General features: G+C 50.8%; 56 protein-coding genes, 1 tRNA gene and 1 pseudogene (2 of these 58 cut by a window edge). 26 read left to right on the top strand and 32 right to left on the bottom strand.

The genetic code is table 11. The features are described from left to right. Both FDW88_RS10545 and FDW88_RS10540 read right to left on the bottom strand, forming a co-directional pair. Positions 1 to 133 carry the start of a carboxylate/amino acid/amine transporter gene (locus tag FDW88_RS10545; protein WP_115257137.1) on the bottom strand. It extends 770 nt beyond the left edge of the window, so 133 of the gene's 903 nt are visible here — the first part of the coding sequence; it begins with the start codon at positions 131 to 133; its stop codon lies beyond the left edge, outside the window. Positions 134 to 159: 26 nt separating this feature from the next. Further along, positions 160 to 1,104 carry a LysR substrate-binding domain-containing protein gene (locus tag FDW88_RS10540; RefSeq protein ID WP_137362523.1) on the bottom strand — a complete coding sequence of 315 codons (945 nt, stop codon included), beginning with the start codon at positions 1,102 to 1,104 and terminating at the stop codon, positions 160 to 162. 147 nt (positions 1,105 to 1,251) lie between these two features. On the opposite strand from FDW88_RS10540, the gene FDW88_RS10535 reads away from it, so the two are divergent. Next, complete coding sequence (locus tag FDW88_RS10535; RefSeq protein WP_115257139.1) at positions 1,252 to 2,028, top strand: SDR family NAD(P)-dependent oxidoreductase; 777 nt, start codon at positions 1,252 to 1,254, stop codon at positions 2,026 to 2,028. A 39-nt stretch (positions 2,029 to 2,067) separates the two neighbouring features. On the opposite strand, the gene FDW88_RS10530 is transcribed toward FDW88_RS10535, so the two are convergent. Beyond that, a complete protein-coding gene (locus tag FDW88_RS10530) occupies positions 2,068 to 2,373 on the bottom strand; it encodes a putative quinol monooxygenase (RefSeq protein ID WP_115257140.1) in 306 nt (101 codons plus the stop codon). 1 nt (position 2,374) lies between these two features. Continuing rightward, positions 2,375 to 3,382, bottom strand: coding sequence for a zinc-binding alcohol dehydrogenase family protein (locus FDW88_RS10525; protein WP_115257141.1), 1,008 nt, complete (start codon positions 3,380 to 3,382; stop codon positions 2,375 to 2,377). Positions 3,383 to 3,494: 112 nt separating this feature from the next. Here FDW88_RS10525 and FDW88_RS10520 point away from each other — a divergent pair, with 112 nt between their 5' ends. After that, positions 3,495 to 4,397 carry a LysR family transcriptional regulator gene (locus tag FDW88_RS10520; protein ID WP_137362522.1) on the top strand — a complete coding sequence of 301 codons (903 nt, stop codon included), beginning with the start codon at positions 3,495 to 3,497 and terminating at the stop codon, positions 4,395 to 4,397. A gap of 45 nt (positions 4,398 to 4,442) precedes the next feature. On the opposite strand, the gene FDW88_RS10515 is transcribed toward FDW88_RS10520, so the two are convergent. From FDW88_RS10515 to FDW88_RS10495, 5 genes and pseudogenes are all read right to left on the bottom strand, one after another. Next, the gene (locus tag FDW88_RS10515) at positions 4,443 to 5,939 is read right to left on the bottom strand and encodes a C69 family dipeptidase (protein WP_137362521.1); all 1,497 of its coding nucleotides are present in this window, start codon (positions 5,937 to 5,939) and stop codon (positions 4,443 to 4,445) included. 327 nt (positions 5,940 to 6,266) lie between these two features. Further along, positions 6,267 to 6,545 (bottom strand): annotated as a pseudogene (locus tag FDW88_RS10510) (hypothetical protein); the annotation flags it as partial. A 289-nt stretch (positions 6,546 to 6,834) separates the two neighbouring features. Further along, on the bottom strand, positions 6,835 to 7,137 hold the full coding sequence (locus FDW88_RS10505) for a type II toxin-antitoxin system RelE/ParE family toxin (protein ID WP_137362519.1): 303 nt from the start codon (positions 7,135 to 7,137) through the stop codon (positions 6,835 to 6,837). 3 nt (positions 7,138 to 7,140) lie between these two features. Next, on the bottom strand, positions 7,141 to 7,401 hold the full coding sequence (locus tag FDW88_RS10500; protein ID WP_117342569.1) for a type II toxin-antitoxin system Phd/YefM family antitoxin: 261 nt from the start codon (positions 7,399 to 7,401) through the stop codon (positions 7,141 to 7,143). 168 nt (positions 7,402 to 7,569) lie between these two features. Beyond that, positions 7,570 to 7,860, bottom strand: coding sequence for a SymE family type I addiction module toxin (locus FDW88_RS10495; RefSeq protein ID WP_137362518.1), 291 nt, complete (start codon positions 7,858 to 7,860; stop codon positions 7,570 to 7,572). A 135-nt stretch (positions 7,861 to 7,995) separates the two neighbouring features. On the opposite strand from FDW88_RS10495, the gene FDW88_RS10490 reads away from it, so the two are divergent. Beyond that, entirely contained in the window at positions 7,996 to 8,187 is a 192-nt protein-coding gene (locus FDW88_RS10490) for a toxin-antitoxin system HicB family antitoxin (protein WP_137362517.1), read from the top strand. 38 nt (positions 8,188 to 8,225) lie between these two features. Here the strand turns inward: FDW88_RS10490 and FDW88_RS10485 are convergent, their stop codons facing one another. Continuing rightward, complete coding sequence (locus FDW88_RS10485; RefSeq protein WP_137362516.1) at positions 8,226 to 8,993, bottom strand: hypothetical protein; 768 nt, start codon at positions 8,991 to 8,993, stop codon at positions 8,226 to 8,228. Between the two features lie 139 nt (positions 8,994 to 9,132). Continuing rightward, positions 9,133 to 9,227, bottom strand: a tRNA-Sec gene (locus tag FDW88_RS10480). A gap of 350 nt (positions 9,228 to 9,577) precedes the next feature. Between FDW88_RS10480 and yicI the strand changes: the two genes are divergently transcribed. Next, entirely contained in the window at positions 9,578 to 11,896 is a 2,319-nt protein-coding gene (yicI, locus tag FDW88_RS10475; RefSeq protein WP_137362515.1) for an alpha-xylosidase, read from the top strand. 90 nt (positions 11,897 to 11,986) lie between these two features. Here yicI and FDW88_RS10470 read toward each other — a convergent pair whose 3' ends face one another. After that, positions 11,987 to 13,696: an AsmA family protein gene (locus FDW88_RS10470; RefSeq protein WP_137362514.1), complete on the bottom strand. Its 1,710-nt coding sequence runs from the start codon at positions 13,694 to 13,696 to the stop codon at positions 11,987 to 11,989. Positions 13,697 to 13,817: 121 nt separating this feature from the next. Then, complete coding sequence (gene xanP, locus FDW88_RS10465; RefSeq protein ID WP_096759062.1) at positions 13,818 to 15,209, bottom strand: xanthine/proton symporter XanP; 1,392 nt, start codon at positions 15,207 to 15,209, stop codon at positions 13,818 to 13,820. A 225-nt stretch (positions 15,210 to 15,434) separates the two neighbouring features. On the opposite strand from xanP, the gene gltS reads away from it, so the two are divergent. Beyond that, positions 15,435 to 16,640 carry a sodium/glutamate symporter gene (gene gltS, locus FDW88_RS10460; RefSeq protein ID WP_096759063.1) on the top strand — a complete coding sequence of 402 codons (1,206 nt, stop codon included), beginning with the start codon at positions 15,435 to 15,437 and terminating at the stop codon, positions 16,638 to 16,640. Between the two features lie 42 nt (positions 16,641 to 16,682). On the opposite strand, the gene recG is transcribed toward gltS, so the two are convergent. The 5 genes from recG to gmk form a co-directional block, all read right to left on the bottom strand. Then, positions 16,683 to 18,764 carry an ATP-dependent DNA helicase RecG gene (gene recG / locus FDW88_RS10455; protein ID WP_115257159.1) on the bottom strand — a complete coding sequence of 694 codons (2,082 nt, stop codon included), beginning with the start codon at positions 18,762 to 18,764 and terminating at the stop codon, positions 16,683 to 16,685. Between the two features lie 5 nt (positions 18,765 to 18,769). Then, positions 18,770 to 19,459 (bottom strand): tRNA (guanosine(18)-2'-O)-methyltransferase TrmH, encoded by a 690-nt coding sequence (gene trmH / locus FDW88_RS10450; RefSeq protein WP_135911212.1) that lies wholly within the window; start codon positions 19,457 to 19,459, stop codon positions 18,770 to 18,772. A gap of 127 nt (positions 19,460 to 19,586) precedes the next feature. Next, on the bottom strand, positions 19,587 to 21,701 hold the full coding sequence (gene spoT, locus FDW88_RS10445; RefSeq protein ID WP_096759066.1) for a bifunctional GTP diphosphokinase/guanosine-3',5'-bis pyrophosphate 3'-pyrophosphohydrolase: 2,115 nt from the start codon (positions 21,699 to 21,701) through the stop codon (positions 19,587 to 19,589). 18 nt (positions 21,702 to 21,719) lie between these two features. Then, positions 21,720 to 21,995, bottom strand: a complete 276-nt coding sequence (gene rpoZ, locus FDW88_RS10440; protein ID WP_002442542.1) for a DNA-directed RNA polymerase subunit omega — start codon at positions 21,993 to 21,995, stop codon at positions 21,720 to 21,722. Positions 21,996 to 22,049: 54 nt separating this feature from the next. Further along, positions 22,050 to 22,673 (bottom strand): guanylate kinase, encoded by a 624-nt coding sequence (gene gmk, locus FDW88_RS10435; RefSeq protein ID WP_005122601.1) that lies wholly within the window; start codon positions 22,671 to 22,673, stop codon positions 22,050 to 22,052. 261 nt (positions 22,674 to 22,934) lie between these two features. Here gmk and ligB point away from each other — a divergent pair, with 261 nt between their 5' ends. Then, positions 22,935 to 24,614 carry an NAD-dependent DNA ligase LigB gene (gene ligB / locus FDW88_RS10430; RefSeq protein ID WP_137362513.1) on the top strand — a complete coding sequence of 560 codons (1,680 nt, stop codon included), beginning with the start codon at positions 22,935 to 22,937 and terminating at the stop codon, positions 24,612 to 24,614. Here ligB and FDW88_RS10425 read toward each other — a convergent pair. Next, a complete protein-coding gene (locus tag FDW88_RS10425) occupies positions 24,611 to 25,228 on the bottom strand; it encodes a trimeric intracellular cation channel family protein (protein ID WP_096759068.1) in 618 nt (205 codons plus the stop codon). The genes ligB and FDW88_RS10425 overlap by 4 nt on opposite strands. Positions 25,229 to 25,487: 259 nt before the next feature. Continuing rightward, on the bottom strand, positions 25,488 to 26,351 hold the full coding sequence (locus tag FDW88_RS10420) for a YicC/YloC family endoribonuclease (RefSeq protein ID WP_096759071.1): 864 nt from the start codon (positions 26,349 to 26,351) through the stop codon (positions 25,488 to 25,490). Positions 26,352 to 26,476: 125 nt separating this feature from the next. Here FDW88_RS10420 and rph point away from each other — a divergent pair, with 125 nt between their 5' ends. Both rph and pyrE read left to right on the top strand, forming a co-directional pair. Then, positions 26,477 to 27,193 carry a ribonuclease PH gene (rph, locus tag FDW88_RS10415; RefSeq protein WP_115257161.1) on the top strand — a complete coding sequence of 239 codons (717 nt, stop codon included), beginning with the start codon at positions 26,477 to 26,479 and terminating at the stop codon, positions 27,191 to 27,193. Between the two features lie 65 nt (positions 27,194 to 27,258). After that, the gene (pyrE, locus tag FDW88_RS10410) at positions 27,259 to 27,900 is read left to right on the top strand and encodes an orotate phosphoribosyltransferase (RefSeq protein ID WP_137362512.1); all 642 of its coding nucleotides are present in this window, start codon (positions 27,259 to 27,261) and stop codon (positions 27,898 to 27,900) included. An 89-nt stretch (positions 27,901 to 27,989) separates the two neighbouring features. Here the strand turns inward: pyrE and slmA are convergent, their stop codons facing one another. The 3 genes from slmA to coaBC all read right to left on the bottom strand — a co-directional run bounded on the left by slmA (position 27,990) and on the right by coaBC (position 30,359). After that, the gene (slmA, locus tag FDW88_RS10405; RefSeq protein WP_096759074.1) at positions 27,990 to 28,586 is read right to left on the bottom strand and encodes a nucleoid occlusion factor SlmA; all 597 of its coding nucleotides are present in this window, start codon (positions 28,584 to 28,586) and stop codon (positions 27,990 to 27,992) included. A gap of 116 nt (positions 28,587 to 28,702) precedes the next feature. Then, complete coding sequence (dut, locus tag FDW88_RS10400) at positions 28,703 to 29,161, bottom strand: dUTP diphosphatase (RefSeq protein ID WP_003827259.1); 459 nt, start codon at positions 29,159 to 29,161, stop codon at positions 28,703 to 28,705. Continuing rightward, positions 29,139 to 30,359, bottom strand: coding sequence for a bifunctional phosphopantothenoylcysteine decarboxylase/phosphopantothenate--cysteine ligase CoaBC (gene coaBC, locus FDW88_RS10395; RefSeq protein ID WP_137362537.1), 1,221 nt, complete (start codon positions 30,357 to 30,359; stop codon positions 29,139 to 29,141). Before coaBC ends, dut begins: the two co-directional genes overlap by 23 nt. A 169-nt stretch (positions 30,360 to 30,528) precedes the next feature. Here coaBC and radC point away from each other — a divergent pair, with 169 nt between their 5' ends. From radC to mutM, 4 genes are all read left to right on the top strand, one after another. Further along, positions 30,529 to 31,194: a DNA repair protein RadC gene (radC, locus tag FDW88_RS10390; protein ID WP_137362511.1), complete on the top strand. Its 666-nt coding sequence runs from the start codon at positions 30,529 to 30,531 to the stop codon at positions 31,192 to 31,194. Between the two features lie 275 nt (positions 31,195 to 31,469). Further along, the gene (gene rpmB, locus FDW88_RS10385) at positions 31,470 to 31,706 is read left to right on the top strand and encodes a 50S ribosomal protein L28 (protein WP_003024071.1); all 237 of its coding nucleotides are present in this window, start codon (positions 31,470 to 31,472) and stop codon (positions 31,704 to 31,706) included. Between the two features lie 20 nt (positions 31,707 to 31,726). Continuing rightward, positions 31,727 to 31,894, top strand: a complete 168-nt coding sequence (gene rpmG, locus FDW88_RS10380; protein ID WP_003024094.1) for a 50S ribosomal protein L33 — start codon at positions 31,727 to 31,729, stop codon at positions 31,892 to 31,894. Positions 31,895 to 31,992: 98 nt separating this feature from the next. Further along, complete coding sequence (gene mutM / locus FDW88_RS10375) at positions 31,993 to 32,802, top strand: bifunctional DNA-formamidopyrimidine glycosylase/DNA-(apurinic or apyrimidinic site) lyase (RefSeq protein WP_115257164.1); 810 nt, start codon at positions 31,993 to 31,995, stop codon at positions 32,800 to 32,802. Positions 32,803 to 32,816: 14 nt separating this feature from the next. On the opposite strand, the gene coaD is transcribed toward mutM, so the two are convergent. Beyond that, on the bottom strand, positions 32,817 to 33,296 hold the full coding sequence (gene coaD / locus FDW88_RS10370; protein ID WP_115257165.1) for a pantetheine-phosphate adenylyltransferase: 480 nt from the start codon (positions 33,294 to 33,296) through the stop codon (positions 32,817 to 32,819). Positions 33,297 to 33,304: 8 nt separating this feature from the next. Continuing rightward, positions 33,305 to 34,582: a lipid IV(A) 3-deoxy-D-manno-octulosonic acid transferase gene (gene waaA, locus FDW88_RS10365; protein ID WP_115257166.1), complete on the bottom strand. Its 1,278-nt coding sequence runs from the start codon at positions 34,580 to 34,582 to the stop codon at positions 33,305 to 33,307. A 388-nt stretch (positions 34,583 to 34,970) separates the two neighbouring features. Here waaA and rfaQ point away from each other — a divergent pair, with 388 nt between their 5' ends. From rfaQ to FDW88_RS10335, 6 genes are all read left to right on the top strand, one after another. Then, positions 34,971 to 36,041 carry a lipopolysaccharide core heptosyltransferase RfaQ gene (gene rfaQ, locus FDW88_RS10360; RefSeq protein ID WP_137362510.1) on the top strand — a complete coding sequence of 357 codons (1,071 nt, stop codon included), beginning with the start codon at positions 34,971 to 34,973 and terminating at the stop codon, positions 36,039 to 36,041. Further along, positions 36,038 to 37,162 (top strand): glycosyltransferase family 4 protein, encoded by a 1,125-nt coding sequence (locus FDW88_RS10355; protein WP_137362509.1) that lies wholly within the window; start codon positions 36,038 to 36,040, stop codon positions 37,160 to 37,162. The genes rfaQ and FDW88_RS10355 overlap by 4 nt, the downstream gene beginning before the upstream one ends. Further along, entirely contained in the window at positions 37,155 to 37,952 is a 798-nt protein-coding gene (gene rfaP / locus FDW88_RS10350; protein ID WP_043018738.1) for a lipopolysaccharide core heptose(I) kinase RfaP, read from the top strand. The genes FDW88_RS10355 and rfaP overlap by 8 nt, the downstream gene beginning before the upstream one ends. A gap of 74 nt (positions 37,953 to 38,026) precedes the next feature. Beyond that, complete coding sequence (gene waaO, locus FDW88_RS10345; RefSeq protein ID WP_137362536.1) at positions 38,027 to 39,037, top strand: lipopolysaccharide 3-alpha-galactosyltransferase; 1,011 nt, start codon at positions 38,027 to 38,029, stop codon at positions 39,035 to 39,037. Positions 39,038 to 39,127: 90 nt separating this feature from the next. Then, positions 39,128 to 40,141 carry a glycosyltransferase gene (locus FDW88_RS10340; protein ID WP_137362508.1) on the top strand — a complete coding sequence of 338 codons (1,014 nt, stop codon included), beginning with the start codon at positions 39,128 to 39,130 and terminating at the stop codon, positions 40,139 to 40,141. A gap of 11 nt (positions 40,142 to 40,152) precedes the next feature. Then, a complete protein-coding gene (locus FDW88_RS10335) occupies positions 40,153 to 41,295 on the top strand; it encodes a lipopolysaccharide N-acetylglucosaminyltransferase (RefSeq protein ID WP_137362507.1) in 1,143 nt (380 codons plus the stop codon). 35 nt (positions 41,296 to 41,330) lie between these two features. Here FDW88_RS10335 and rfaL read toward each other — a convergent pair whose 3' ends face one another. From rfaL to rfaD, 4 genes are read right to left on the bottom strand one after another with little or no spacing between them, the layout of a single operon-like run. Next, the gene (rfaL, locus tag FDW88_RS10330; RefSeq protein WP_137362535.1) at positions 41,331 to 42,539 is read right to left on the bottom strand and encodes an O-antigen ligase RfaL; all 1,209 of its coding nucleotides are present in this window, start codon (positions 42,537 to 42,539) and stop codon (positions 41,331 to 41,333) included. Then, on the bottom strand, positions 42,539 to 43,531 hold the full coding sequence (rfaC, locus tag FDW88_RS10325) for a lipopolysaccharide heptosyltransferase RfaC (protein ID WP_137362506.1): 993 nt from the start codon (positions 43,529 to 43,531) through the stop codon (positions 42,539 to 42,541). The genes rfaL and rfaC overlap by 1 nt, the downstream gene beginning before the upstream one ends. Positions 43,532 to 43,534: 3 nt before the next feature. Beyond that, positions 43,535 to 44,581, bottom strand: coding sequence for an ADP-heptose--LPS heptosyltransferase RfaF (rfaF, locus tag FDW88_RS10320; RefSeq protein WP_137362505.1), 1,047 nt, complete (start codon positions 44,579 to 44,581; stop codon positions 43,535 to 43,537). Positions 44,582 to 44,593: 12 nt separating this feature from the next. Then, complete coding sequence (gene rfaD, locus FDW88_RS10315; RefSeq protein WP_043018732.1) at positions 44,594 to 45,526, bottom strand: ADP-glyceromanno-heptose 6-epimerase; 933 nt, start codon at positions 45,524 to 45,526, stop codon at positions 44,594 to 44,596. Between the two features lie 278 nt (positions 45,527 to 45,804). On the opposite strand from rfaD, the gene yibB reads away from it, so the two are divergent. The 4 genes from yibB (at position 45,805) to FDW88_RS10295 (ending at position 50,403) form a co-directional block, all read left to right on the top strand. Continuing rightward, entirely contained in the window at positions 45,805 to 46,662 is an 858-nt protein-coding gene (gene yibB / locus FDW88_RS10310) for a protein YibB (RefSeq protein ID WP_137362534.1), read from the top strand. Between the two features lie 279 nt (positions 46,663 to 46,941). After that, the gene (gene kbl / locus FDW88_RS10305; protein ID WP_117342546.1) at positions 46,942 to 48,138 is read left to right on the top strand and encodes a glycine C-acetyltransferase; all 1,197 of its coding nucleotides are present in this window, start codon (positions 46,942 to 46,944) and stop codon (positions 48,136 to 48,138) included. Positions 48,139 to 48,147: 9 nt separating this feature from the next. Next, positions 48,148 to 49,173 carry an L-threonine 3-dehydrogenase gene (gene tdh / locus FDW88_RS10300; protein ID WP_137362504.1) on the top strand — a complete coding sequence of 342 codons (1,026 nt, stop codon included), beginning with the start codon at positions 48,148 to 48,150 and terminating at the stop codon, positions 49,171 to 49,173. Positions 49,174 to 49,365: 192 nt separating this feature from the next. Further along, positions 49,366 to 50,403 carry a glycosyltransferase gene (locus FDW88_RS10295; protein WP_137362503.1) on the top strand — a complete coding sequence of 346 codons (1,038 nt, stop codon included), beginning with the start codon at positions 49,366 to 49,368 and terminating at the stop codon, positions 50,401 to 50,403. Here FDW88_RS10295 and FDW88_RS10290 read toward each other — a convergent pair whose 3' ends face one another. From FDW88_RS10290 to gpmM, 3 genes are read right to left on the bottom strand one after another with little or no spacing between them, the layout of a single operon-like run. Next, positions 50,404 to 51,336: a divergent polysaccharide deacetylase family protein gene (locus FDW88_RS10290; RefSeq protein ID WP_137362502.1), complete on the bottom strand. Its 933-nt coding sequence runs from the start codon at positions 51,334 to 51,336 to the stop codon at positions 50,404 to 50,406. A 3-nt stretch (positions 51,337 to 51,339) separates the two neighbouring features. Further along, on the bottom strand, positions 51,340 to 52,599 hold the full coding sequence (envC, locus tag FDW88_RS10285) for a murein hydrolase activator EnvC (RefSeq protein ID WP_232058724.1): 1,260 nt from the start codon (positions 52,597 to 52,599) through the stop codon (positions 51,340 to 51,342). Between the two features lie 33 nt (positions 52,600 to 52,632). Then, positions 52,633 to 54,177 (bottom strand): 2,3-bisphosphoglycerate-independent phosphoglycerate mutase, encoded by a 1,545-nt coding sequence (gpmM, locus tag FDW88_RS10280; protein ID WP_096759095.1) that lies wholly within the window; start codon positions 54,175 to 54,177, stop codon positions 52,633 to 52,635. Positions 54,178 to 54,425: 248 nt separating this feature from the next. Between gpmM and FDW88_RS10275 the strand changes: the two genes are divergently transcribed. The 4 genes in view from FDW88_RS10275 to gpsA are tightly spaced (at most 47 nt apart) and all read left to right on the top strand, a layout consistent with a single transcriptional unit that may run on beyond the window. Beyond that, the gene (locus FDW88_RS10275; protein WP_096759096.1) at positions 54,426 to 54,857 is read left to right on the top strand and encodes a rhodanese-like domain-containing protein; all 432 of its coding nucleotides are present in this window, start codon (positions 54,426 to 54,428) and stop codon (positions 54,855 to 54,857) included. 28 nt (positions 54,858 to 54,885) lie between these two features. Then, the gene (grxC, locus tag FDW88_RS10270) at positions 54,886 to 55,137 is read left to right on the top strand and encodes a glutaredoxin 3 (RefSeq protein ID WP_003024152.1); all 252 of its coding nucleotides are present in this window, start codon (positions 54,886 to 54,888) and stop codon (positions 55,135 to 55,137) included. Between the two features lie 47 nt (positions 55,138 to 55,184). Continuing rightward, the gene (secB, locus tag FDW88_RS10265) at positions 55,185 to 55,652 is read left to right on the top strand and encodes a protein-export chaperone SecB (protein WP_096759097.1); all 468 of its coding nucleotides are present in this window, start codon (positions 55,185 to 55,187) and stop codon (positions 55,650 to 55,652) included. After that, positions 55,652 to 56,344: the 5' portion of an NAD(P)H-dependent glycerol-3-phosphate dehydrogenase gene (gene gpsA, locus FDW88_RS10260; protein ID WP_117342542.1), read on the top strand. 327 nt of this gene lie beyond the right edge of the window; 693 of the gene's 1,020 nt are visible here — the first part of the coding sequence; it begins with the start codon at positions 55,652 to 55,654; the stop codon falls past the right edge of the window. Before secB ends, gpsA begins: the two co-directional genes overlap by 1 nt.

Here is a 56,344-nt window from a genome sequence, read left to right as displayed (position 1 = left end):
TCAGGCGCGTCATGGTTAAAAACGGCGACGACATCTGGCTTTGCTCCATGATGTACTGCGCGCAAACGCCCGAACTTCCCCATAATACGGCGGCAATCAGGACGTTCATCATCCCTCTTCTGGTGGAACTCATTATTCCCTCGGCATGGTTGTATTGTCTTATTTGTGTGCAGGTATCATATCAGAGATGGTATGGATCTCTGCCTGCACATCCGCCTTCAGCCAGTCATTAAAGATTTTCACCTCAGGGCGCATAGCCGCGTGCTGTGGCGTGACGATGTAGTATAACCATGCCAGAGGCCAGCGGACGTTGGGATGAAGCTGGACCAGTTGTCCGTCAGTAAGAAGTTGTTGCACCAGCGCGAGGCGCACAATGGCCACACCCTGACCACTGAGTGCTGCCAGAATCACGGTGGCGGTGGAGTTGATGTGCAGCCCGCTTTCGCGTGCGGCGGGAGCATGGGTAGCATTCAGAACATCATCCCAGGACGGAAAATTGGCACCGTGGTGGGGGGTATCATCATGGATCAGCTTCTGTGTGGCCAACCATTCACCACAGGATATTTTTTCTGTTGGCACGAGGAGCGGGCTGCAGACCAGAACGGCCTCTTCATCCATCAACCTGGTTTTGTTGACTCCTGGCCAGTCACCTTTTCCGCAGCGCACACCCAAATCCGCTTCGCCGTGGGCGACATCCATTAATTTTTCCGTCACGTTCAGGCGTAGTTCGATGTTTTCATGCGCCTGCGAGAAACGGTTGAGACGACTCATCAGCCAGTTCATTACCAGTACCTGAGAGGCGGTGATGATTACCACCGAGCGTGCCCGACGACCGCGCAGTTTATTCAGCCCGGATTCGAGGTTATCCAGTCCTTGGGTAATGTCGCGTAATGCGTCCTGCGCTTCACTAACCAGCGTGAGGCGCTCTTTACCTGAACGGGATCGGTGTAACAGCGGATGGCCCACCCAATCTTCCAGTGCGCGTACCAACTGTCCGACTGCGGCGGGCGTTACGCCCAACTCCTGCGCAGCGCCGGTAAAGCTGCCATGGCGGGCGGTGGCCTCAAAGGCGTGCAGCCATTTTAGTCGATTAAGTAAACGCATCTGGTTCTGTTCCTTCTGATTGGCAGTTCTCAGTATACGCCTGCGAGATAGATTTTCTTTCTGGTGTCGCTATTTCTTCTCATTCGTCATCACCTCTGCCGGGTGGCATCTTTAGCGCATCAAGGAATTTTTGAAACGAGGTTAACGATGAAAGCATTATTTGCCGGACAAAAACTGTTAGTGGTGGGCGGGACCAGTGGGATGGGACTTGAAACTGCGAAACTGATCCTGAAAGAGGGTGGACGTGTGGTGCTGGTCGGTAATCGTGCCGATAAAGCTGAGCAGGCGCGTCAGGCGCTGGCGGCAATGGGTGATGTCGCGGTCATTGCCGCGGATCTGATGTCAGAAGCCGGAATGCACCAGGTGATGGATACGGTGAATACCGAACACCGCGACATCAGCCTGCTGGTCAATGCGGCCGGGGTTTTCTTGCCGAAACCATTTATTGAACATGAGGTTGCGGATTATGATCTGTACATGAGCCTCAACCGCGCAATGTTCTTCATTACCCGGGATGTGGTGCGCAATATGGTGGCGGCAAAGATAAATGGTGCCATTGTGAATATTGGTTCGATGTGGGCAAAACAAGCGATAGCGGCGACGCCCTCTTCGGCCTACTCGATGGCAAAAGCGGGCCTGCATGCCTTAACGAAAAATCTGGCCATTGAACTGGGGGGCTGCGGTATTCGCGTTAATGCCGTTTCTCCAGCGGTGGTACACACGCCTATCTATGAAGGGTTTATTCCGAAAGAGGATGTGCAGGGGGTGATGAGCAGCTTTGATAGCTTCCATCCGACAGGCCGGGTTGGGACGCCAGTTGACGTTGCAGAAACCGTCGCATTCCTGCTTTCTGATAGAGCGGGTTGGGTGACCGGGGCTGTCTGGGATGTGGATGGCGGTGTGATGGCGGGGCGTAATGCCTGACTGAATATCCCCCGTGTGGCGGGGGATTTCATCAAGAGATTAAGGCGCAATCGGCGTCAGATAATCCAGACGCAGCGGCTCGGCCAGCAGATCGTTCATTTGCAGGATAAACGTCTGGAAATGCGGCAGGGCAATATGGTCGTCCAGACCGGCCTGACCCCGCCAGGATTCGCGCACGTAAAACACATCCGGCGTATCGCGCAGTTGAAACAGCGCATACTCTATATTGCCCGGTTCCCGACGCGTGGGCATCAGTAAGGCCTGCAGTGCCTGTTTCAGGGCGTCGGTTTTCCCATGTTTGGCTTTCAGTACCGCAATAATAGAAATCACTTCAGTGTCAGACATATTAAAACCCCTCCAGAACAATTTTGCCTACCGCACGACCGGTTTCAATTTGCGCATGGGCTTTTTGTAAGTTCGCCGCAGAAATAGTGCCCAAATGCTCGCCCAGAGTAGTACGGATCGTCTGACAGTCGATCAGTTGCGCCACGCGGGTCAGTAGCTGGTGCTGGGCAATGATGTCATGGGTTTCGAACATTGAACGGGTAAACATAAATTCCCAATGCAGTGAAATGCTTTTTGCTTTTAGCGGACGAGCATCAAGGAATTCTGGGTCGTCAATCAGTGCCAGTTTGCCCTGTGGGGCCAGGGCGCTAATAATCTGCTGATAGTGCTGTTCGGTATTATTCAGGCTGGCAACGTGTGTGACCTCTTTAACTCCAATTCGTGCCAGCTCTTCGGTCAGTGGTTTACTGTGATCGATCACATGATGCGCACCTGCTTCACGCACCCATTTCTGGCTTTCCGGGCGCGATGCTGTGCCAATAACGGTCATTTTGGTCAGTTTACTCGCCAGTTGAGTCAGGATAGAACCGACGCCACCCGCCGCACCGACGATCAACAATACGTCGCCTTCGTTGCCATTTTCTGCAACACCCAGGCGGTCGAACAGCATTTCCCATGCGGTGATGGCCGTCAACGGCAGGGCGGCGGCAGAGGCGTTATCCAGCGATTGCGGCTTCAGCGCGACAATGCGTTCATCAACCAGCTGAAATTCGCTGTTACTGCCCGCCCGACCCAGCGCGCCGGCATACCAGACTTCGTCGCCCGGTGTGAATAACGTTACGGACTCGCCGACGGATTTCACCACGCCCACCGCATCCCAGCCCAGAACACGCGGGGTATCAGCGCTGAATCCCTCGCGAACTTTGGTATCAACAGGGTTAACGGAAATCGCTTTCACCTCAACCAGCAGGTCATGCCCTTTGGCAATGGGCGTTGGCAGGTCAATCTCTTGTAAATATGCGATGTTACTGCCGTCGGTTGCGGCGTGGGTAATGGCGATGGCTTTCATAATCTCTCCGGTTACAGGATTCTGTTTATCTGTTGAATAATTCGATGGTAAACCGGCATCAGAACGGGAAAAATAGCCTCACGGCGACAGGACTTATACTCGGGGAGTGAAAATGTTCCGGCTTGAAGATCTCACGTTGTTTGTCCGCGCCGCGGCGCTTAACAGTTTTAGTGATGCGGCGCGCGAAGTAGGCGTCCAGCCGGCCCAGGTCAGTTCCGCCATCAAGCGCCTGGAGTCCACGCTGACCATACGCTTGTTTGCGCGCTCCACGCGTAGTCTGCGGTTGACACCGGAAGGCGAGGTCTGGTTGCCCTATGCCCGCCAGATGCTGGACGTGATGCATGCCGGTCTGCAGAAAATTCAGACACCCGAGGATGAGATTTCCGGCACGCTGCAAATTGCGGTGCCGTCCGATCTCGGGCGTAACCTGCTGCTGCCTGTTTTTCAGTCATTTCGTCGTTGCCACCCCGCCCTGCGCCTGCGGGTCTTTTTCTCCGATCAGGTGACTGATGTGTTTAAAGATCCCGTCGATGTCGCGTTTCGTTATGGTAATACCGAGGATGCGTCTTACATCGCACTGCCCGTGGCTCCTGGTAATCGACGCGTGCTGGTGGCTTCTCCGGGGTGGGTTACGCAGCACGGTGAGCCGCAAAAACCAGATGATTTAGCGCCGTTAAATGCCATGACCTTCGTCTTACGCGGGCGACTCCATGACCGCTGGACGTTTACGCGCAACGGTGAGGTCAGCAGTGTGCAGGTCAACAGCACGTTTATGAGCGATGACGCCGAAGTGATCCGTCGTCTGGCGATTGCCGGTGAGGGGATTGCGTATAAGTCGTGGCTGGACGTGAGTGAAGATGTACGTGACGGTCGTTTGCAGTTGCTGATGCCTGATTATCAGGGGGAAAAAGTCCCGCTAAATATGATTTGCCCGCACCGAAAACAGCTTTCAACGGCGGTGCGCCTGCTGCACGACGCCGTGAAGGCGCGGTGTGAAACGCTGGCGCAGAGCTGAAAACGTCTCCGCACCAGCAAACCAGGCCATTTACCTGGCGGTGACTCAGTCTTTTTTGGCTGCGTTAGCAAAGAAAATATCAGACTGAATATCTTTAGTGCGGATAGTGAACAGCTGATTCGCCAGGTCTTCCGTCAGCTTCTCGGCGTCGGCCATGATGCGCAGGTTGAAGTCATTCAGCATTTTATCTGCGGCAGGCTTATCGGTTTTCGCCATCTTCAGATATTCGGCCTCGACCTCTTTTTGCTCCTGTGCAACCTTGTCTTCCCACGCTTTGTAGGCTTTTTTGACGATGGGCGCGAGCTTAGGATAGTCGGTCATGGCCAGCGTCTGTAATTTACGATACTTCCAGTAAATGGACTGGTCGTCCGCTTTATCCGTCCCCATCGTATAGTTGGCCGGATACGCCTTCAGGCCGCTGTAGTAAGGAACAAAGGCGGTAAGATCGGCCATACCGAGGCCAATGTAGGTCGTTTCGCCAATTTCTTTTGGCAGCCACGGGCGGACCTGCATCACGTGCGCCTCGTAGGTGCGGAACACACTGACGGGGCGCCACGGCTCTTTGCCGTTCAGACCGTTGGTGTACGGGTCATGGCTAGTACCTTCATAGTGGCTGCGTAACACCGACTTCACGTCGTCCAGTGTCATCTTCTTCTCTGGCTTCAGGAATACCGGGAACTCGCGGCCTGCGGCCATATCCTGATTGACGGAAGGATTAAACGTTTTCTGGATGGTCCACACGCGGGGGTCGTTATAGGTACGGTCACGTACATCATCGCGCGTATAGACTGTGGAGAAGTTAAATTTGCCGTCTTTGGCCTTATCGTACAGACCTTTTTCGCTGGCGAATTCAATCAGGTTTTTCGACGCCATCATGTTCGGGTCTTGTGGATCGTAATCCTGTAAACGTCCCTGGTTACCGGTGGCAAAATATTGATTATTTGGCAGCCGCTGTGCCATCCACTGGTGACCGCTACCGGTTTCCAGATACCAGATTTCTTTATCATCCACGACGGCAACGCCGAAACCTTCACCTGCGCCGACGGTTTCAACGATATGCCCCAGCAGGGCCACCGCGTCACGCGCGGTTTTGCTCTGTGACAGCAGGATGTCCGGGATATCGTCTTCGGTGATCCCTTTATCTTCAACGTACGGGTCAACGGCCAGCGCCTTCGGTGAAGCAAAAATAGATTCTGTCCCGCTGACGCCAACGCCCAGTTCGTTAAAACCGGTGGCTCCGTGCAGCTGGGTTTTCCAGTTAGGCACTGTAGTGTAACGCAGAGAGTTTTTCGGCAGCGGCCAGGTAAAATCATTCGCACCATTATGTGCTTTGGTGCTGTATACCCCGGTCTGGTTCTGTTTCGCCGGATGAATCAAAAAATGCTGTGCTTTCAGCGCGTCGCTGTCTGCGCTACGGGCCACCAACATTGAGCCGTCCGCCGAGGCTTCATTGCCGACCAGCAGGGTCGTACACGCAAAACCGGATGAAACAACCGCCAGGTTTACTGAAAGTGCAATCAGGCACTTTTTAAAACTAAACATTATGTATCCCTCATAAGTACGCCATAAGTACATCGGAAACACACCGTTTCCTTAATGCGATCACGCCTGTACTGTCAGGCATGGCTCGCCAGAGAGATAAACGCCCCTGCCCACGTTATCTCCGGATATCCATCCGTCGGTTAAAGTCTTCTGGACGCTCTAACCCGTCCATTTCGCTTGATTTTTACGCAGTGGATATCGAGGTATTCAGGATGCTTCCTGATTCGGGGAGAAGAATAGCAATGGCTTATTACTGGATTCAGTGAGCCATGTCGCGTAAGTCAATGATGATAAATGTGAATGTTGGATTTAAATGAAATTACGATATTATCTTTTGCGGCAATACAGTGAGGGAACATTCGACGTTGCAAAAATCCACGCGCCTTTATACTCCTCCATAACCAGGCTCAGGCCTCGCCCGCTCTGGCGATAAAACCCTGGCAATGTGCTGTTAATATCATCTTCATCCGCTGTATCGGCGAAAGTTTTGACCACCAGCGTCGTCTGCAGCACGCGGGCATCGCGCTGTTGGGTGTAGCTAAAATAAATGTTCCTGCTGACGTCCGTGGTGTGATGTCCATACAGCCTGCCGTTAATGGTCGCCAGCTCAATACTGACCAGAATAATCGTGCAGGTTTTTTTCATTGCGCACGCGTCCAGTAATAATGGCTGGTACAAAACGCAGAAGCATCCGTTCGTGCGTCTTTATCCAGATGGCTTTATCCGGTGATTCTTCTTCTTAATTCTCCCCGCATAGCTGTAATGAAAGAATAGTTTCTCTCATGCGCAGGGTGGAGGTCTGTGAAGAACGGGCCAATCGGCGGCTTTATTTTTATTGGCAGAGAAGCCGTAGGCCGGATAAGCGTTAGCGCCATCCGGCAAATAAGGTGGTGGGCTACAAATGTTGTCCCAGATGTTTTGTTGGTACTCGGCTTTGGTGTAAGACTGCCAATACAACAATATTTGTGTCTTGTGCACTATAGTAAATCGTATGGCTAACATAAGGAAAGCTGTAAACATCTTCACCAAAATCATCAATGCGATGTTGCCCCATGCCTGGCATTTCAGCTAATTGGGAGAGAACGACCTGTAATTTCCTAAGATAATCCCTGGACTGTTTAGCGCCCCAATTTCTTGATGTGTAATCACGGATCTCAATAATATCGCGCTGTGCTTCCCCAGTAAGTTTGTAACTCACTTTTTATCCTTTGTGTTGATCCATCAACTCATCAAAAAAAGCATCGCCGTCGACAGTATTGCCCGAATGAATATCGTTTTGAGCACGCTGAATTTTGGCCTTCAGTAACTGAAGCTTCATGGCTTCCATTTGTTCATAGTCTTCAATGGAAACGACGACTGCAACAGGCTTACCGTTACGGTTAATTTGCACAGGCTCTCGCTGCGCTTTAAGTAGCATATCGCCAAACTGGGTTTTGGCTTCATTTGCCGTAAGAGTATGCATATTGTCACCATTTCGTATGAATCGTTCGATTCGTTCATTATAGTCGATATCTTTCTGATGGTCACTATGAGGTGGGGCAAAGGGGATTATGAAAGTAGGCCGGATAAGCGCAAGCGCCATCCGGCACCAAGTGTACCTGTACGTACCGCTTGCAGGTTCAGCCGTGCTTCACTGGAGAGTCGCCAGCGTGCTCTCAATTCTTTCTAACTTCTGATTTGCTTCTTGCAGCTCATCCTGCAGCCGTTGTTCCTGTTCGCCATAGACCATCAGGACGATACAACCGTTCATCACTTTTACGGTAATCTGTTGTCCGGTATCAAACCCAGCCGCGCGTAACCATTTGCCGGAAAGAATGATTTTGGGTGTGGATTTGTCGAAAACATTCGGGCGATATCCCACAATTAACGAACGCTCGGTTCCGGATTGGTCAGTGTCTGGGGTAGAATGCGAATCAGCCATAATCAACTCCTTGATAGTTGGTGAGGTTAGCTCTCGTCAGGTACTGCGAATACCGGGCGAGGGCGTTTATAAGTCAGGTCGGCAGAGAAAAGGTACGTACCTGATTGGTGATATCTTGCACTTGTAGGTACGTACATGTCAATGGCTAAACGAGACCCAAATCAGTCCAAATCCGGAAAAGCCCCGACCTTCCAGATTCGTATTACGCCGGAGTTAAAGGCGCAGTTCGAGGCAGTTGCAAAGGCAGAGGGGATGAGCTTGGGGAATTGGCTCAAAACTTTGGGGAGAAAGGAATTAAAAAGGCTTGGAATTGATGTGAGTGAATGAATTAAGTTATAGGCCCCTACAATTAGGGCCTTAAGATTTTATTCGCCTTTAGTAATTTTTGGATTTATCCAATTCCATTTTATATTTCCAATTTCTTCTTTTTTCTCAATATGTGCATTTAAGAATTCAGACAAACTTTTACTGTTAAATTTTAATAAATCAATTTCTGTTTGGTTTAAAGTAAAGCTAAATATATTTCCCTCAAAGCTAAATCTATCGGGAGATTTAGCTTTGAGCTTAACAATATATTTCCCCTTCTTCCACCAAAAATAATTCTCTCGATAAGTAAGAACATTATGTAATTGAGATGATTTGAGAGCTTCGGCAGCGACATCAGTGGTATTTCTACTGGCTAAAAAGCTAACATGTGAGTTTAATTCATTAATTAATATTGAATCTTGCTCATGATATTTTGGTTCTTGGAATTTTATGAATTTTTCTGTGAGCAAATCTTGAAATAATTTCAATGCAATCGGGGGTTGTTCTTTTGATATGACTTGCTTGTTTCCATTCTGATCACTTATTTCGCTATGAATCTCAGTAATTCCCGCCCATTTCAAAAAGTGCAAATCACCATCGGAATGCCTGATTTCGAGAGATATGTCTTCTAACAAAAGAGATTTCTTTTCCGCCAATACGCCCATTCTAATATTGAGAATTGGCCCAAAAGAAGTGTAACTTATCTCAGCTGTATTATTGAAAAATACTCTAAGCTTTGGCTTTGTTAAGTACTTATAGAATAGATTAATGAGTTGAGGAAGCCATGCAGCCGCGCCAATGTATGCAGCAATCTCGCCAGGAGTCATATACCCTCATCTATGATTTAGAAACTAAAAAATACATATCAAAGTTACAATATTTTCAGTTTTTCCAGAGTGAATCGTTCAATAATGTTACTAAAACCGTGAAAAGTAAAAATAATTAGCGTGATTTTTTGATAAATTTTGGCGGAAGATCACAGGAGTCGAACCTGCCCGGGACCGCTGGCGGCCCCAACTGGATTTGAAGTCCAGCCACCTCACCGGAGATGACGATCTTCCGCGCCTCGATTGCTACATGGAGGCGGGGCGCATTATAGCTACTTCCTTGGGTTTCCACACCCCCTGACTCACTTTTTTAACTTCCGTTTCGCTATAACATGATCGATTTCATATAAATCCCCACAAAATCCATAAGTTACAGTGATGTTTATTTTTTGACGCTACCCCGATCACAGAAAACAAGAATCGTAATTTGATAACGAGATATCGGAATACCCATGTCCCGCGTGATGATTTACAAAAACTGTAACCGGTACCAGTATGCCTGTGTACACCTTATGCCCCGTATCTGACCGACGCAATCAACAGGACGTTAAGGCGAAAGCATTTCAGAACTAAAGGAACAGACGATGAAAATTAGTGACGGAAACTGGATGACCCAGCCAGGTCTGAATGTAATAAACCCCGTTCAGGTGTTCGATGTTGAACAGCAGGGTAATGAGATGGTGGTCTACGTTGCGCCGCGCGACGTGCGTGAGCGAACCTGGCAGTTGGACACCCCGATGTTTACGCTGCGCTTCTTCTCGCCGCAGGAAGGCGTGGTGGGCGTGCGTATGGAGCACTTTCAGGGAGCGCTGGATAACGGCCCGCATTATCCGCTGAACGTGCTGCAGGACGTGAAGGTTGAGATGTGCGATAACGCCGACTTTGCCGAATTGAAGAGCGGTAATTTAAGTGTGCGCGTAACCAAAGGCGAATTCTGGGCCCTCGATTTTTTACGCAACGGGGAGCGCATTACCGGCAGCCAGTTGAAAAATAATGGCTACGTGCAGGATGCTAACAGCGATCGCAACTATATGTTCGAGCGCCTGGATCTGGGCGTCGGCGAAACGGTGTACGGGCTTGGCGAACGCTTTACGTCGCTGGTGCGTAATGGTCAGACGGTCGAGACCTGGAACTGCGATGGCGGCACCAGTACCGAGCAGTCTTACAAGAACATCCCGTTCTATGTCACCAATCGTGGTTACGGCGTGCTGGTGAACCATCCGCAGTGTGTGTCGTTTGAAATTGGCTCCGAGAAGGTGTCAAAGGTGCAGTTCAGCGTGGAAAGCGAGTATCTGGAATACTTCGTGATCGACGGCCCGACCCCGAAAGCGGTGCTGGATCGCTATACCCAGTTTACCGGTCGCCCTGCACTGCCGCCTGCGTGGTCGTTCGGTCTGTGGCTCACCACCTCGTTCACCACCAACTACGATGAAGCGACGGTGAACAGCTTTATCGACGGCATGGCCGAGCGCAATCTGCCGCTGCACGTTTTCCATTTCGACTGCTTCTGGATGAAGGCCTTCCAGTGGTGTGATTTTGAGTGGGACCCGGTGACGTTCCCGGACCCGGAAGGCATGCTCCGTCGCCTGAAGGAGAAAGGCCTGAAGGTCTGCGTGTGGATCAACCCGTACATCGGGCAGAAATCGCCGCTGTTCAACGAACTGAAAGAAAAAGGCTATCTGCTTAAGCGGCCGGACGGCTCAGTGTGGCAGTGGGATAAATGGCAGCCGGGGCTGGCGATTTATGACTTTACCAATCCAGAGGCCTGCGAGTGGTATGCCAACAAGCTGAAAGGCCTGGTAGATATCGGCGTGGACTGCTTCAAGACCGATTTTGGCGAGCGTATCCCGACGGATGTGCAGTGGTTTGACGGCGCTGACCCGCAGAAAATGCACAACCATTATGCGTTCATCTACAACGAACTGGTGTGGAACGTGCTGAAAGAGACCGTGGGGGAAGAAGAGGCGGTGCTGTTCGCCCGTTCTGCTTCCGTGGGCGCGCAGCAGTTTCCGGTGCACTGGGGCGGCGACTGCTACGCCAACTACGAATCAATGGCGGAAAGCTTGCGCGGTGGCTTATCCATCGGCTTGTCCGGCTTTGGCTTCTGGAGTCACGACATCGGCGGCTTCGAGAATACCGCCCCGGCGCACGTCTACAAACGCTGGTGTGCGTTTGGGCTGCTCTCCAGCCACAGTCGTCTGCACGGCAGCAAATCCTACCGCGTACCATGGGCGTACGACGACGAGTCCTGCGATGTGGTGCGTTACTTCACCGAGCAGAAATGCCGCATGATGCCGTATCTGTATCGCGAAGCTGTGCGCGCCAGCGAGTATGGCACGCCGATGATGCGTGCGATGATGCTCGAATTCCCGGACGATCCGGCGTGTGATTACCTTGACCGTCAGTACATGCTGGGCGACAGCGTGATGGTGGCCCCGGTGTTCTCTGAAGCGGGAGATGTGCAGTTCTACCTACCGGAAGGTCGCTGGACGCACCTGTGGCGTAACGACGAGATTGTGGGCAGTCGCTGGCATAAACAGCAGCATGACTTCCTGAGCCTGCCGGTCTACGTGCGTGACAACACCCTGCTGGCGCTGGGCAGCAATAACCAGAAGCCGGATTACGCCTGGCATGAAGGCACTGCGTTCCAGCTGTTCCATCTGGAGGAGGGGCGTGAAGCCGTCTGTGACGTGCCGGCCGCTGACGGCTCGGTAATCTTCACGCTGAGGGTGAAACGTGTGGATAACACCATCACCTTGGCGGGGGAAGGTGAGGCGCGCAACTGGACGCTGTGTCTGCGTAACATCCCGCAGATTGGCGGCGTGAAGGGCGGTTCATCTACAGGGAGCGAGTGGGGTGTGGTGATTACAGCAGAAGGCAATGCGTTGACCATTACCCTGTAAGTGCATGTGAACGTGGTGCCGGATGGCGATGCCGGCACCACGGTGTGCACAACTTTTTGGGCCGGTAGTATTTGCTCTACCGGCGATACCTTACTGCGCAGGCTCGGTCGACATCACTTCGCCGCCCGAAATCTCACCTGCACTCATCGTCTGTGTCACTTGCTGCTTGTCGGCATTCACCGCATGCAGTTGACCGTTCACCGTGGGCTTCAGCGGCGTATCTGCGTGCAGAGTGCCGCTGGCAGTCAGTTGGATGTTACCGTCGCCGGAAATCGGCAGCGCAGGCCATCCCCACTGTTGTAGGATAGTCATTGGCACACCGCGACCGTTCAGGCTGACCTGCGTCTGGCGCTGCGGAAGTTGTGAGATGCTGGCGGTAGCCTCCAGCAACCCTTTCTCGGTATACGCGCTCAGTTCGCTGATATTGATCGTGCTGCTGTTGGCCGTAAGCGTCAGTGAAGGGCGGCGTACGTCGGTACGGTTAAACGTGGCGGCCGCGGCGTTGAGCGTGGTGCTGCCGCTCCAGATCCCCCACTGGTGATTTTGCACCAGTCCGAGGTTGGCGCCGTAACCGTCCAGCGCGGTGAGCTGCCACGGGAAGGCTGGGTCGATATCAATCACCAGATTGCGGCTGGCGCTGAATTTCTTCAACGTCAGGCTGTCGAGCCAGGTGGGCAAGGGCTTCACCCACAGCGGTTTCCAGTTTTCCGGTAGTGTGTATTCCAGCCCGGCAACTGCGGCATCGTCGAGAACAAGCGCTTTGCTATTGCGCAACCAGTTGCCGGAGGTTCTGACCATACCGCCTTCCCAGCGGGTGGTGAACTGGCGCAGCGCAATGCCCTGCGGCGAGAACTCAGCGTTGAGAATAGGATCGAAGAAGTGCAGCGAGCCGTAGATAAACTCGCTGGCGTTCATCGACAACTTACCTTCCTGGGTTTGCCAGTCGTCCTTACTGAAGGTCATGTTGCGCAAGCTGAGATCGAGATCCGTTACCGCCCAGTCAGGGCCTTGTAGACGGGCATCTGTCACCTCAAGACGACCAATTTGCAGCGAGGGAATGGTGGTGAGCGGCGCAAAAAAGTCGGTCAGCGATTTATCGCTTTGCAACCGAATGTCGTTTAGCCGTAGATTTTCCACCACCCAACTGCCGTCGGGGTTTCGCTGCGCCACGCCGGTCAATGCGCCGCGCGCCACATCGGCGCCAATATTGCTTAACGTGACGCGATCGTTATCGATACTGCCTTCAATCAGCACGTTAGTCGTAGGAACATCGTTCAGCGTTAACGAGCTGGCGCTGAGCTGGATCTGCGCTTTACTGCCGAGTATTTTTCCGGCTTCAGGGCTCCAGGGGATCACGCCGCCGTTTACGCGCTGCGCACTGAGGTTCCACTCGCTTCCGGGGCTGTTGAGTGCCATATCCTGTAGCTGCAGGCGATCGGCCTGGAACGGCAGCGGTGCAGTTTGTGGAGAAAGATTCAGCGTACCGTTTTGCAACAGGATGGTGTCGACGTGCAGCGGGTCGGTGATTTGACGACTGCTCAGCCCAATATCAACGTTTTTTGCTACCAGGGTGGCGGGCTGGCCATCCCGACCAAAGGCGACGTTCTCCAGCAGAATGTGGGAGGGCGAAGAAAACCGATGATCGATGGCATCAAACGTCAGGTGGTAGCTGCTGTTCTCTGACACCCAGGCGCTGACATGCTCGGCGCCCCAGCGGGTTTGCAGTAGAAAATAGAGACCGAGGATCGCCACTGCAAGGGCGATCAGCACGTAAAGAAGCAGCTTTCCAATAAATTTCATGGTCTTCCATCCCGCAAAGTACACGTAGTCAAGTTATGCACGATTTACGCGCAATCCTCAAGGCGGGAATGGTGAAAGAGCGTAACAGCGGCGTTGATTCTGAATCAACGCCGCATGTCGCTTACTGTTTCTCTGGCGGGAAAACGAGGTTCAGAACGATAGCGGTAATACCGCCTGCGGCAATCCCTGAGGAGAGCAGGTTTTTCACCCAGTCCGGGGCAAACTGCAGGATCAGCGGCTGCTGGGAGACGCCCAGGCCAACGGCCAGCGACAGTGCAATAATCAGAATAGCGCGGCGATTCAGCGGCTCGCGAGAAACAATGCGCACCCCGGAGGCGGCGATGGTACCGAACATCACCAGCGTAGCGCCGCCGAGAACCGGCTCAGGGATGTGCTGTACAAACCCACTGACCGCCGGGAACAGACCCAGCGCGATCAGCATCAGCGCGACTACAAAGCCAACATAGCGGCTGGCTACGCCAGTCAACTGAATCACCCCGTTGTTCTGCCCGAAGCAGGAGTTCGGAAAGGTATTGAACACGGCGGAAACAAACGAGTTCAGGCCATTTGCCAGAACGCCGCCTTTCAGACGCTTCATGTACAGCGGGCCGGAGACCGGTTGTTCGGAGACATCGGAGGTGGCCGTAATATCGCCGATGGTTTCCAGAGAGGTGATCATAAAGACCAGCATCAGTGGCAGCAGTAAGCTCCAGTCGATGCCCAGGCCATAATATAGCGGCGTTGGTACCATGATGAAGTCCTGGCTCACCGGGGCGGTGTTTTGCGGCAACATGTCCATAAACCAGGCCAGCAGATAGCCTGCGGCCATGGCAATCACCAGTGATGCCACGCGCAGGTACGGGTTACGCTGGCGGTTAAGAAGAATAATGAGCGCCAGTACAACGCCGGCCAGCATCAGATTCTTCGGTGCGCCGAAGGTGTTGTCGCTCATTGCGGCATAGCCGCCACCGATTGACGTCAGGCCTACCTGAATCAGCGACAGGCCGATAATCATCACCACCACACCTGAGACCAGCGGGGTAATAATACGGCGCGCCAGATGCAGTACGCGCGAGATAACCATTTCCGTGCAGCTCGCCAGCATCAGCGTACCGAACAGTGCCGCCATCATGGTCGGGACATCTGCACCGCCGGTTTTCAGCGCCGTGCCTCCCATAATCAGCGGTGCTACAAAGTTAAAGCTGGTGCCCTGAATAGATAACAGCCCTGAGCCAACCGGCCCCCAGGCTTTAATCTGAATGATGGAGGCTACGCCGGATGCGAACAGCGACATACTGATAATGTGTTGAGTATCCTGAGCCGGTAAACCGAGCGCCTGACAGATAAGCAGGGCTGGCGTGATCACCGCGACGAACATCGCCAGCAGGTGCTGGCAGGCGGCAAACAGGGTCTGGGCTAACGGGGGGCGATCTTCAAGACGGTAAATCAGTTCACTGTTGTGAGCCTGCGCAACCGGTTGCGCATTTGTTGGCTCTACGGCGTTAACGGACATCAGAGGCAATCCCATGGTGGAAAAGCGGTGATTTTATCTGACCAGAACAGAAAAGCAAACGTTTGCTAGCAGGTATTCTTAATATTTAAAACCGATGAACTCACCTTTTTATATAACTTTTTGTCATTTTCTGCTTAAAATCCACCCCGAAAACCTAAAAAGACCTAAAAATCGATCTGGAATACATCGTGCGTGATTGTGCTAAACGCACTAATGGAGCTGTCTATGTTTTACCTCGATACGTTATCTACATTGGTTGCGGCAACGCTGGTGTTGCTGCTGGGACGTAAGCTCGTCCAGTCTGTTCCCTTCCTGAAGAAATACACGATACCTGAGCCCGTTGCGGGTGGTTTACTGGTGGCGATCGCACTGCTGGTACTGAAAAAGAGCATGGGCTGGGAAGTTAATTTCGATATGACGCTGCGTGACCCGTTGATGCTGGCGTTCTTTGCCACTATCGGCCTGAACGCCAACATCGCCAGCCTGCGCGCCGGTGGCCGCGTGGTGGGCATTTTTCTGATTGTGGTGGTGGGGTTGCTGTTGATGCAGAACGCCATTGGGATCGGGATGGCGAGCCTGCTGGGTCTTGACCCGTTGATGGGGCTGATTGCCGGTTCGATTACGCTTTCCGGTGGACACGGTACGGGCGCGGCGTGGAGTAAGCTGTTTATTGAGCGCTACGGTTTTACCAATGCCACCGAAGTGGCGATGGCGTGCGCAACATTTGGCCTGGTGCTGGGTGGACTGATTGGCGGCCCGGTCGCGCGCTATCTGGTGAAGCACTCCACTACGCCTGACGGTATGCCGGACGATCAGGCCGTGCCGACTGCGTTTGAAAAACCGGATGTCGGGCGCATCATCACCTCTCTGGTGCTGATTGAAACCATCGCGCTGATCGCTATCTGTCTGACGGTGGGCAAAATCGTTGCGCAATTGCTGGTGGGTACCGTGCTGGAATTGCCGACCTTCGTCTGCGTGCTGTTTGTTGGGGTGATCCTCAGCAATGGCCTGGCGTTAATGGGCTTTTATCGGGTGTTTGAACGCGCGGTTTCCGTGCTGGGCAACGTGAGTCTGTCGCTGTTCCTGGCGATGGCGTTGATGAGCCTGAAGCTGTGGGAACTGGCTTCGCTGGCGCTGCCGATGCTGGCGATTCTGGTGGTGCAGACGATCTTCATGGCGCTGTACGCCATATTTGTCACCTGGCGCATGATGGGCAAGAACTACGATGCCGCTGTGCTGGCAGCCGGGCACTGTGGTTTTGGTCTCGGCGCAACGCCGACGGCGATTGCCAACATGCAGGCGATTACCGAGCGTTTTGGTCCATCGCATACTGCATTTTTAGTCGTGCCGATGGTAGGGGCGTTCTTTATCGACATCGTTAACGCGCTGGTGATTAAGCTGTATTTGTTGTTGCCAATTTTTGCGCAATAAAGGCCGTGCGGCGGTGTGACAACCGCCGCCGCTATTTATCGATTACGCGTTGGAATAGCGTTCGGTTTCCGGCATCCAGCGTTCAATCAGCGCCACCGCCTGTTGTGGGTAACGTTCGTGAATATGACGGGCAATGCGCTGAACTTCCGGAATAATTGCCTGATCGCGTAGTAAATCCGCTACTTTGAATTCCGCCGTCCCCGTCTGTCGTGTCCCCAGTAATTCTCCGGGGCCGCGAATCTCCAAATCCTTTTGCGCAATCACAAATCCGTCGTTACTGTCTCGCAGGACCTGCAGGCGTTTCTGCGCGGTTTTTGACAGCGGTGATTTGTAGAGCAGCACGCAGTGGGAGGCCACCGCGCCACGACCGACGCGGCCGCGTAGCTGATGCAGTTGGGCCAGACCTAAACGTTCCGGGTTTTCGATAATCATCAGGCTGGCGTTGGGGACGTCCACGCCGACTTCTATCACCGTGGTGGCGATCAACAGATGCAGTTCTCCCTGCTTGAAGGCAGCCATCACCGACTGCTTCTCGGCGGGCTTCATGCGTCCGTGCACCAGACCAATATTGAGTTCCGGTAGGGCAATTTTCAGCTCTTCCCACGTGGCTTCTGCCGCCTGGGCTTCTAACAATTCAGACTCTTCAATCAGCGTGCAGACCCAGTAAGCCTGACGTCCTTCATGGGTACAGGCGTTGCGCACGCGATCAATAATATCGCTGCGACGGGTATCCGGGATAGCGACCGTGGTGACCGGCGTACGACCCGGCGGGAGTTCGTCTATCACCGAGGTGTCGAGATCGGCGTAGGCGGTCATTGCCAGAGTACGCGGGATCGGCGTGGCAGTCATGATCAGCTGATGCGGGTGGAAACCCTGCTGCTGACCTTTTTCCCATAGAGCCAGACGTTGATGAACGCCAAAGCGGTGCTGTTCGTCGATAATCACCAGCGCCAGACCATTGAACTGAACCTGCTCCTGAAAAATGGCGTGTGTACCGACAATCATCTGTACCTGCCCGCTGGCAATGGCTTCCTGTTGGGCAAGACGCGCTTTACCTTTCTGCTTACCGGCCAACCAGCCGACTTCAATGCCAAGTGGGGCAAACCAGCTACGGAAGTTATTCGCATGCTGTTCGGCCAGTAGTTCGGTTGGTGCCATCAGCGCTACCTGCTGACCGTGGGCAATAGCCCGTAGGGCAGCGAGCGCGGCGACCAGGGTTTTACCAGATCCGACATCACCCTGTACCAGGCGCATCATCGGGACATCCAGCGCCATGTCGCGTTCGATCTCAGCGGTCACCCGCGCCTGTGCGGCTGTGGGCTTAAAGGGTAACGCGGCCAGCAGCTGGTTTTTCAACGTATCGTTGGCACTCAGTGACTGGGCATGAAAACGCTGCGCCCCGGCGCGCAATGCCAGCATACTGAGGTTATGGGCTAAGAGCTCTTCGAGGATCAGGCGCCGCTGCGCCGGATGTTGTCCGGTTTCTAGATCGCTGAGCTGTAACGATGGCGGTGGACGATGCAGCGTGCGCAGCGCTTCCGGTAGGCTCATCATGCCCTGTAACAGTTCGGGCGGCAGCAGTTCGGCAATGGCGCAGGTATCGAGCAAATCCAGCGCCTGATCGGTAAGTTTGCGCAGCGTAGCCTGCTTAACCCCTTCCGTGGTTGGGTAAACTGGCGTGAGCGTTTCCTGCAGTTCCGGGGTGCTGAGATCGCCCTGTACGCGGTATTCCGGGTGGATCATCTCTGCCCCGTATTTCCCGCGCTTGGCTTCACCGTAGGCCAGCACTCGCCGACCTGTCGCCAGGCTATTTTTCATTGCCGCGCTGAAGTTGAAAAAACGCATCGTCAGGATGCCGGAACCGTCGCTTATCTGGCAGGTCATCATTCGCCGACCACCGAAGGTGACAGTGCAGTTCAGCACTTCTCCTTCTACGGTGGCGTAGACGCCCGGCAAAAGCTCGCCAATTGGGTACAGATGCGTGCGGTCTTCATAACGCAGAGGAAGGTGTAACAGGAGATCCTGTACGGTGTGCAGGCCGATTTTAGCCAGTTTACTGCTTTGCGCTGCGCCAACGCCCGTCAGGGAATTAAGTGGAATGGCATCCAGTAAACGGCCTTTCATCGGATTTATCTCGCTGACTGCATAGTGGCCCACCACGCGGCATCGGCTTCAATTTCGCCCTGCGTATTGACGTGGGGGTAAGGGAGACCTTTGCGCTTTGCGACGTTGGCCAGCACCGGATAACCCCCTTCGAAAAGCAGGCGCTGCTGCTCGTCTTCCGGCAGCATGCTGTTATCTCGCTGGTACATGCCGGCGTTTTGCCGCTGGCGCTGTGCTTCATACAGAATGAGTGCGGAGGCAACCGAGACATTCAATGACTGCACCATGCCGGTCATAGGAATGATGATATCCCGATCCGCAAGGTCTAACGCTTCCTGGGTGATGCCGGTTTTTTCCTGACCCATCAGGATGCAGGTGGGGCGCGTGTAATCAATTTCGCGGAAATCGACAGCCTTATCAGAGAGATGCGTCGCCAGAATCTGCATGCCCTGATTTTTTAAATGGGTGACCGCATCGCCAATAGTCGGGTGGGTCTTGACTTGCACCCAGCTGTTACTGCCTGCGGCAGAAGAGAGCATGGTGCGCATGCGGCTACCCGGCCAGACGGCGTGGACTTCGTGCACACCGACCGCATCTGCGGTACGAACGATCGCAGAAACATTATGAGGTTTATGGACCTGCTCCATGCAGACGGTCAGATCGGACTGACGCCTGGCGAGCATTTCACAAATACGCGCATAACGGTTTGAGTTCATTACACTTCATCCTTCGAACTGCCTCGGCGTTGGCTGCACTCACTTACCCCAGTCACGTACTTCTGTACGCTACTGGGGATTCATTCGCTTGCCGCCTTGATGCAATTCGAATGATTTTGTGTAAGCGCTAATTTCTATTACGTGTGACTTTAATAACGTCCGGCATTACGCGGATTTTGCGCATGATATTCGCCAGATGCACGCGATCGCGAGCGGTCAGGCGGATAAAGGCGCTGTAGACGCGACCGTCTTTTTCTTCCGTATTCAGGCTTTGAATATTGGAAGTCGTGGTGTTGATTGCCGCCGTCAGGTTAGCCAGAGCACCCTGGTGGTTAAACATCTCCACCTTGATTTCGGTGATGAATTCCTGCTCCGTTTCTTTGTCCCATTCTACCGCCATAAACTTCTCTGGCTCTTTCTGGTAACCACGGATGTTACGACAGGATTCATGGTGAATGACCAGACCTTTCCCCGGGCTGACGTGGGCGATAATCGGGTCACCTGGGATGGGACGACAGCATTTCGCGAAGGTGATCAGCACACCATCAGCGCCTTTGATCGGCAGATGGCCGTGGCCGGATTGCGCAGGAACATTCGCAGATGCGTCACCCTGCTGGAGGTTCTTCGCTACCACCACGCTCATGGCATTCCCCAGGCCGATTTCCGCGAGCAGATCGTCAAGCGTGGCGAGCTTCATGCGCTCAAGCTCACGCTGGATGCTCTCCTGCGGGATCTCAGCCAGTTTACGGCTGCCGCCTAAGGCATGGTTAAGCAGACGGCGACCCAGGCTAACGGAATCATCGCGCTTGAGGTTTTTCAACAGCTGGCGAATTTTGGCGCGGGCTTTCGAGCTAACGACAAAGTTGAGCCACGCCGCATTCGGACGCGCGCCCGGAGCGGTAATGATCTCAACAGTTTGGCCGCTGGAAAGCGACTGCGAAAGCGGGTAAGGCTGTCTGTCGACGCGTGCACCGACGCAGGCATGACCGATGTCGGTATGCACGGCATAAGCGAAATCGACAGGTGTTGCACCGGCAGGCAGTTCAACAATGCGCCCTTCCGGTGTGAAAACATAAATCTCATCCGGGAAGAGATCAGATTTGACGCTTTCAATAAATTCAAATGAGCTACCGGCACTCTGCTGCAGTTCCAGCAGGCTTTGCATCCAGCGCTGTGCGCGGATTTGCGCTGTGGTGCTGCTTTCACCGCCGTGCTCTTTATATGCCCAGTGCGCAGCAACCCCCATCTCCGCCATTTGGTCCATGTCTTCAGTACGAATTTGTACTTCAACCGGAACCCCGTGCGGACCGATCATCGAGGTGTGCAAAGACTGATATCCGTTCGCTTTCGGAATGGCGATATAGTCTTTCACGCGACCAGGACGGGGTTTGTACAGGCTGTGCATTTGACCAAGTACGCGATAACAGGTGTCGGCGTCGTGGACGATAACGCGAAACGCGTAGATGTCCATGATCGAGTGAAAACGCTGCTCTTTGAGCACCATTTTGCAGTAGATCGAGTACAGGTGTTTCTCGCGACCGCTTACGCGACACGGAATGCCTGCCTCCTGCAAACGCCCTTCGATTTCCGAGAGGATTTTTTGAATCATCTCTTTGCGGTTGCCGCGTGCGGCTTTAACCACTTCTTTAATCACGCGATAGCGGTTCGGGTACAGCGCTTCAAAACCCAACTCTTCCAGCTCGGTTTTAATGTGATGTATACCTAAACGGTGCGCCAGCGGACTGTAGATTTCGAGGGTTTCGCGGGCAATACGGCGACGTTTGTCCGGGCGTAATGAGCCCAGCGTGCGCATATTGTGGGTACGGTCGGCAAGTTTGATGAGAATGACGCGGATATCCTGCACCATCGCCATAATCATCTTGCGAAAGTTTTCGGCCTGCGCCTCTTTCTTATCGCGAAACTTAAGCTTATCAAGCTTCGATACCCCTTCAACCAGTTCTGCAACGCTTTTACCAAAAAGCTGTTCCATGTCCTGGTAGGTAGCGGGGGTATCTTCAATCACGTCATGCAGCAGCGCAGCCATTAGCGTTTCATAGTCGAGTTTCATCTCGGCCAGAATGCAGGCTACTGCTACCGGGTGCGTGATATAGGGTTCACCGCTTGAACGTGTCTGGCCCTCGTGAGCGTCACGTGCAACGAGATACGCCTGCCGAAGACGCTTAATCTGGTCTTCCGGCAGGTAGTTTTGAATCAGTTGATTCAGGCTTTCAAACAGATACAAGGGCGACCCGCTTTGTGATTAACGACGACCTTCAGCAATAGCGGTAACGGCTTGTAATTCAGCGGCTTCCTGCTCTTGCTGTTCCTGGCGCTCACGCACGTCGAGGATCTGGTTGTTGATCAGACCTTCTTCGATTTCGCGCAGCGCGATTACGGTAGTTTTATCGTTTTCTTCTGGTACAAGCGGATCCTTTCCGCCTGTCTGCATCTGACGAGCGCGACGCGCGGCGACCAGTACCAAGTCAAAACGGTTACCAATTTTCTCTACAGCGTCCTGAACAGTTACGCGTGCCATACTTAAAATGCTCCACAGGTGAAGAAATGACTGGGCATGATACTGAATGTGGGTTCAGTCTGCCAACAGTTTGCTGATTAAAGCGTCATGGCGCTGCTTTTGGCGGCTCATGCGCAGACGTTCGGCGCGAATGATCGTTTTCAAATCGCCCAAGGCAGTATCAAAATCATCATTCACAATCAGATAATCATATTCGGCGTAATGGCTCATTTCTGCAACAGCTTGTGCCATACGTTTTGCGATCACTTCTTCGCTATCCTGACCACGCCCACGCAGGCGACGGTCCAGTTCAATCTTAGAAGGCGGCAAAATAAAAATACTGCGTGCATGCGGCATTTTTTCACGAATTTGCTGCGCACCTTGCCAGTCGATATCTAAAAAGACATCTACGCCCGATGCCAGTACTTGCTCAATTGCCTCACGCGAGGTGCCGTAGTAATTGCCGAATACCTCTGCGTGTTCCAGAAACGCATCTCTGCCAATCATGGTCCTGAATTCATCATGGTTCACAAAGAAATAGTGTTCACCATGCACTTCCCCCGGGCGCGGTGCGCGCGTGGTGTGCGAAACAGAAACCTGGGTGTCATACAACGGTTGGGTCTTTAATAAAGCCTGAATCAGGCTGGATTTACCCGCGCCACTGGGGGCAGAAACAATATAAAGCGTGCCTTGAGCCATGAGTATCTTATGTATGTGATTGTCGAAAGAGAGCCTACATACGGGCTTATTATACACGTAGCCGCTATACGACGTAGTCTTTGTCACACTTTTTGCGCAGGATTATTGCGTTTTGCGTATCTTTTTCCTGTTTTATCGCAGAGTTGCTGCAACAAGTAAAAATGACCGGAAAGCACCTTGCAGGATGGCTTTTTACCACTCGGATTCTCTGCCGCTTCGCGCTATACCTGCCGCGTAATACAACCTACAGCGGAGGTAGTGATGGCAATAAGGAAATACATGGTGCTGATTTTGCTGCTAGGGCACTTACCCGTATGGGCTGTGTGCCCGGTCTGGTCGCCAGCCAGGGCTCATGAGGAAATTTCACAGCTACAACAGCAGATAACCCAGTGGGATGCCAGCTACTGGCAGCAGGGCGTCAGTGCTGTAGACGATGGCGTTTATGACCAACTCAATGCGCAATTACGGCAGTGGCAGCGCTGTTTTGATGAGGAGCCTCAAGCCGAGGTGCCTGCCCCACCGATTAGCGGGACGATATCGCATCCCATTCCCCATACCGGTGTCCGTAAACTTGCAGATAAACCCGCGATACAGCAATGGTTACGTAACCGCAGCGATGTATGGGTACAACCGAAGGTCGATGGGGTTGCGGTGACGCTGGTTTATAAGGATGGCAGTCTTGTCAGGGCGATTAGTCGCGGAAATGGACTTAAAGGGGAAGACTGGACCCAGAAGGTTCGTCGGATCCCATCCATACCGCAGACAACTAAAGGTCTGCTGGCGAACAGCACCTTACAGGGTGAAATATTTCTACAGCAGGAGGGGCATATCCAGCAAAAGAGAGGCGGAATGAACGCCCGCTCGAAGGTGGCAGGAATGCTGATGCGTCAGGATAATCCAGAGTCACTACACTCCCTGGCTGTTTTCATCTGGGCCTGGCCTGATGGCCCAGAGGCGATGCAGGAAAGACTCACGCTGCTCGCTGATGCGGGGTTCGGTTTTACGCAACACTATACTCAGCCCGTGAATAATGCAGATGAGGTCGAGCGTGCCCGTACACATTGGTGGACTTCCACATTGCCTTTCGTGACGGATGGTGTAGTGGTGCGCATGGCAAAAGAGCCGCCAGCACGAAACTGGTTACCCGGACAGGGCGATTGGGTGGTGGCCTGGAAATATTCTCCGGTCGCTCGCGTGTCCGAGGTCATGGATATTCAGTTTTCTGTTGGTAAAAGTGGGAAAATTGCCGTGGTCGCACTACTGGCTCCTGTCATGCTGGATGATAAACGGGTACAGCGTGTCAACGTCGGCTCTGTAAGGCGCTGGAATGAATGGGATATTGCCCCAGGAGATCACCTCCTGATAAGCCTGGCCGGACAGGGCATTCCTCGCATCGATGAAGTTGTCTGGCGCGGCACTCAACGTACTAAACCTACGCCCCCAGAGGGGCACTTCAATTCATTGACCTGTTTTTATGCCACGCCTGAGTGTCAGCAACAGTTTGTTGCTCGACTGGTCTGGCTGAGTGCAAAAGAGGTGCTGGATCTTGAGGGTATCGGCGAGGCGGGGTGGCGGGAACTCCATCAGGCGTATCGCTTTGAACATATCTTTTCGTGGCTGGCATTAACCCCAGAGCAATTACAGTCCGCGCTTGGGGTAAGCAAGGGAGAGAAGCTGTGGCATCAGTTCAATCTGTCACGGCAGCGTCCTTTTACTCGCTGGCTAATCGCCATGGGCATACCGTTAACACAGGTAACACTTAACGCCAGTCACGAGAGTACCTGGCGGCAATTACAGGCGTGCGATGAGAGCCATTGGCGCCAGCTTCCCTCCACGGGAGAGCGTCGTGCCAGGCAGGTGATTCAATGGCGGGATAATCGGCAAGTCAACGCACTAAGTAACTGGTTAGCCGCTCAGCGCGTTACCGGATTTATGCCTTAATGACCTTCATGGTGATAATAGAACACCGGCAGCCCTAGCTTCAGGCGCAGCGCCAATAATCGCGCAGTAAAGCCGAATAGCAGGGTGGAGATAACGACCACATCGTGGTTGGAAACATAATGTTGTAGCACGATGTACAGCACGGCAGCGGCAAATGACACCCCGGCATACAGTTCTTTCTGGAACACCAGCGGAATGCGTTTGCAGAACATATCGCGCAATACGCCACCAAAGACACCGGTGGTGACTGCTGCTACAACGGCAATGATTGGTCCATGTCCCATATCAAGTGCAACCTGTGCGCCGATAATCGAGAACACCACCAGGCCTAGTGCATCCAGTACGAGGAAAATCTTGCGCAGGTAGGGCATGACGGGAGCAATAATTGTGGTTAGCACCGCGGCGGTCGCCACAATAATGACGTACTCAGGATGTTTCACCCAGCCGAGAGGATAATGGCCGAGAAGAATATCACGGACGGACCCGCCGCCAATGGCGGTCGCGGTGGCAATAATAATAACGCCAAATGTATCCATGCGACGACGGCCTGCCGCCAGTGCACCCGTCATGGCTTCAGCAGTGATGCCAATTAAGTATAAAACGTGTAACAGCATGTATTCCCCCTGATTTCCTGGGGGCTAAGGTTAGCGATTTGTGCTCGTTGTCACGATTGAGATTTTCTAAGGCGAAGTGGTTTTAATAACTACAGGTAATTCGAATTTACTAAGCGTGCCAGATGATATGCACTTTAAGCTATAAAAACTGAGTATAGATGATGAGAAAATATAATCCGAAGCGGCGATAAAATAAGCGGATAGTTGAAAAGCAGGCGTAGCGCCGCCATTTTATCGACGGGCTACGTGAGGAGATGACCTATTCGATGTTCTGAATCTGCTCGCGCATTTGCTCGATCAATACCTTCAGCTCAATGGCTGAGTTAGTCACTTCGGCATTGATGGATTTAGAAGCGAGGGTGTTCGATTCACGGTTGAATTCCTGCATCATAAAGTCCAGACGACGGCCGACCGCCTCTTTTTTCTTCAGGATGTTGTAGGTTTCTTTAACGTGGGCTTCCAGACGATCTAATTCTTCCGCCACATCGATACGCTGCGCCATCAGCACCAGCTCTTGTTCAAGACGGTTATTTTCCAGCTGAACCTGTGCGTCTTCGAGTTTGGCAACCAGACGTTCACGCTGCCACTGCAGGATTTCCGGCATATGCGCGCGGACTTTCGCCACTTCGGTGCTGACGCCTTCCAGACGTTGTTCGATTAACGCTTTTAGCGCCTGGCCTTCGGTTTCACGTGCGACAATAAAGTCGTCCAGCGTGCCATCGAGCGCGGCAAGGATCTCTGCGGCAATAGCGTCCAGGTCTTGTTCCTGGGCCGCCATGACACCCGGCCAGCGCAGGATATCAACCGGATTAATTTCGCCTTCATCGCTCTGCATCTTGACCCAGTTTGCGGCGGTGACGAGCTGTTTAGCGAGTTTTTCATTCAGGAGCAACTCACCTTGCGCGCTGGCATCAGGCTCAAAGCGCAACGTACATTCGATTTTACCGCGCGTCAGACGCGTGCGGATGCGTTCGCGTACAACAGGCTCAAGACTACGGAACTGTTCCGGCAGGCGAAAATAGGTTTCCAGATAACGCTGGTTTACCGAGCGCATTTCCCAGGTAGCGCTACCCCATTCACCCTTGATTTCACGCCGGGCGTAGGCGGTCATGCTGCGGATCATAGACGTTCCTGTTTTTGAAGATGAGATGGGAGGATTATAGCCATCCATGTCTTGTCAGGATAGGAATAACCGTCGGAACTCCGTATAATGCGCAGCCACATTCGTTTCAAGCCGGAGATTTTATCATGCGTCCAGCAGGTCGTAGTGCCAACCAGGTGCGTCCCGTCACCCTGACCCGTAATTATACAAAACACGCTGAAGGCTCCGTGCTGGTCGAATTTGGTGATACCAAAGTACTGTGCACCGCTTCGATTGATGAAGGCGTGCCGCGCTTTCTGAAGGGCCAGGGGCAGGGCTGGATCACCGCAGAATATGGCATGTTACCGCGTGCGACTCATACCCGTAACGCACGTGAAGCGGCGAAAGGTAAGCAGGGCGGCCGTACCATGGAAATTCAGCGTCTGATCGCGCGTGCGCTGCGCGCCGCCGTTGACCTGAAAACGCTTGGCGAATTCACCATCACCCTGGACTGCGACGTGATTCAGGCAGACGGCGGTACCCGTACTGCATCCATTACCGGTGCTTGTGTTGCGCTGGCTGATGCGCTGAACAAACTAGTTGCCAGCGGTAAGCTGAAAACCAACCCAATGAAAGGGATGGTTGCTGCGGTGTCCGTGGGTATTGTGAATGGCGAAGCGCTCTGCGATTTAGAGTACGTTGAAGACTCTGCGGCAGAAACCGACATGAACGTGGTGATGACCGAAGATGGTCGCATTATTGAAGTGCAGGGCACGGCGGAAGGCGAACCGTTCAGCCATGAAGAACTTCTCACCCTACTGGCACTGGCCCGAGGGGGAATTGAATCCATCATAACGACGCAGAAGGCGGCGTTAGAAAATTAATTTTAAAGGCGACTGATGAGTCGCCTTTTTTTTGTCTGTTATAAAGTGAGATGAGGAGCGAATCCATGAAACCGTATCAGCGCCAGTTTATTGAGTTTGCGCTTAGCAAGCAGGTACTAAAGTTCGGCGAGTTTACGCTGAAATCCGGGCGTAAGAGCCCCTATTTCTTCAACGCTGGACTGTTTAATACCGGGCGTGACCTGGCACTGTTAGGCCGTTTTTATGCCGAAGCGCTGGTGGATTCCGGTATTGATTTCGATTTGCTGTTTGGCCCGGCGTACAAAGGTATTCCTATTGCCACAACGACCGCCGTTGCGCTGGCAGAACACCACGATAAAGATTTGCCGTACTGCTTTAACCGTAAAGAGGCGAAAACCCACGGCGAAGGCGGTAACCTGGTCGGCAGCGCATTGCAGGGCCGTGTGATGCTGGTGGATGATGTGATCACCGCCGGTACGGCGATTCGTGAGTCGATGGAGATAATCCAGGCGAATGGTGCGATGTTAGCTGGGGTTCTGATTTCTCTCGATCGTCAGGAACGGGGTCGTGGTGAGATTTCCGCTATCCAGGAGGTGGAGCGTGATTATGGGTGCAAGGTCATTTCAATCATTACCCTGAAAGACCTGATTGCGTATCTGGAAGAGAAGACGGAGATGGCGGAACATCTGGCCGCAGTGCGGGCGTATCGTGAAACGTACGGCGTATAATCAGAACTGCCGGATGGCGCTACGCTTATCCGGCCTACGCACTTTCTGTAGACCCGGTAAGCGTAGTAGCGCCACCGGGCAATCAGCGATTACTGCAATTGTGCGACTATCAGCGGCCAGCGGATGTCAAAATCGTCCGTTGGACGGTATTTAAATTCGCTGCGCACAAAACGAGACAGCATACCTTCACAGAAAGCCAGTAACTGGCTGGCCAGCAGCGTTTCATCCATGGCGTAACCTTCACCTTCACGCATCCGTTTTTCTCGCAGAACCTGGCGCAGCTGGGCCTCGATGCGTTCAAACAACTGATTAATGCGGCCCTGCAGACGATCTTGCTCAAACATCAGTGCGTGACCGGTCAGAATACGCGTCAGGCCGGGATTACGTTCACCGAACCCTAAAATCAGCAACACGATCAGACGCAGGCGTGCGCCGGTGTCTTTTTCATCTTTCAAAATCAGGTTGATACGGGTAATCAGACTATCTTCGATAAACTCAATCAGGCTATCGAACATGCGGGTCTTGCTGGGAAAATGGCGATACAATGCCGCTTCGGAAACGCCAACAGAGGCTGCCAGTTTTGCTGTCGTAATGCGTTGGCTTCCATCGCTGGATTCCAGCATCAGCGCCAGAGACTGAAGTATTTCTTCGCGACGATTCCTTTTCGCAGTTTGCTTTTCTACCATGTTACAAAATACCCCTGAAAATAAGCACTTGCCAGGCAGGCATCCACACAGCGACCGCAAACAACTGTTTGCGGTATGTTATTGCGTTATTACGCTGTGGGATACTTCTCTACGGGTTACTTGCGCCCGGAATGGCCGAAGCCGCCTTCGCCACGATCGGTGGCTTCAAATTCTTCCACCAGATTAAATTCAGCCTGCACGACCGGCACAAAGACCATCTGTGCAATACGCTCACCCGGCTCGATAGTGAAGCTGTCCTGGCCACGGTTCCAGACAGATACCATCAGTTGGCCCTGATAATCGGAGTCAATCAAGCCGACCAGGTTGCCGAGGACGATACCGTGCTTATGGCCCAACCCGGAGCGTGGAAGCATCACCGCCGCCAGCGAAGGGTCGGCGATATGAATGGCTAACCCGGTTGGCACCAGCGTCGTCGCGCCCGGAGCCAGTTCTACGGCGTCATCAAGACAGGCGCGCAGGTCAAGTCCGGCAGAGCCAGAGGTGGCGTACGTCGGGAGCGGAAATTGTTGCCCTACGCGTGGGTCCAGAATCTTAACGTCGATTTTTTTCATCATAACGGGTCACGATCTCGTCGAGTAATAATTGGCCCAGGAGTTCTTTACGCTCAAGCGGTAAGACTTTATCTCCATCCTGCCAGAAAAGGTGTAATGCGTTGCTGTCGCTGTTAAATCCTTGAGTAGATAGTGAAACATCGTTTGCACAAATCACATCAAGGTTTTTGCGGATACGTTTTTGCCGGGCATATTCTTCCACATTATTTGTTTCGGCGGCAAACCCAACGACAAAAGGACGATTAGCATTGAGTGCGGCAACCCCGGCGATAATATCCGGGTTTTTGACCATTTTTACTGTGAATTCATCACCCTGCGTCGCCTGCTTTTTGATTTTTTCATGGGCTACGGTTTCTGCGCGATAATCAGCGACGGCGGCACAGCCGATAAAAATATGCTGTTGCTGTACGACTGATTGCACGGCAGCTTCCATTTCGAGCGCCGTAACGACATCAATACGCTGCACCAAAGGCGGCGTGGCTAATGACACGGGACCTGACACCAGCGTGACATTAGCGCCGCGCTTTGCTGCCGCAGCGGCGATGGCGAAACCCATCTTTCCGGAACTGTGGTTAGAAATGTAGCGCACCGGATCAAGCGGCTCGCGTGTTGGGCCAGCCGTAATCATGATGTTGAGATGTTGCAGGGAATTGACAGGTGAAAAATGTTCCGCCGCCACATCCACAATGGTTAACGGATCCAGCATACGGCCAGGGCCAACATCGCCACAGGCCTGGCTGCCGCTGTCGGGTCCCCAAATGAGCAAGCCACGTGACGCGAGAACGCCGAGATTGTGCTGTGTTGCGGCGGCTCGGTACATCTGCTGGTTCATGGCCGGTAAGACGGCAACAGGCGCAGGCGTTGCCAGGCAGATCGTTGACACCAGATCGTTGGCCATGCCAGCGGCAACGCGCGCAATCAAATCAGCCGTGGCGGGGGCCAGGATAACTAAATCGGCCCATTTCCCGAGTTCAATATGACCCATCGCAGCTTCTGCTGCGGGGTCAAGCAAGCTGTCGGAAACGGGGTAGCCCGAAACCGCCTGTAAGCTCAGGGGCGTAATAAACGCTTTTGCCGCCTCGGTCATTGCCACGCGGACGTCTGCGCCACGTTCCCGTAAACGGCGTACCAGCTCGGGGGTTTTGTATGCAGCAATACCGCCACTGACACCAATTACGATTTTTTTACCGGCCAGGCTCATCATGATCTTTCCTGTTGGATTTCACCAGAAGGCGGATATTTTATCACAATCCTCAATGCGAGGTGCTTTTGCCGGGAAGCACTTTGCGAGGCGTCACGAAGAAGTGAAAACAGGACGTCGCTTCATGGCGGGTGTTATGTAACCATTCGCGGGCTAAGGGAGGAGATGCATGGAAGAGATGGAATGTTCGATGCCCCGGGAAAAAATGATGGCGCAGGGGGTAGATTCGCTGACGGATGTTGAGCTATTGGCACTTTTTTTACGTACCGGTTCGCGAGGGAAAGATGTCCTGACGCTGGCAAAAGAAATACTGCAAAATTTTGGTTCTCTGTATGGTCTGTTATCGGCCGATTACATGGATTTCAGCCAGGTTCAGGGTATTGGCGTGGCGAAGTATGCTCAGCTAAAAGGTATTGCCGAATTGGCAAAGCGTTACTACAACGTGCGCGTGATGGAAGAGCGTTCGCTACTGAGTCCCGAAATGGCGCGTGAGTTCCTGCAAAGCCAGTTCTCGCAAGAGGAACGAGAGATCTTTCTGGTGATCTTTCTTGATGCTCAGCATCGTGTGATTAAACACAGCACTCTTTTTTCTGGCACGCTCAGCCATGTCGAGGTACATCCGCGAGAAATTGTCCGTGAGGCGATAAAAATGAATGCGTCGGCGCTGATCCTTGCGCATAATCACCCTTCGGGGTGTGCAGAGCCGAGTAAAGCAGATAAACTTATCACCGAGCGTGTTGTGAAATGCTGTCAGTTCATGGATGTCCGGGTGCTTGATCATCTAGTAATTGGGCGCGGAGAGTACGTTTCTTTTGCGGAACGCGGTTGGATTTAACGCACTTTACGCGATCCATCGGGATCTTTGTCTGTTCGGGACTTGAGCACATCGCTGACTCAGCGTATACTACGCCACCTTTGAGAATCTCGGGTTTGGCATTTGGGCCTGGCAATCGAGAGTTCGCAAATATACGAAATCATTCATTCGGTATCCAACGTTGATGCAGTATGAAAGATTGAGTGTATTGAACTGCGATAACCGGGCTGAGAAGCCTGACGAGGCGCCAATACCCCATACGAAGCTCGAGCTAATTTGATTTTTGGAGAATAGACATGTCCCGAGTCTGCCAAGTTACTGGCAAGCGTCCGGTGACCGGTAACAACCGTTCCCACGCACTGAACGCGACTAAACGCCGTTTCCTGCCTAACCTGCACTCTCACCGTTTTTGGGTTGAGAGCGAGAAGCGTTTTGTCACCCTGCGTGTATCTGCTAAAGGTATGCGTGTTATTGATAAGAAAGGCATCGAAACAGTTCTGTCTGAACTGCGTGCCCGTGGCGAAAAGTACTAAGTACTAAGAGGAAATAAATCATGGCTAAAGGTATTCGTGAGAAAATCAAGCTGGTTTCTTCTGCTGGTACTGGTCACTTCTACACCACCACGAAGAACAAGCGTACTAAGCCGGAAAAACTGGAACTGAAAAAATTCGATCCAGTTGTCCGTCAGCACGTTTTATACAAAGAAGCGAAAATCAAATAATTTTCACTTTGATGTAAAGAAAAACCCTGCCTCGGCGGGGTTTTTTGTTTTCTGGCCGTCCCCATATTAATGAGACCTGATACACCGCCGGAGATGCTATGCCTGAATTACCTGAAGTCGAAACCAGTCGCCGTGGTATTGAGCCGCATCTCGTTGGGGCAACGATTCTGCACGCCATTGTGCGTAATGGGCGTCTGCGTTGGCCGGTATCAGAAGAAATCTATCGTCTTAGTGATAAGCCTGTGCTTAGCGTACAACGTCGTGCGAAGTATCTGCTTTTAGAGCTAGCGGATGGCTGGATTATCATTCATCTGGGCATGTCAGGCAGTTTACGTATTCTTCCTGAAGAACGCCCGGCAGAAAAACACGACCATGTGGATTTGGTGATGAGCAATGGCAAAGTCCTACGCTATACCGATCCCCGGCGGTTTGGGGCGTGGCTATGGACCAAAGAACTGGCGGGACACAATGTTCTCGCGCATCTTGGCCCGGAGCCGCTGAGCGATGATTTCAACGCCAGTTATCTCCAGCAGAAATGCGCGAAGAAGAAAACGGCGATTAAACCCTGGCTGATGGACAACAAGTTAGTGGTGGGGGTTGGCAACATCTATGCCAGCGAGTCGCTGTTTGCGGCTGGTATCCATCCTGACCGCCTGGCATCGTCGCTGTCGGTATCTGAGTGTGAGCTGTTGGTGCGCGTTATCAAGGCGGTTTTGCTTCGCTCTATCGAGCAAGGGGGAACGACGCTGAAGGATTTTCTGCAAAGTGACGGCAAGCCGGGCTATTTTGCCCAGGAGTTGCAAGTCTATGGGCGAGAAGGTGAGCCTTGCCGTGCATGCGGCGCGCCGATCGTTGCGACAAAACATGCACAGCGAACGACATTCTACTGCCGTCGCTGCCAGAAATAGCGTAGATAACGCCTTTACTTCAGCTTGACCATTAACGCCTGGTGCACGTTCGCCGGTAAAAAGTGGGTCACGTCCCCCTGATGGCGGGCGACTTCTTTAACCAGCGATGATGAGATAAATGACCATTCTTTGGAAGGCATCAAAAAGACGCTTTCCAGCTGCGGCATCAGGTGGCGATTCATGTGCGCCAACTGCATTTCATACTCAAAATCTGCCACGGCACGCAGCCCACGAATCAGAACATTTGCCTGTTTATCGCGGGCGAAGTTTGCCATTAAGTCGCTAAACCCCAGTACTTCGACATTGTCGAGATGCGCCGTTGCCTGCTGTGCCAGCTCAACACGCTCTTCCAGAGTAAACATCGGTTTTTTACTGGGACTTGCGGCAATCGCCAGAATCACGTGATCGAACATGCTTGTTGCACGCGTCACGATATCGATATGGCCGTTAGTAATGGGATCGAAGGTTCCTGGATAAATTGCCCGTTTTTGCATGACAACCCTCAGTGCGTTTTGGGTGGCAGGTAAGGTTCCAGCAGCTGCAGCAGACGCTGTAGCGCGCCCTGGTTTTGATACAGAACTTCAACTGCATGACGACCATAGAAATTACGATAATCTGCATCGGTCAGCAACGACGAGATCTCTTTCACCAACGTGGTGGTATCGGTGACGGTGATCAATCCACTTGCCTGCTCAAGTCGGGCGCAAATATCTTTAAAATTAAAAGTATGTGGTCCCATCAGTACGGGAATCGCATGCGCAGCAGCTTCTAATGGGTTATGACCCCCACGTTCAACCAGTGAGCCGCCGACGAACGCCAGGTCGGCAATGCCGTACAGCAGCATCAGTTCGCCCATCGTATCGCCAATAACCACCTGAGTACCTGAAGACGGGACTTCTCCCGAGGACCGTGTGGTATAGCTTAGCCCAGCCTGGCGTACGAGGTTAATGGCATCCGGAAAACGTTCCGGATGTCGTGGAACCAGAATCAGTAACAGATTCGGGAACTGATTTAATAATGCCTGATGCGCGGCGACGATAATGCTTTCTTCACCATCGTGTGTGCTGGTAGCAATCCATACCGGGCGATGTGGTGCCCACTGGCGACGTAACGTGATCGCTTTAGCGGCCAACTGCGGGGTGACGGAAATATCAAATTTCAGACTGCCGGTGACGGTCACCTGATTGCTCTTTGCGCCAAGCGTAATAAAGCGTGCACCATCTTCTTCATTTTGTGCGGCAATCAGCGTAATACGACGTAGTAATCTGCCAACAAATTTACCCAGTTTCGCGTAGCCTGCGGCCGAGCGGGCGGAAAGTCGGGCGTTAGCAATGACCAGAGGAATATGACGTTTGTGGAGTGCCGCGATCAGATTTGGCCACAACTCGGTTTCCATGATTAACACCAGTTTGGGGTCAACTTTGTTCAGGAAACGGTTGAGTGCATCGGGTAAATCGTAAGGTAAATAGACGTGTTGAACGTCAGTACCAAATGCAGACTGGACGCGCTCTGAGCCGGTTGGTGTCATGGTGGTAACCGTGATCGGCAGGTCCGGGTAACGATGTCGCAGGGCGCGGACTAATGGGATCGCCGCCAGTGTTTCGCCCACGGACACAGAATGCAGCATGATGCCGCCTGGCTTTAGTGGACGACGATAAAATCCGTAGCGTTCACCCCAGCGTTTACGGTAGGCCGGAGCCTTACGACCGCGCACCCAAAGCCGTATCCAGATCAAGGGCTGAATAAGGTAGAAAAGGGCGGTGTAAAGCAATTCGAGCATAATAGTGGCTAACCTAGGGATGTGCTGGGGATTCTATGTATTTAACTGTGGCTTTACCATTACTTTTCCAGATTTTAGCTTAAATAGCCTTAAGTGTGGCCCTTCCACTGGGGGAATCTTCATTTTTTTGCGAGCTGATGTTCTCCATTGGCAAAGTAGGTTCGTAAGGAAAAGGAATGCTTCAGTAGTTTATCTATGGTTATGATTTAAAAAGTTAAAATTATAAAATTGTCTAGTTTTTATTCATATCGGATTGAGGTGAAAGAAGTGGTACACTAACGCGCAAAAGTCAGTGCGGTATCAGTAATCAGGTAGCTGTTGAGCCTGGGGCGGTAGCGTGCTTTTTTCTGCTTAACTTAACCAGACAATCACAACAAAAGAGTCGCTTGTGGATAAGTCATTTCGAAGAATCCTGGTCATAAAAATGCGTTTTCACGGAGATATGTTATTAACAACTCCCGTCATTAGTACGCTAAAGCAGAACTATCCCGACGCTAAAATCGATGTGCTTCTTTATGAAGACACTATACCGATCTTGTCTGAAAATCCTGAAATTAATGCCCTTTATGGTATTAAAAATAAAAAGACAAAGTTAACAGGCAAGATTATAAATTTCCTGCAGCTAATCAGAGCATTGAGAGCAAACCGGTATGATTTGATTGTAAATCTTACGGATCAGTGGGTAGTTGCATTACTCATGCGGCTACTGAGTGCGCCAATCAAAATCTCTCAAGACTATGGTCATCGTCAGTCATTTTTCTGGAAAAATAGTTTTACATGCTTAGCTCCGTTGAGTGGTACCAATGTGGTGGAAAGTAATCTGTCTGTATTGACGCCGTTGAAACTGAAATCAATTGTGACACATACGACAATGAGTTACCCACCGGCCAGTTGGGAACGTATGCGGACTGAACTAAATCGAGCTGGGGTTGGTGAAGAGTACGTTGTGATTCAACCGACGGCACGCCAACGTTTCAAATGCTGGAACAACGAAAAGTTTTCAGAGGTAATTGATGCTTTGCACCAGCGTGGCCTGGAGGTAATTCTGACCTCTGGCCCAGACGAGGATGATCTGGCTTGCGTTAATGAAATCGCACAAGGATGTGAACAAAAGCCTGTTACTGCGCTAGCTGGAAAGATGAGTTTTCCTGAACTGGGAGCGGTTATCGATCATGCCCAGCTGTTTATTGGAGTTGACTCTGCACCCGGGCATATTGCAGCAGCAGTTGATACACCATTGATATGCCTGTTTGGTGCAACGGATCATAACTTCTGGCGTCCATGGTCAAATCAGATAATTCAATTCTGGGCCGGCGATTACCGTCCGATGCCCCCACGTGAACAGCGCAATCGCAATGAAATGTATCTTTCGGTGATTCCCGCTGACGATGTTATTGCTGCTGTCGATAAACTATTACCCGGTAGACTTGTGCCGCCACAAGCGGGGAGTCCCGTATGATTGTTGCTTTCTGTTTGTATAAATACTTCCCATTCGGTGGGTTACAGCGTGATTTTATGCGCATTGCGCAAACTGTAGCGGCACGAGGTCACCATGTTCGTGTCTACACGCAGTCCTGGGAAGGTGAGTGTCCTGACGTTTTTGAATTAGTTCTTGTACCGGTAAAGTCCCGGACAAACCATGGCCGCAATGCGGAATATTATTCTTGGGTCCAGGCACATTTACTCCAGCACCCTGTCGAGCGAGTTGTTGGGTTTAACAAAATGCCGGGGCTGGATATTTATTATGCTGCAGATGTTTGTTATTCCGAGAAAGTTGCGCAAGAAAAGAGCATTTTTTATCGTCTGACATCTCGTTATCGCCATTATGCTGAGTTTGAACGTGCGACTTTCCAGCAGGGGCAACCGACACAGCTTCTGATGTTGACGAATAAACAGATAGCGGATTTCCAGAAGCATTATCAGACTGAAGCTGAACGTTTTCATATTCTGCCCCCAGGTATTTATCCGGACCGTAAGTACAGCCAGCAAATTCCGAATAGCAGAGACATTTATCGTCAGAAAAACGGTATTTCGGAGCAGCAGTATTTATTATTGCAAGTTGGTTCTGACTTTACCCGTAAGGGTGTGGATCGCTCTATACGTGCGTTGGCTTCTTTACCTGAGACACTTCGTCAAAATACGTTATTGTTTGTTGTAGGACAGGACAAACCTCGAAAATTTCAGACTCTGGCAGATAAATTGAATGTACATGCTAATGTACGTTTTTTCTCAGGCCGCAATGATGTTGCAGAATTAATGGCTGCGGCTGATTTATTGATGCATCCGGCTTATCAGGAGGCGGCAGGCATTGTGCTACTAGAGGCAATCACTGCAGGGCTGCCGGTTTTGACCACAGCTGTATGCGGTTACGCGCATTATATTGTTGATGCTAACTGTGGTATGGCAATTGCAGAACCATTCCGTCAAGAAACGCTGAATGAAGTCTTACGTAAAGCGCTGGTAGAGCCTTCATTGTGTTCTGAGTGGAGGGAAAATGCACGAAACTATGCGGATACGCAAGATTTATACAGCCTACCGGAGAAAGCAGCGGATATGATTACGGGTGGTTTAGATGGTTGAATTAAAAGAACCGTTAGCCACATTATGGCGCGGGAAAGATGCATTTGAAGAAGTTAAAAATTTACAAGGTGAAGTATTCAGAGAGCTGGAAACTCGCCGTACGCTACGATTTGAACTAGCGGGTAAAAGCTATTTTTTAAAATGGCACAGAGGCACTTCTCTGAAGGAGATTGTTAAAAATCTACTTTCATTACGCATGCCAGTATTAGGTGCTGATAGAGAATGGAATGCTATTCATCGCCTGAGTCAATTGGGCGTGGATACAATGACAGGAGTGGGATTTGGTGAGAAAGGATTGAATCCACTGACTAAAACCTCGTTTATTATTACTGAGGATCTCACTCCAACCATCAGCCTGGAAGATTACTGTGCGGAATGGGCCACAAATTCTCCCGATGTGAAAGTGAAGCGTATGATTATTGATCGTGTTGCCACCATGGTGCGTAAGATGCATGCTGGAGGTATCAATCATCGCGATTGCTATATTTGCCACTTTTTATTACATCTTCCTTTTTCTGGGCATGAGGACGATCTCAAGATTTCAGTGATTGATTTGCACCGTGCTCAGATTCGGTCGACCGTTCCCCGACGCTGGCGTGACAAAGACTTGATTGGTCTCTATTTTTCATCCATGAATATTGGATTAACACAGCGTGATATATATAGATTTCTACGCGTCTATTGCGAGTTGCCATTGAAAAGCATCCTAAGCCAGGAGGCTGATTTGTTCAATGAAGCACAGGTTAAAGCTAATAAAATACGCGAAAGAACAATTCGTAAATCTCTGTGATTAATTTATCCTGAACTATTTGGAATAGGGCATGTGAGAACGTGGTCTATTTCTCAAAAATTGGTAAGAGTCAAATGTCTCAATTTAGTGATAAAGAAGTTATCCTTTCTGTTTTTGAGTACGATTTTTGGGAAAATACTTCTGCTGACTGTTTTAATATCGGTTATGGTATTGACAGGAATTTTTTATTTGGCTGCGGCGTTTCAATAGCCTCTATATTATTGTCGAATAAAAAAATCGATTTCACATTTCATATATTTACTGATTATTTCGATGAGAGTGATAAAGCCAGATTCTCCGATCTGGCTAAACAATATCAATCCTGTATCAAAGTCTACCTAATTGATTGCAATAAATTAAAAGACTTACCTAGTACCAAAAATTGGACTTATGCAACATACTTCCGTTTTGTTATTGCAGATTATTTTTATAATAAGGTAGATAAATTATTATACCTTGATGCTGATATTGCTTGCCAGGGTTGTGTACGAGAACTGGTCGATTATAAGTTTTCCGCAGATGAGATCGCTGTCGTTGTAACGGAAAGAGATTCCGAATGGTGGCATAATCGTTCTGTAACGCTGGCCACTCCAGAATTAACTGCCGGATACTTTAATGCTGGGTTCTTACTTATCAATATCAACGCATGGCACAGTAATAATATCTCTTCCCGAGCCATCGAAATGTTGCGTATTCCAGAATGGGTGGAAAGAATAACTCATCTTGATCAAGATGTCCTTAATGTGTTGTTAGCCGGAAAAGTAACTTTTATCAATGGTAAATACAATACTCGCTTTAGCATTAATTATGAACTGAAAGATAAAGTAGTCAACCCTGTTAATAATGAAACTGTCTTCATTCATTATGTAGGACCGACTAAACCCTGGCATGAGTGGTCCAACTATCCGGTATCGAAGAGTTTTTTAGTTGCGAAAGAGGCCTCGCCCTGGCATTCAGTAGCGCTTCTCAAACCGACCAATAGTAACCAATTCAGATATTGTGCAAAGCATAAATTTAAACAAGGGTTATACGTTCAGGGACTGTATAGCTACTTTAATTATTATCTGACTAAGTTGAAAGGTTAACTGCTGGTTAAGTGCATTACTAAAATCATCCATAACTATGCAGAACTTGGCCGCTGAAAAATATAGCTGAAATAATTAAAGGTAATTAAATTGGACTTCAAAAGGTTAACTAACTTCAAAGATATCATTGAGTTAGACAGACGTGTTACTCCATGTGATGATCGTGACACTTTTAATATTTCATGGGGGATCGATAAAAATTACCAAACTGGTGCGGCAATCTCTATTGCATCTATCCTTGAAAATAATAAAGAGAGTAATATTAATTTTACCTTTCATATTATTGCGGATTATTTAGAGCAAGATTATATTGCACTTTTGACACAGTTAGCAGAACAGTATAAAACAGTTATTAAGCTATATCATATTGATTCTGAACCGTTGGTGTCACTGCCTAAAACAAATATATGGCCAGTGTCAATATACTATCGCTTGCTTTCATTTGATTACTTTTCTGAACGATTAGATCGACTGCTATATCTAGATGCTGATATTACGTGTAAAGGCTCTTTAGAGGATCTTGCCGCTCTGAAATTTGATGGGGAATATGGTGCGGTCGTAGTAGATGTTGATTCCATGCAGGCTAAAAGCGCAGAACGTTTACATAACCCTGAGTTTAAAGGCAACTACTTTAACTCGGGGGTCATGTATATAAACTTGCAACAATGGCTTAACTCTAGTTTGACGAAGAGATTTTTTGAACTATTGTCAGATGAAAATATAGTTTCCAAAGTAAAATATCCTGATCAAGATATTTTAAATATTATGTTTTTGCATCATGCGGTATTATTACCGAGAAAATTTAACTCAATTTACTCATTGAAGTCTGAGTTTGAAATTAAAAATAAAAATCATTATAAATCAGTGATTAATGAAGAGACAGTATTTATTCATTATACTGGTGTAACAAAACCATGGCACGAGTGGGCTGATTATTCCTCAGCACAGTTTTTCCGCACAGTATATGAGAAGTCACCATGGAAGAATCAGCCTTATCAAGTTGCAAAACAAAAGCATGAATATAGAGAAAAATATAAGCATCTTCTTTATCAAAATAAAATAATTCCAGGCCTGATCGCAGCAATTAAATATAAGACAATGTGAAGGTGATCTTTATGATTGATAAAATCATATTTACTGTAACCCCTATTTATTCTATTCCACCACGTGGTGCCGCGGCAGTTGAGACCTGGATGTATCAGGTTGCACAGAGAACTCAATTCCCTAATCGTATTGTCTGCATAAAGAATGAAGGATATTCTGATTATTCTTACGTAAACGAACGATGCAGTATTCATCGCATAGGATTTAGTCCGTTATATAAGCGTATTTTCCAAAAGTGGACCCGACTGGATCCGGTACCTTATTCAAAGCGCATACTGAAAGTTGCTGAAAAGTTTGAGATAACCGATCAAAGTGTGATTGTTGTCCATAACAGTATGAAGCTATATCGACAAATTCGTTCGCGAGCTCCTCAGGCAAGAGTTGTGATTCATATGCATAATGCTTTTGAACCTAAGTTGCTCGATCAAAAAGTTAAGATGATCGTACCAAGTTTGTTTTTGAAGAATTATTATCAATCTTATCTTCCTGAAGCTGATATTGTTATTGTACCTAATGGTATTGACTTGGATATCTATCAATCGTCCTATGAATCAATATCAAAGAGTAAATTAAATATTTCCCCAGAAAGCAAGGTGGTATTTTTTGCTGGACGCATAGTACCTGATAAAGGTGTTCTCTTGCTTCTGCAGGCTTTTGAAAAGCTGCAACATGAAAACAAAAATCTGAATCTTGTGGTCGTTGGTGATCACATGGAAGTAAGTAAGAATGATAAAGGTGATTATCAGCGCGAAGTGCGGGAGATAGCTGAGCGTCTCAAACCACATTGCATTATGTTGGGTAGTATCTCTCCCGAGAAAATGCACTATTACTATCCACTGGCAGACATAGTAGTGATTCCTTCGCAGTTTCAGGAGCCATTTTGTATGGTGGCAATTGAGGCTATGGGTGCCGGGAGGCCTGTATTAGTCAGCACTCGAGGCGGCATGATTGAGTTTGTTAAAGATAAGATTACAGGCTATCACTTAACAGAGCCGATGACTGCAGACACTATTGCTGAGGATATCACCAGGGTCATGCTGGAAAGTGATTTACCGGATACGGCCCAACGAGGGCAGCAATACGTCTTTAAAAACTATAGCTGGTCTGCTGTTACGCAACGTTTTGAAGAGGTTATTTGTAACTGGTTCGAGTGATAAAAAGGCTACATATAGTAGCCTTTTTTAATGATTTATTTATTCTTCAGGGCTAACAGTAACCCAGCAAAAATACCCAACAGATCTAATTCAATCTGCTCAACGTTACCGCGAATAATAAAATAACCGACAAATGAAAGTAAAATTATCATATAAGCATTGTATGGGGAGTGATAATTCTCCCTAAATGCATGCGTGACGCACTCTCTCACAATGCTTGTGTACACCAGTATTAATCCCAGAAGTCCAAGCAACCCTGTACCAAACCAGACAAAGAGAATAAGGTTGTGTGGTCCAATTGACTCGCGGAATGTCCAGTTTGGATAATCAACAACACGCTTGTTGTACACTATCTTATAAGCATTGTTACCAAAGCCATAGCCTATAACCGGGTTTTCAAGGATTAGGTCAAACGCACTTCCTTGGGTACCATTAGTATAGCGGTATGAGCTGTCAGTTTGCTGTAATTTAACTGTCAGGTTTTCTGATATATCTTTGTGTGAAAAAATAGCTGTCAGAGCAACAATGGCGACGAGTACTCCAACAAGACACAATCGCCATTGTTTATAAATAACTATCCATGTAAGAGCGATGATAAATACAGATAACCAAGCGCCACGGGACAATGTTCCGAGAATTAGAAAGGTATAAATTGCCCCTAGCGTCAGGAATAATATACGGTATTTTGCTGATTTAAGTAACCATAGATTCAGAAGCGCGGGAAATAAAAATACCATTGCGTCTGAAATTCCGCGATGTTGATAATTAGTAAAAGGCATGATTCCTTGCTGATAGTCCTGATAATAAAGGACAAGTTCTGAAAGGCATCGCAAACTAAGAGCTGTAAGGAACGAGAAGAATATCAACTTTGAAATGGTTTCTTTGCTTTCTTCTCTTAATAATACAGGGATCGCAATAGTGCATAATAAAACATTTTCAACAACAGAGTTGTTTATCTCTTTCAGGCTAGCTTTTAGTTCAGGAGTGAACATTAAAGAGATGAAAGTAGCGATTACAAGAAATAATACACTTGAAAAAATAAATGTTTTAAAAGTTGAAATGTAATGACGAGGATTTTTGCATAAATAGACTATCGTAGTGATTGTCATCAGTATGACAATCAAATGTTTATAACGTGTAATATCACCTAAGAAATAGGTGGCGATAAAAAGAAATACAAGTCCTCTATTCCAGTTTACCTTCCAGTTTTTATTCTCATTTAAAAAAAAATTTGTTAGAGTCATCATTTCTCCGACACCGGCAGACAATTATTCAAGAATTCACAATTAATTGATCTAAATACGGTCGAAGAATGCAAGTCTGAAAGGTTTTCACTTCCTGAGCGACATACCACTTGATTCTTCCCATACCCACCAATCAATCCTGGGTCTGTTGGACCGTACAACGTAATATTAGGGCGATCCAGCGCAGCGGTTAAATGGCTCAGGCCTGTATCAACCGACACCACAAATTTTGCCCCCGCCAATACGCGAGCGACCTCTTCAAGAGTCATCCGTGGAAGAACATCAACATAAGAAAAACCATCCGCCAGCCTAAGGGCCCGTGCTTCTTCATGGGGAGCACCCCAGGGCAGTTTAATACGTATGCCAGCGTTATTTAACAGGCCAATTAGCTCCCGCCAGTTGGCTTCTGGCCAGTGTTTATCATCACGCGTCGTGGCATGCAGAAATACGGCATACTGCCCTGTCTCAGCATTACCTTCTTTCAGAAAATGTTGAGCGATAGCGTAATCACCCTGCGACTGCGGTTTGGCATATCCCAGACTTTTGGCGAACAGCTCACGCGTACGTTCTACCGCGTGCTGCTGCCGGGCAATGTGATGTTTGCGATTATAAAACAGGCTAGCCAAGGGTTCACGTGCCGTGCTCCAGTCCATACCATGCTTGATGCCACGCGCCAGACGCGTAACCAACGCTGCGCTTTTAACCAAACCCTGCGCATCAATTATCGCGTCATACTGGCGTAAACGCATCGCATCACGAAAGGCTTTACGCTCGGCTTTAATCGGCGCTGAAAACCAGGCTTTACGCCAACGACGAATCGCCACTGGGATCACGCGGTCAACGGCCGTATGCCAGGTTGGGATCTGCGCGAAACCCTCTTCCACTACCCAATCAAATTGAATATCCGGCATGACCTGCTGCGCATCAGTTAATGCAGGTAACGTATGCAGTACATCGCCCATAGACGATGTTTTAACGATCAGTACCCGCATCCGTCAGGCTTCCTCTTGTAACAACAGGTCGTTGAGTTCTTTCAGTACGCGCTGGGGGGTAATGTCAATCAGGCTCTGATGATAGCCTTCTGCCGCATCGCCCTTGCGTACTTTGTGATAACCTGTAATCAGGCGAATCACGCGCGCCTTGTGTGAAAGAGGCGGAGTGAAATCCGGGCTGCTGGGGCCGTATAATGCGACCAATGGGCGGTTTAGCGCGGCGGCAACGTGCATTAATCCAGAGTCGTTGGTGACCACCGCTTTGCAGGCTGCGAGAAGGATGACGGCCTGCTCCAGCTGTGTTTCGCCCGCCAGATTACGGCACCATGCCTGCTGCTCAACGTTCAGCGTCGCCAGGATCTCATTTCCGGCCTCATGGTCTTTTGCCGAGCCAAACAGCACAATCTGATGGCCCTCATCGATCAATTGCTTCGCCAGTTCTGCGTAGTGGTAATGTGGCCATCGTTTTGCAGGGCCAAATTCAGCGCCAGGGCAAAAGCCGATGATGGGGCGTTCGGCAGAGAGGGAAAACTGACTACAGGTCAGTGATTTCTCGCCTTCGCTGACCTGCAACTGCGGCCATAGCAGAGGCTGCGGCAAATCTTTGGCTGTCAGCATCACGCCTTTATCATAAGCCAGGGCCACATAGCGCTCGACCATCAGCGGCCATGCGTCTTTATCCAGCACGCGCGCATCGTTTAGCAGACCGTAGCGCATTTCGCCACGCCAACCTGTACGATGGGGAATGCCAGCAAAGAACGGCACCAGAGCTGATTTAAACGAGTTAGGCAGCACATAGGCGCGGTCATAGCGCTTTTCACGCAGGCTGTGACCGAGTTTACGGCGTTCGCCGACCTCCAGCGCGCCATGACCCAACGGCATGGCGATAGCTTCGTTGACTTCAGGCATGCGCGACAGCAGCGGACGGCACCACGCAGGTGCCATCACGTCGATTATCGCCTGGGGATAGCGCGCCTTAAGCGTGCGATAGAGACTTTGCGACATCATCATGTCGCCCACCCAGGACGGGCCCACCACCAGAATCCTCATTGATTGCCTGCCTTACGCGTCGCGGTTCAGCCAAGCCATATATTCCGTGACGCCTTCGGCGACGGTTTTAAACGGCTTATCATAGCCCGCTGCGCGCAGGTTAGTCAGATCGGCCTGGGTAAATGCCTGGTAGCGACCTTTCAGTTTTTCCGGGAATGGGATGTACTCAATGCTGCCTTTGTTGTGATACGCAAGCGTTGCATCGGCAACGGCCTGGAAAGATTCCGCACGACCGGTACCGAGGTTAAAGATGCCGGAAACCCCGTTTTCCAGGAACCACAGGTTTACCGCAGCCACATCGCCGACATAAACGAAATCACGTTTGAAGTTTTCACTGCCTTCGAACAGTTTTGGTGTTTCGCCATTGTTGAGCTGGGTATTGAGGTGGAAGGCGACACTCGCCATGCTGCCTTTATGGCCTTCACGTGGTCCGTAGACGTTGAAATAGCGGAAGCCAACAATCTGAGAGTTCGCTTCTGGCAGGATCTGACGAACGTACTCGTCGAACAGGAATTTTGAGTAACCGTAGACGTTCAGCGGCTTCTCATATTCACGGGATTCGATGAAATCAGAAGTGCGACCGCCATAAGTGGCGGCAGAAGACGCGTACAGGAACGGGATTTCACGCTCCAGGCAGTAGTGCAGCAGCTCTTTGGAGTATTGATAGTTGTTATCCATCATATACTTGCCGTCCCACTCGGTGGTGGAAGAGCATGCGCCTTCGTGGAAAATCGCTTCGATATCGCCGAAATCTTCCCCGGCCATAATCTGGATCAGGAAGTCTTCCTTGTCCATGTAGTCAGCAATATTCAGATCCACCAGGTTAACAAACTTGGTGCCGTCTTTCAGGTTGTCCACCACCAGGATGTCGGTGATGCCTTTATCATTCAGGGACTTAACGATGTTGCTGCCGATAAAGCCCGCGCCGCCGGTAACGATGATCATAAATGTAACCTTCGAATTATGGAGTCAGAGACAATCTCAGACACTAATGTTTGTAATCATACCATCACATCGGCATCCCTTCAGCCTCTTAAGTAAGATGGCGAGTCGGCAGACGGTCTATAAACACTGGCATAAGAATGCTTATTTAATGGTTATTATTTGTATTGAATTATTCTTAAATGCATTGCGGTTTTTTAATAACCACCCATGTATATTATATGTACAAAAACAAAAGCTATGTGATATAATATTTTTTTTATTAATGGTTTGATATGGCTATGAAATCATCTACCACTATTGTTACAGCATATTTTGATATCGGTAGGGGGGAGTGGACTGTTAATAAAGGCTTCCGTGAAAAACTATCCCGATCTTCTGATGTCTATTTTGATTACTTCAAGCGGTTAGCCGCTTTAGAAAACGATATGGTTATTTTTACTTCGCCTGAGTTTGAAGCCAGAATTGCGGAAATACGCAAAGGTAAGCCCACAAAAATTATAACTATAGATTTAGATAATAAATTCAAACACATTAAAAATAAAATTAGACAAATCCAGCAGGATGATGCCTTTAAGAGTAAGTTAGAAACTCGACAGCTTGGTAACCCTGAATACTGGTCTCCAGAATATGTGTTGATCACTAATTTAAAAGCATATTTTGTAGCTAAAGCTATTAATTTAGGCTTAGTTAATACTCCGATGGTTGCATGGATCGACTTCGGGTATTGTCGTAAACCTCAGGTCACTGGCGGTTTAAAGGTATGGGATTTCCCATTTGATCGTAATAAAATGCATCTCTTTACGATTAAAAAAGGCTTGGTTGTATCATCAATAAAGCAAGTGTTTGACTTTATGATTGGGAATCATATTTATATTATCGGTGGCGCTATTGTTGGCTCTCAGGAAAAATGGAAAGAGTTTTATTCATTAGTCACTGAATGCCAAAAAGAGACCCTCAGAAATAATATTGTTGATGATGATCAGGGTATTTTTGTTATGTGTTATTACAAGCGCCCTGCGCTATTAATGCTTAATTACCTTGGTCGTGGCAAATGGTTCGATCTGTTCCGTGTTTATCGGCGAACCGCGTTAGGTGCAAAACTCCAGGCACTACGAATTTTTCTGACCCGAAAGTAGTGGTTCGAATGGGATCTAAGGGTTACCTGAGCAGATAGAATGCTGTGAAGGCATTCTTCTGTTATTGCTGCTGTTTTTTCACCTCAAACAATAAAGCTTTTTTAAATCAATTGGTTGTGAATTATCCCTCCTAATAAAGATACACGGCAGCATCACTGATTAGCCATGTGGATATACGTGATTTATGCTTCATTTTGAAGAAGTGATGACGCGTCATCTCGTATCAATGTATAGCTTTGGGTAATATGTGCTGAAATTTGCCCAGTCTGGAGAATTGCAATGCGTGGGAATTTTTACAAGCAGTTAACGAACGACCTGGAAACCGCACGTGCGGAAGGGCTGTTTAAAGAAGAACGCATTATTACGTCTGCGCAGCAGGCGGATATCACGGTGGCTGATGGAAGCCACGTGATTAACTTTTGTGCGAACAACTATCTGGGACTGGCTAACCACCCGGAACTGATTGCAGCGGCAAAAGCGGGTATGGATTCTCACGGGTTTGGCATGGCTTCGGTGCGCTTTATCTGCGGCACCCAGGACAGCCACAAGCAGCTGGAGCAAAAACTGGCGGCGTTCCTCGGTATGGAAGATGCCATTCTTTATTCTTCCTGCTTTGATGCCAACGGCGGCCTGTTCGAAACGCTGCTGGGCGCAGAAGATGCGATTATCTCCGATGCCCTGAACCACGCCTCTATCATCGACGGCGTTCGTCTGTGTAAAGCGAAGCGTTTCCGTTACGCCAATAATGATATGCAGGAACTGGAAGCGCGCCTGAAAGAAGCGCGTGAATCTGGGGCGCGTCACGTGCTGATTGCTACCGACGGCGTGTTCTCGATGGACGGCGTGATTGCCAACCTGAAAGGCGTCTGCGACCTGGCGGATAAGTACGACGCACTGGTGATGGTTGATGATTCCCACGCGGTGGGTTTTGTCGGCGAAAACGGCCGCGGTTCCCATGAATACTGCGAAGTGATGGGGCGTGTCGACATCATTACCGGTACGCTGGGTAAAGCACTGGGCGGCGCGTCCGGTGGTTATACCGCAGCGCGTAAAGAAGTCGTGGAGTGGCTACGTCAGCGTTCCCGTCCGTACCTGTTCTCCAACTCACTGGCTCCGGCGATTGTGGCGGCGTCCATTAAGGTGCTGGAAATGGTTGAGTCCGGCCATGACCTGCGCGATCGCCTGTGGGCAAACGCTCGTCAGTTCCGTGAGCAAATGTCCGCCGCTGGCTTTACGTTAGCCGGTGCCGATCACGCGATTATTCCGGTGATGTTGGGTGATGCAGTCGTTGCACAACAGTTCTCCCGTGAACTGCAAAAAGAAGGTATTTACGTTACCGGCTTCTTCTATCCGGTGGTTCCGAAAGGCCAGGCGCGTATCCGTACCCAGATGTCTGCGGCGCATACCCCTGAGCAGATTACGCGTGCTGTTGACGCGTTCACACGCATTGGTAAACAACTGGGCGTTATTGCCTGAGGATGTGAAATGAAAGCGTTATCCAAACTGAAAGCGGAAGAAGGCATTTGGATGACCGACGTTCCTGAACCGGAACTCGGCCATAACGATTTGCTGATTAAAATCCGTAAAACAGCCATCTGCGGGACTGACGTTCACATTTATAACTGGGATGAATGGTCGCAAAAAACCATCCCGGTTCCAATGGTTGTTGGGCATGAGTATGTCGGCGAAGTAGTCGGCATCGGCCAGGAAGTGAAAGGTTTTAAAATTGGCGATCGCGTGTCGGGTGAAGGCCACATTACTTGCGGACATTGCCGTAACTGCCGTGGTGGGCGTACTCACCTGTGCCGCAATACGACCGGTGTCGGTGTAAACCGTCCGGGTTGTTTTGCTGAGTACCTGGTGATCCCGGCGTTTAACGCGTTCAAGATCCCGGATAACATCTCCGATGATTTAGCCTCAATCTTCGATCCGTTCGGCAATGCGGTTCACACGGCACTGTCGTTCGATTTGGTCGGAGAAGATGTGCTGGTTTCTGGTGCGGGTCCTATCGGGATTATGGCGGCAGCCGTCGCGAAGCACGTTGGTGCACGCCACGTTGTCATTACGGATGTGAATGAGTATCGCCTTGAGCTGGCACGCAAAATGGGTATTACTCGCGCGGTAAACGTAGCGAAAGAGAACCTGACTGACGTCATGGCCGAGCTGGGTATGACCGAAGGGTTTGATGTGGGTCTGGAGATGTCCGGTGCGCCGCCAGCGTTCCGCGCCATGCTGGACACCATGAACCACGGCGGTCGCATCGCCATGCTGGGTATTCCGCCGTCAGACATGTCCGTCGACTGGACAAAGGTTATCTTTAAAGGGCTGTTTATTAAAGGTATCTACGGTCGCGAAATGTTTGAAACCTGGTACAAAATGGCTGCATTGATCCAGTCTGGTCTGGATTTGTCGCCAATCATCACCCATCGGTTCTCCATCGATGAGTTCCAGCAGGGCTTTGACGCGATGCGTTCAGGTCAGTCAGGGAAAGTGATCCTGAGCTGGGATTAACCGTTTCTGATTAATGGGTTCTGTGTGCTGTCCCCGGATATTTATGTTCATTAAATACCCGGGGATTTTTTTCTGGCGCGATCCCGCTTGTCCGGCGCATTTTAGGTCAAAGATAAGAATAACTTTCTCTGATCTTCTGCCGCGTAATATGCTAAAAATTGCCGTTAATTACATTGTTTGGCAGGATTTTATATGACCTATACTCCCGGCCTATTGAGCGTCATTATGCCGCTTTACAATACGGGTGAACCGTTCATTGCGTGTATGGATTCGCTGATCGCGCAAACCTGGAAAAATCTAGAGATCATCATCGTAAATGATGGTTCTACGGATAACTCGGCGGAGCTTGCTCAGGCATATGCGGATCGTTATCCACACGTCCATCTGCTGCACCAGCGCAACGCGGGCGTCTCGGCGGCGCGAAATACCGGTATGGCGGTAGCAAAGGGCGAGTATATCGCTTACGTCGATGGTGACGACATTGCCTATCCGGAAATGTATGAAACGCTGATGAATATGGCGCTGCAGGACAATCTGGACGTTGCCCAGTGCAACGCCGACTGGTGTATTGCGGAAACGGGTCATACCTGGGCATCTATTCCCACCGATCGTATTCGTTCTACCGGCGTCATGACCGGGCCGGACTGGCTGCGAAAAGCACTTGCCAGTCGTCGCTGGCGGCATGTGGTCTGGATGGGGGTTTACCGTCATCAAACCATCCGCGACGCTGGGCTAACCTTTCTTTCCGGTCTGCACCACCAGGATATTATTTGGACGACGGAGTTTATGTTTAACGCCAAACGCGCGCGTTACACGGAGGTTCCGCTGTATAAATATTTCCTGCACGGCGCGTCCGTCAGTCGCCTGCCGCGTACCGGAGAGAAGAATCTGGCCTATCAGCGCCACTACATCAAAATTACCCGCCTGCTGGATAAGATGAATCATGATTACGCCGGGCGTATTCCGATTTACCCTGAATTCAAACAGCAGGTGATTTACGAAGCGCTACGCGTATGCCATTGCATCCGCAAAGAGCCAGACGAAAAGATTCGCCAGCGCATGATTGCCGAGGTGTTTGTATCGGGTATGTTCAAGCGAATGGTGGGCAATATTTGCAGCGTTAAGCTGGGTTATCAGGTGCTGTTATGGGCCATCCGGTTTAGCAAGTGGCGCGATAAATCACTGACGCCACGCCGTCTGGCCCATGTCACGCTGGGTCTGAAAGACTGATTACGACCAGCCCTGCCACTGCAGGCGCATATATTGTACCAGCGTGCTTTGGGTGATGCTCTCACCGAGCACGCTAAAGAATCGGCTGGCGTAAACAGGTTCTAACGGTTGCTTCGGTTTGCACAGTTTCACCCCGCGGAAAGGATTTCGCGGCGCATCAGGCGTGCCGTTTTTCGGTGGCGTAAGATTTGGCGTAGAGGTATCTACCTGTGGTTCATTGAGCAGGCTGCTTGGGCGAACCAGCGTAATGTCGGCGGGCAGGTTATAAACCATTTGCTGCAATACGCGTACCGTCGAAGGATGAGGGTGCCCAATCGCGATAGCGGAACCGTTGCGGCGTGCCAGTTCGACCGCGCGGTTAAACTGGCGGCGAATGTCCGCTTCGTTTTGCGTGTCGTCGAGGAAGACTTTGCGTTTGATCACTTTCACGCCCGTTCCTCCTGCTGCACGCATGGACTGGCTGTTACCGATGGTCATACTGTCCAGGAAATAAAGATCGTACCGTTCCAGTGCCTGCATCACTTTCTGCATGCCAAACAGGCTGGAGGTCATCGCGCTGCCCATATGGTTGTTAAGCCCGACGGCATACGGCACTTTGCTTACCGCATCGCGAATAATCCGCTCAATCTCGTCGCTGCTCATCTCCGGGCGCAGGGTATCTTTCTCAAGCGGCTGTTTGCTGAGAGGCGCCATCGGCAGATGGATTAAGACTTCATGTCCGCTGTTATGCGCTTTGGTCGCCATCTCCCGTGCATGTGGTGCATTGGGCAGAACGGCAACGGAGATCGCAGAAGGCATCGCTAGCACCTGATTCTCGTTGTGCGGACGATAACCGAAATCGTCGATCACGATGGCAAGCTTACCGGCAAAAACAGAGGGAGCGAATGCCAGCAGGCTGGCGAGTGAGAATATTATGCGGCGAAACTGAGGCAAAACTTATCTTCCCAACCACGGCTGTGGATTGACCGCCTGACCCTGGCGACGAATTTCGAAATAGAGTGCGGGTCTGCCCTGACCGCCGCTGCTACCCACCAGGGCAATCGGCTGTCCGGCACGCACCTGCGTACCTACGCTGACCAGCGCGCTTTGGTTATAGCCGTACAGGCTCATATCGCCTTTACCGTGCTCAACCACGACCACCAGACCATAACCCTGAAGCCAGTCGGCCAGAATAACGCGACCATCGGCAATGGCTTTCACTTCGGTGCCTTCAGATGCGCCAATGACCATCCCTTTCCAACGTAGCTCACCTTGCAGCTGTTCGCCATAACGATGCAGCGTTGGGCCACGGACGGGCCAGAATGCCTGACCGCGCGGTGAACCTAACCCCCCGGTACGGGACATCAAGGATTTTTCGTTTTCGGTCGGCTTGTAGGTCGACCCTTTGCGCGAGGCATCCTTTTGCTTATCGCGCACCGCCTGTGCTTCGCGGGCTTCACGCTCAGCGCGCGCTTTGGCGGCGGCCTCGGCCCGTGCAAGGCTGCTGCGTAGGCGGGATTCGTTGGCGCGCAGTTCGCTGAGCTGCTGCTGGCCCTGCTGAATGGAGGACTCCAGCCCAGCGAGCGTTTTTTGGCGCTCGTTACGCGCCTGTTCCAGCTTGGCCTGTTGAGCGCGCTGCTCGTACAGCAGCGTTTGCTGCTCACTCTGTTTATCTTCCAGCTCGGCCTTCTGCGAATCGACCTCTTCGCGGGTTTGCTTCAACTGGGCGATGGTTTCCTGCCGCGCCTGGTTCAGATAGCCAAAATAGGCCTGCAGGCGCTGCCCGCGCTGACTCTCTTCGCCACTGAGGATTAACTGAATGCCGGTGTGCTCACCCTGACGAAACGCGGCGTCCAGTTGGGCGGCCAGGCTGCGTTCCTGTGCTGCTCGCTGCTTTTCCAGCTTCGCGAGGGCGGCGTTCATTTCGGCAATTTGCGCATTCAGTTGCGCCAGTGAATTTTGCGTTTCGCGCAGCTGTCGTGCCGCAACGGCGATGGCCTGTTCCTGGGCTTTAAGCTGGGCGAGGAGGGTGGAACGTTGCTGTTGTTGCTGGCGTACCGCGCGTTCTTTTGCCGCGATATCGGCCTGAATAGATTTGAGCTGGTCGCGTTCGTCCGCGTGGGCGGAAAAGGCGCACAACAATACGCCAGCGCTAATCACGCTGGCGTATAACAAGGGCCTGACTGAAAACCTACGCGGTTTTGCGGCCCATGTGATGGTATTAATCGCCTTTCCCCTCATGGGGAGGGATTATTCCACGATGAACAGCGGCTTACCAGTCATCTCTTGCGGGATTTCCATGCCCATCAGCGTCAGCATGGTCGGGGCGATATCGGAAAGTTTACCGCCATCGACAGCTTTGACGTTTTTACCACCGACATAAATCAGCGGAACCGGCAGGTTGGTATGTGCAGTATGTGCCTGACCGGTAGACGGATCGCGCATTTGCTCAGCGTTACCGTGGTCTGCGGTGATCAGCAATTGGCCGCCAACGGACTCAACCGCTTTGGCCACTTGCTCAACGCAGTGATCCAGCGCTTCAACCGCTTTAACCGCAGCATCCATTACCCCGGTATGACCGACCATGTCGCCGTTTGGGTAGTTACAGATGATGGTGTCGTATTTCCCGCTCTCAATCGCGGCAACCAGCTTCTCGGTCAGCTCTGCGGAGCTCATTTCTGGCTGCAGATCGTAGGTGGCTACTTTCGGCGAGTTGATCAGGATACGGTCTTCGCCTTTGAACGGCTCTTCTACGCCACCGTTGAAGAAGAAGGTCACGTGTGCATATTTTTCAGTTTCGGAAATACGCAGCTGGGTTTTGTCGTGCTTCGCCATCCACTCGCCGAGGGTATTCGCCAGAGACGTTGGTGGGTAAGCTACCGCTGTTTTGATGTCGGCCGCGTATTCGGTCAACTGCACAAAGTTGAGGTTAACCACTTTCTTACGCGCGAAGCCATCGAAGTCAGCGTTCACAAACGCGCGGGTGATTTCACGCGCACGGTCAGCACGGAAGTTCATGAAAATCAGCGTATCGCCGTCTTCCATTGCGGCATCGGCCTGGCCTTCTGCGCGGATCACGGTCGCTTTTACGAATTCGTCGTTTTCATCACGAGCATAAGCGGCCTGCAGACCTGCTACTGCGGTGTCAGCCTGGAATTCACCCTGGGCCAGCGTCATCAGGTCATACGCTTTTTCAACGCGATCCCAACGGTTGTCGCGGTCCATGGCGTAGTAACGACCAATAATGGACGCAACGCGACCTTTGCCCAGCGCGGCAAATTTTTCTTCGAATTTTTGCAGCGACTTTTCAGCGCTGCGCGGTGGTGTGTCACGGCCATCGAGGAAGGCGTGCAGATAGATTTTTTCTGCGCCGCGTTCTGCCGCCAGCTCAACCATCGCCAGGATGTGATCTTCGTGGCTGTGTACGCCGCCCGCAGACAGCAGACCCATGATGTGTACTGCTTTGCCGCTATTTTTCGCCTGGTCGACCGCATCGGTCAGTACCGGGTTAGTGAAGAAAGTCCGTTCTTTAATTTCAACATCCAGACGGGTCAGGTCCTGATACACGATACGGCCCGCGCCCAGGTTGACGTGACCCACTTCGGAGTTACCCATCTGGCGGTCAGGCAGGCCGACTTCCAGACCAGATGCGTCAATCAGGGTATGTGGACGTTTGGCCCACAGAGCATCCATAACCGGGGTTTTAGCATTAAAAATGGCGTTATCCTGGCTGTCTTCGCGATAGCCGTAGCCATCCAGAATCACCAGTACCATAGGTTTTTTAGAAACCGACATTGCGACAACCTCACACTTAATAGATAAAAATAATTGCGTAATTTTACTACAGCTGAATCGATAAAGTAGCCCCCGAAGATCAAATAATGGGGTATAGCACGTCAGGGAGGACTCGGATTTACGTTTTTTTTTCCGTAGCGCCCCGCAAAAATGCAATCCAATGCACGCTCTGGCTGTATTTGCGCCAACGCGCAGGTATACTCTTTCCCTGGTTTTTTTAATCACTGAGTCGGGAGTTGTTACCCCCCATGCAAGAAATTATGCAATTTGTTAGTCGCCACCCTGTCTTGAGTATCGCCTGGATTGCGTTACTGGCGGCTGTATTATTTACGACCATCAAAAGCCTGACCTCGAAAGTGAAGGTGATTACCCGCGGCGAAGCCACTCGTCTTCTCAATAAAGAAGATGCGGTTATTGTGGATTTACGTCAGCGTGATGACTTCCGCAAAGGCCATATCGCCGGTTCAACTAACCTGCTGCCGAGCGAAATTAAAGCCAACAACTTCGGCGAGCTTGAAAAACACAAAGCCAAACCGGTTATTGTGGTTGACGGTTCTGGCATGCAGTGCCAGGAATCTGCAACTGCGCTGATTAAAGCGGGTTTTGAGCAGGTGTCCGTGCTGAAAGACGGCGTAGCAGGCTGGAGTGGTGAAAACCTCCCGCTGGTACGTGGCAAGTAACACCGTAAGTTAATATCGGAGATAAGTCATGGCCAACATCGAGATCTACACCAAAGCAACCTGCCCATTTTGCCATCGCGCAAAAGCGCTATTGAACAGCAAGGGCGTGAGTTTCCAGGAACTTCCGATTGACGGCGACGCCGTGAAGCGCGAAGAGATGATCAAACGCAGTGGTCGTACGACGGTTCCGCAGATTTTTATTGATGCACAGCACATTGGTGGTTGTGACGACTTGTATGCGTTGGATGCGCGTGGTGGACTGGATCCCCTGCTGCGTTAAGGCGTACGGATAGTATTTAAAGGACAACACTAAAGGGTTTTCTAAACATGTCAGAACAAAATAACACTGAAATGGCTTTCCAGATCCAACGTATTTATACCAAGGATGTGTCTTTCGAAGCGCCAAATGCACCGCATGTTTTCCAGAAAGATTGGCAGCCAGAGGTTAAACTTGATCTTGATACTGCATCTACCCAACTGGCAGATGACGTGTATGAAGTTGTGCTGCGTGTCACCGTAACGGCTTCTCTGGGTGAAGAAACGGCGTTCCTGTGCGAAGTTCAGCAGGGCGGGATTTTCTCCATCAGCGGAATTGAAGGGACTCAGATGGCGCATTGCCTGGGTGCATACTGCCCGAACATCCTGTTCCCGTATGCCCGTGAATGCATCACCAGCCTGGTATCACGCGGTACGTTCCCGCAGCTGAACCTTGCACCGGTCAACTTTGATGCGCTGTTCATGAACTATTTACAGCAGCAGACTGGCGAAGGTACTGAAGAACATCAGGATGCCTGATGAATCAAAGTAATGCTTCAATGACTGTGATTGGTGCCGGCTCGTACGGCACCGCTCTTGCCATTACCCTGGCAAGAAACGGCCACCCGGTTATCCTGTGGGGCCACGATCCCAAACATATCGCAACGCTCGAGCACGATCGCTGCAACGTTGCGTTCCTTCCTGATGTGCCTTTTCCCGATACGCTGCGCCTGGAAAGTGATTTAGCCACTGCGCTGGCCGCCAGCCGTAATATTCTGGTGGTGGTGCCGAGCCACGTCTTTGGCGAAGTGCTGCGTCAGATCAAACCGTTGATGCGCTCTGATGCGCGCCTGGTTTGGGCGACAAAAGGTCTGGAAGCAGAAACGGGACGCCTGTTACAGGATGTCGCGCGTGAAGCGTTGGGGGATGCCATTCCGCTGGCGGTGATTTCCGGTCCTACGTTTGCCAAAGAACTGGCTGCAGGCATGCCTACGGCGATTTCGCTGGCGTCAACGGACGAGACGTTTGCTGACGATCTCCAGCAACTGCTGCACTGCGGCAAAAGTTTCCGCGTTTACAGCAACCCGGACTTCATTGGTGTACAGCTCGGCGGTGCAGTGAAAAACGTGATTGCTATTGGCGCAGGGATGTCTGACGGCATCGGCTTTGGTGCTAATGCCCGTACGGCATTGATCACCCGCGGGTTGACCGAAATGTCACGCCTTGGCGCG

The organism is Citrobacter sp. wls829 (genome assembly GCF_005280825.1).
In the GTDB taxonomy this organism is placed as follows: domain Bacteria; phylum Pseudomonadota; class Gammaproteobacteria; order Enterobacterales; family Enterobacteriaceae; genus Citrobacter; species Citrobacter gillenii.
Note: the sequence above shows the minus strand (reverse complement) of the source record. Positions and strands in the feature narration are given on the sequence as shown.

Excerpts from the sequence above, each read along its gene's own strand:
- pyrE (WP_137362512.1), top strand. The coding sequence starts at position 27,259 with ATGAAACCGTATCAGCGCCAGTTTATTGAGTTTGCGCTTAGCAAGCAG.
- rfaF (WP_137362505.1), bottom strand. The coding sequence starts at position 44,581 with ATGAGGATTCTGGTGGTGGGCCCGTCCTGGGTGGGCGACATGATGATG.
- dut (WP_003827259.1), bottom strand. The coding sequence starts at position 29,161 with ATGATGAAAAAAATCGACGTTAAGATTCTGGACCCACGCGTAGGGCAA.
- waaA (WP_115257166.1), bottom strand. The coding sequence starts at position 34,582 with ATGCTCGAATTGCTTTACACCGCCCTTTTCTACCTTATTCAGCCCTTG.
- trmH (WP_135911212.1), bottom strand. The coding sequence starts at position 19,459 with ATGAACTCAAACCGTTATGCGCGTATTTGTGAAATGCTCGCCAGGCGT.
- rpmB (WP_003024071.1), top strand. The coding sequence starts at position 31,470 with ATGTCCCGAGTCTGCCAAGTTACTGGCAAGCGTCCGGTGACCGGTAAC.
- grxC (WP_003024152.1), top strand. The coding sequence starts at position 54,886 with ATGGCCAACATCGAGATCTACACCAAAGCAACCTGCCCATTTTGCCAT.
- FDW88_RS10525 (WP_115257141.1), bottom strand. The coding sequence starts at position 3,382 with ATGAAAGCCATCGCCATTACCCACGCCGCAACCGACGGCAGTAACATC.
- rfaL (WP_137362535.1), bottom strand. The coding sequence starts at position 42,539 with ATGACTCTAACAAATTTTTTTTTAAATGAGAATAAAAACTGGAAGGTA.
- slmA (WP_096759074.1), bottom strand. The coding sequence starts at position 28,586 with ATGGTAGAAAAGCAAACTGCGAAAAGGAATCGTCGCGAAGAAATACTT.
- radC (WP_137362511.1), top strand. The coding sequence starts at position 30,529 with ATGGAAGAGATGGAATGTTCGATGCCCCGGGAAAAAATGATGGCGCAG.
- FDW88_RS10335 (WP_137362507.1), top strand. The coding sequence starts at position 40,153 with ATGATTGATAAAATCATATTTACTGTAACCCCTATTTATTCTATTCCA.
- gpmM (WP_096759095.1), bottom strand. The coding sequence starts at position 54,177 with ATGTCGGTTTCTAAAAAACCTATGGTACTGGTGATTCTGGATGGCTAC.
- FDW88_RS10425 (WP_096759068.1), bottom strand. The coding sequence starts at position 25,228 with ATGCTGTTACACGTTTTATACTTAATTGGCATCACTGCTGAAGCCATG.
- coaD (WP_115257165.1), bottom strand. The coding sequence starts at position 33,296 with ATGCAAAAACGGGCAATTTATCCAGGAACCTTCGATCCCATTACTAAC.
- FDW88_RS10515 (WP_137362521.1), bottom strand. The coding sequence starts at position 5,939 with ATGTTTAGTTTTAAAAAGTGCCTGATTGCACTTTCAGTAAACCTGGCG.
- yicI (WP_137362515.1), top strand. The coding sequence starts at position 9,578 with ATGAAAATTAGTGACGGAAACTGGATGACCCAGCCAGGTCTGAATGTA.
- rph (WP_115257161.1), top strand. The coding sequence starts at position 26,477 with ATGCGTCCAGCAGGTCGTAGTGCCAACCAGGTGCGTCCCGTCACCCTG.
- xanP (WP_096759062.1), bottom strand. The coding sequence starts at position 15,209 with ATGTCCGTTAACGCCGTAGAGCCAACAAATGCGCAACCGGTTGCGCAG.
- mutM (WP_115257164.1), top strand. The coding sequence starts at position 31,993 with ATGCCTGAATTACCTGAAGTCGAAACCAGTCGCCGTGGTATTGAGCCG.
- FDW88_RS10420 (WP_096759071.1), bottom strand. The coding sequence starts at position 26,351 with ATGATCCGCAGCATGACCGCCTACGCCCGGCGTGAAATCAAGGGTGAA.
- FDW88_RS10520 (WP_137362522.1), top strand. The coding sequence starts at position 3,495 with ATGTTCCGGCTTGAAGATCTCACGTTGTTTGTCCGCGCCGCGGCGCTT.
- ligB (WP_137362513.1), top strand. The coding sequence starts at position 22,935 with ATGGCAATAAGGAAATACATGGTGCTGATTTTGCTGCTAGGGCACTTA.
- rfaP (WP_043018738.1), top strand. The coding sequence starts at position 37,155 with ATGGTTGAATTAAAAGAACCGTTAGCCACATTATGGCGCGGGAAAGAT.
- FDW88_RS10495 (WP_137362518.1), bottom strand. The coding sequence starts at position 7,860 with ATGGCTGATTCGCATTCTACCCCAGACACTGACCAATCCGGAACCGAG.
- FDW88_RS10295 (WP_137362503.1), top strand. The coding sequence starts at position 49,366 with ATGACCTATACTCCCGGCCTATTGAGCGTCATTATGCCGCTTTACAAT.
- FDW88_RS10470 (WP_137362514.1), bottom strand. The coding sequence starts at position 13,696 with ATGAAATTTATTGGAAAGCTGCTTCTTTACGTGCTGATCGCCCTTGCA.
- FDW88_RS10530 (WP_115257140.1), bottom strand. The coding sequence starts at position 2,373 with ATGTCTGACACTGAAGTGATTTCTATTATTGCGGTACTGAAAGCCAAA.
- FDW88_RS10500 (WP_117342569.1), bottom strand. The coding sequence starts at position 7,401 with ATGCATACTCTTACGGCAAATGAAGCCAAAACCCAGTTTGGCGATATG.
- rpoZ (WP_002442542.1), bottom strand. The coding sequence starts at position 21,995 with ATGGCACGCGTAACTGTTCAGGACGCTGTAGAGAAAATTGGTAACCGT.
- tdh (WP_137362504.1), top strand. The coding sequence starts at position 48,148 with ATGAAAGCGTTATCCAAACTGAAAGCGGAAGAAGGCATTTGGATGACC.
- coaBC (WP_137362537.1), bottom strand. The coding sequence starts at position 30,359 with ATGAGCCTGGCCGGTAAAAAAATCGTAATTGGTGTCAGTGGCGGTATT.
- rfaD (WP_043018732.1), bottom strand. The coding sequence starts at position 45,526 with ATGATCATCGTTACCGGCGGCGCGGGCTTTATCGGCAGCAACATCGTT.
- gltS (WP_096759063.1), top strand. The coding sequence starts at position 15,435 with ATGTTTTACCTCGATACGTTATCTACATTGGTTGCGGCAACGCTGGTG.
- yibB (WP_137362534.1), top strand. The coding sequence starts at position 45,805 with ATGAAATCATCTACCACTATTGTTACAGCATATTTTGATATCGGTAGG.
- rfaC (WP_137362506.1), bottom strand. The coding sequence starts at position 43,531 with ATGCGGGTACTGATCGTTAAAACATCGTCTATGGGCGATGTACTGCAT.
- recG (WP_115257159.1), bottom strand. The coding sequence starts at position 18,764 with ATGAAAGGCCGTTTACTGGATGCCATTCCACTTAATTCCCTGACGGGC.
- kbl (WP_117342546.1), top strand. The coding sequence starts at position 46,942 with ATGCGTGGGAATTTTTACAAGCAGTTAACGAACGACCTGGAAACCGCA.
- FDW88_RS10485 (WP_137362516.1), bottom strand. The coding sequence starts at position 8,993 with ATGACTCCTGGCGAGATTGCTGCATACATTGGCGCGGCTGCATGGCTT.
- waaO (WP_137362536.1), top strand. The coding sequence starts at position 38,027 with ATGTCTCAATTTAGTGATAAAGAAGTTATCCTTTCTGTTTTTGAGTAC.
- rpmG (WP_003024094.1), top strand. The coding sequence starts at position 31,727 with ATGGCTAAAGGTATTCGTGAGAAAATCAAGCTGGTTTCTTCTGCTGGT.
- FDW88_RS10275 (WP_096759096.1), top strand. The coding sequence starts at position 54,426 with ATGCAAGAAATTATGCAATTTGTTAGTCGCCACCCTGTCTTGAGTATC.
- FDW88_RS10540 (WP_137362523.1), bottom strand. The coding sequence starts at position 1,104 with ATGCGTTTACTTAATCGACTAAAATGGCTGCACGCCTTTGAGGCCACC.
- FDW88_RS10535 (WP_115257139.1), top strand. The coding sequence starts at position 1,252 with ATGAAAGCATTATTTGCCGGACAAAAACTGTTAGTGGTGGGCGGGACC.
- secB (WP_096759097.1), top strand. The coding sequence starts at position 55,185 with ATGTCAGAACAAAATAACACTGAAATGGCTTTCCAGATCCAACGTATT.
- FDW88_RS10490 (WP_137362517.1), top strand. The coding sequence starts at position 7,996 with ATGTCAATGGCTAAACGAGACCCAAATCAGTCCAAATCCGGAAAAGCC.
- FDW88_RS10355 (WP_137362509.1), top strand. The coding sequence starts at position 36,038 with ATGATTGTTGCTTTCTGTTTGTATAAATACTTCCCATTCGGTGGGTTA.
- gmk (WP_005122601.1), bottom strand. The coding sequence starts at position 22,673 with ATGGCTCAAGGCACGCTTTATATTGTTTCTGCCCCCAGTGGCGCGGGT.